The organism is Pseudoalteromonas sp. SR45-4, assembly GCF_014163535.1.
Taxonomy (GTDB): domain Bacteria; phylum Pseudomonadota; class Gammaproteobacteria; order Enterobacterales; family Alteromonadaceae; genus Pseudoalteromonas; species Pseudoalteromonas nigrifaciens.
The window spans coordinates 1-57,671 of the sequence record NZ_JACJDO010000019.1 but is presented as its reverse complement, the minus strand read 5'-3'; the positions used below and the strand labels follow the sequence as shown (position 1 = coordinate 57,671).

Annotated in this window: 41 protein-coding genes (1 of these 41 running past the window's edge); 12 read left to right on the top strand and 29 right to left on the bottom strand. The window is 40.2% G+C overall.

The window, feature by feature from the left end:
* Positions 1-637, top strand: partial view of a GlxA family transcriptional regulator gene (locus H5058_RS09975; RefSeq protein WP_182677939.1) — the 3' portion only. It extends 374 nt beyond the left edge of the window; only the last 637 of its 1,011 coding nucleotides appear in the window; its start codon lies off the left edge, out of view; the stop codon is at positions 635-637.
* A 69-nt stretch (positions 638-706) separates the two neighbouring features.
* Complete coding sequence (locus H5058_RS09970; protein WP_182677937.1) at positions 707-1,942, top strand: EAL domain-containing protein; 1,236 nt, start codon at positions 707-709, stop codon at positions 1,940-1,942.
* Positions 1,943-1,970: 28 nt separating this feature from the next.
* On the opposite strand, the gene H5058_RS09965 is transcribed toward H5058_RS09970, so the two are convergent.
* The 8 genes from H5058_RS09965 to H5058_RS09930 form a co-directional block, all read right to left on the bottom strand.
* Positions 1,971-2,486, bottom strand: a complete 516-nt coding sequence (locus tag H5058_RS09965; RefSeq protein ID WP_179806602.1) for an MgtC/SapB family protein — start codon at positions 2,484-2,486, stop codon at positions 1,971-1,973.
* Between the two features lie 42 nt (positions 2,487-2,528).
* Positions 2,529-3,686, bottom strand: a complete 1,158-nt coding sequence (locus H5058_RS09960; RefSeq protein WP_182677935.1) for a GNAT family N-acetyltransferase/peptidase C39 family protein — start codon at positions 3,684-3,686, stop codon at positions 2,529-2,531.
* Positions 3,686-5,080, bottom strand: coding sequence for a RimK family protein (locus H5058_RS09955; RefSeq protein WP_182677933.1), 1,395 nt, complete (start codon positions 5,078-5,080; stop codon positions 3,686-3,688). The genes H5058_RS09960 and H5058_RS09955 overlap by 1 nt, the downstream gene beginning before the upstream one ends.
* Before the next feature lie 652 nt (positions 5,081-5,732).
* Complete coding sequence (locus H5058_RS09950; RefSeq protein ID WP_182677931.1) at positions 5,733-6,236, bottom strand: REP-associated tyrosine transposase; 504 nt, start codon at positions 6,234-6,236, stop codon at positions 5,733-5,735.
* Between the two features lie 175 nt (positions 6,237-6,411).
* Positions 6,412-6,888: a GreA/GreB family elongation factor gene (locus tag H5058_RS09945; protein ID WP_041454691.1), complete on the bottom strand. Its 477-nt coding sequence runs from the start codon at positions 6,886-6,888 to the stop codon at positions 6,412-6,414.
* 109 nt (positions 6,889-6,997) lie between these two features.
* The gene (gene secF / locus H5058_RS09940; protein WP_182677929.1) at positions 6,998-7,939 is read right to left on the bottom strand and encodes a protein translocase subunit SecF; all 942 of its coding nucleotides are present in this window, start codon (positions 7,937-7,939) and stop codon (positions 6,998-7,000) included.
* Positions 7,932-9,770: a protein translocase subunit SecD gene (gene secD / locus H5058_RS09935; protein ID WP_182677927.1), complete on the bottom strand. Its 1,839-nt coding sequence runs from the start codon at positions 9,768-9,770 to the stop codon at positions 7,932-7,934. The genes secF and secD overlap by 8 nt, the downstream gene beginning before the upstream one ends.
* Positions 9,771-9,878: 108 nt before the next feature.
* On the bottom strand, positions 9,879-10,430 hold the full coding sequence (locus H5058_RS09930; RefSeq protein ID WP_182677925.1) for a hypothetical protein: 552 nt from the start codon (positions 10,428-10,430) through the stop codon (positions 9,879-9,881).
* 137 nt (positions 10,431-10,567) lie between these two features.
* Between H5058_RS09930 and H5058_RS09925 the strand changes: the two genes are divergently transcribed.
* The 4 genes from H5058_RS09925 to H5058_RS09910 all read left to right on the top strand — a co-directional run bounded on the left by H5058_RS09925 (position 10,568) and on the right by H5058_RS09910 (position 16,916).
* Positions 10,568-12,358 carry an ABC transporter ATP-binding protein/permease gene (locus tag H5058_RS09925; protein WP_182677923.1) on the top strand — a complete coding sequence of 597 codons (1,791 nt, stop codon included), beginning with the start codon at positions 10,568-10,570 and terminating at the stop codon, positions 12,356-12,358.
* Positions 12,359-12,549: 191 nt separating this feature from the next.
* Positions 12,550-14,631, top strand: a complete 2,082-nt coding sequence (locus H5058_RS09920) for a M13 family metallopeptidase (RefSeq protein WP_182677922.1) — start codon at positions 12,550-12,552, stop codon at positions 14,629-14,631.
* Positions 14,632-14,841: 210 nt separating this feature from the next.
* The gene (locus H5058_RS09915; RefSeq protein ID WP_182677920.1) at positions 14,842-15,555 is read left to right on the top strand and encodes a YebC/PmpR family DNA-binding transcriptional regulator; all 714 of its coding nucleotides are present in this window, start codon (positions 14,842-14,844) and stop codon (positions 15,553-15,555) included.
* A 74-nt stretch (positions 15,556-15,629) separates the two neighbouring features.
* On the top strand, positions 15,630-16,916 hold the full coding sequence (locus tag H5058_RS09910) for a leucine-rich repeat-containing protein kinase family protein (protein WP_182677918.1): 1,287 nt from the start codon (positions 15,630-15,632) through the stop codon (positions 16,914-16,916).
* Positions 16,917-17,004: 88 nt separating this feature from the next.
* Here the strand turns inward: H5058_RS09910 and gap are convergent, their stop codons facing one another.
* From gap to glk, 5 genes are all read right to left on the bottom strand, one after another.
* Positions 17,005-18,009 (bottom strand): type I glyceraldehyde-3-phosphate dehydrogenase, encoded by a 1,005-nt coding sequence (gene gap, locus H5058_RS09905; RefSeq protein ID WP_011328049.1) that lies wholly within the window; start codon positions 18,007-18,009, stop codon positions 17,005-17,007.
* On the bottom strand, positions 18,006-18,638 hold the full coding sequence (gene eda / locus H5058_RS09900; protein ID WP_011328048.1) for a bifunctional 4-hydroxy-2-oxoglutarate aldolase/2-dehydro-3-deoxy-phosphogluconate aldolase: 633 nt from the start codon (positions 18,636-18,638) through the stop codon (positions 18,006-18,008). The genes gap and eda overlap by 4 nt, the downstream gene beginning before the upstream one ends.
* A gap of 30 nt (positions 18,639-18,668) precedes the next feature.
* Positions 18,669-20,522: a phosphogluconate dehydratase gene (gene edd, locus H5058_RS09895; protein WP_182677916.1), complete on the bottom strand. Its 1,854-nt coding sequence runs from the start codon at positions 20,520-20,522 to the stop codon at positions 18,669-18,671.
* Positions 20,523-20,870: 348 nt separating this feature from the next.
* A complete protein-coding gene (locus tag H5058_RS09890) occupies positions 20,871-21,884 on the bottom strand; it encodes a LacI family DNA-binding transcriptional regulator (RefSeq protein WP_182677914.1) in 1,014 nt (337 codons plus the stop codon).
* 26 nt (positions 21,885-21,910) lie between these two features.
* The gene (glk, locus tag H5058_RS09885; RefSeq protein ID WP_011328045.1) at positions 21,911-22,909 is read right to left on the bottom strand and encodes a glucokinase; all 999 of its coding nucleotides are present in this window, start codon (positions 22,907-22,909) and stop codon (positions 21,911-21,913) included.
* A gap of 458 nt (positions 22,910-23,367) precedes the next feature.
* Between glk and H5058_RS09880 the strand changes: the two genes are divergently transcribed.
* Together H5058_RS09880 and H5058_RS09875 are read left to right on the top strand one after the other, a co-directional pair.
* Positions 23,368-24,384 (top strand): LacI family DNA-binding transcriptional regulator, encoded by a 1,017-nt coding sequence (locus H5058_RS09880; RefSeq protein WP_179806613.1) that lies wholly within the window; start codon positions 23,368-23,370, stop codon positions 24,382-24,384.
* A gap of 293 nt (positions 24,385-24,677) precedes the next feature.
* Complete coding sequence (locus tag H5058_RS09875) at positions 24,678-25,295, top strand: trimeric intracellular cation channel family protein (protein ID WP_182677912.1); 618 nt, start codon at positions 24,678-24,680, stop codon at positions 25,293-25,295.
* Between the two features lie 16 nt (positions 25,296-25,311).
* Here H5058_RS09875 and H5058_RS09870 read toward each other — a convergent pair whose 3' ends face one another.
* The 11 genes from H5058_RS09870 to H5058_RS09820 form a co-directional block, all read right to left on the bottom strand.
* Positions 25,312-25,608 carry a hypothetical protein gene (locus H5058_RS09870; RefSeq protein ID WP_182677910.1) on the bottom strand — a complete coding sequence of 99 codons (297 nt, stop codon included), beginning with the start codon at positions 25,606-25,608 and terminating at the stop codon, positions 25,312-25,314.
* Positions 25,609-26,091: 483 nt separating this feature from the next.
* Complete coding sequence (locus tag H5058_RS09865) at positions 26,092-26,409, bottom strand: hypothetical protein (RefSeq protein WP_011328041.1); 318 nt, start codon at positions 26,407-26,409, stop codon at positions 26,092-26,094.
* Positions 26,410-26,552: 143 nt separating this feature from the next.
* Positions 26,553-27,983 (bottom strand): serine protease, encoded by a 1,431-nt coding sequence (locus H5058_RS09860; protein ID WP_182677909.1) that lies wholly within the window; start codon positions 27,981-27,983, stop codon positions 26,553-26,555.
* A gap of 143 nt (positions 27,984-28,126) precedes the next feature.
* Entirely contained in the window at positions 28,127-29,884 is a 1,758-nt protein-coding gene (locus H5058_RS09855; RefSeq protein ID WP_182677907.1) for a hypothetical protein, read from the bottom strand.
* 123 nt (positions 29,885-30,007) lie between these two features.
* A complete protein-coding gene (locus H5058_RS09850) occupies positions 30,008-30,199 on the bottom strand; it encodes a hypothetical protein (RefSeq protein WP_182677904.1) in 192 nt (63 codons plus the stop codon).
* A gap of 378 nt (positions 30,200-30,577) precedes the next feature.
* Positions 30,578-32,299 carry an alpha-amylase family glycosyl hydrolase gene (locus H5058_RS09845; RefSeq protein WP_182677902.1) on the bottom strand — a complete coding sequence of 574 codons (1,722 nt, stop codon included), beginning with the start codon at positions 32,297-32,299 and terminating at the stop codon, positions 30,578-30,580.
* A 171-nt stretch (positions 32,300-32,470) separates the two neighbouring features.
* Complete coding sequence (locus tag H5058_RS09840) at positions 32,471-33,964, bottom strand: MFS transporter (RefSeq protein ID WP_179806619.1); 1,494 nt, start codon at positions 33,962-33,964, stop codon at positions 32,471-32,473.
* On the bottom strand, positions 33,954-35,825 hold the full coding sequence (locus tag H5058_RS09835; protein ID WP_182677900.1) for an alpha-amylase family glycosyl hydrolase: 1,872 nt from the start codon (positions 35,823-35,825) through the stop codon (positions 33,954-33,956). The genes H5058_RS09840 and H5058_RS09835 overlap by 11 nt, the downstream gene beginning before the upstream one ends.
* A gap of 106 nt (positions 35,826-35,931) precedes the next feature.
* Positions 35,932-37,788, bottom strand: coding sequence for a glycoside hydrolase family 13 protein (locus tag H5058_RS09830; RefSeq protein WP_089368199.1), 1,857 nt, complete (start codon positions 37,786-37,788; stop codon positions 35,932-35,934).
* Complete coding sequence (locus H5058_RS09825) at positions 37,789-39,285, bottom strand: tryptophan halogenase family protein (protein ID WP_182677898.1); 1,497 nt, start codon at positions 39,283-39,285, stop codon at positions 37,789-37,791.
* A gap of 98 nt (positions 39,286-39,383) precedes the next feature.
* Positions 39,384-42,170: a TonB-dependent receptor gene (locus H5058_RS09820; protein ID WP_182677943.1), complete on the bottom strand. Its 2,787-nt coding sequence runs from the start codon at positions 42,168-42,170 to the stop codon at positions 39,384-39,386.
* Positions 42,171-42,830: 660 nt separating this feature from the next.
* On the opposite strand from H5058_RS09820, the gene H5058_RS09815 reads away from it, so the two are divergent.
* Complete coding sequence (locus H5058_RS09815) at positions 42,831-44,456, top strand: alpha-glucosidase family protein (protein ID WP_182677896.1); 1,626 nt, start codon at positions 42,831-42,833, stop codon at positions 44,454-44,456.
* Between the two features lie 60 nt (positions 44,457-44,516).
* Here H5058_RS09815 and H5058_RS09810 read toward each other — a convergent pair whose 3' ends face one another.
* The gene (locus tag H5058_RS09810) at positions 44,517-45,059 is read right to left on the bottom strand and encodes a TIGR00645 family protein (protein WP_011328031.1); all 543 of its coding nucleotides are present in this window, start codon (positions 45,057-45,059) and stop codon (positions 44,517-44,519) included.
* 224 nt (positions 45,060-45,283) lie between these two features.
* On the opposite strand from H5058_RS09810, the gene H5058_RS09805 reads away from it, so the two are divergent.
* On the top strand, positions 45,284-45,526 hold the full coding sequence (locus H5058_RS09805) for a hypothetical protein (RefSeq protein WP_011328030.1): 243 nt from the start codon (positions 45,284-45,286) through the stop codon (positions 45,524-45,526).
* 152 nt (positions 45,527-45,678) lie between these two features.
* Here the strand turns inward: H5058_RS09805 and topA are convergent, their stop codons facing one another.
* Both topA and H5058_RS09795 read right to left on the bottom strand, forming a co-directional pair.
* Positions 45,679-48,396: a type I DNA topoisomerase gene (gene topA / locus H5058_RS09800; protein ID WP_182677894.1), complete on the bottom strand. Its 2,718-nt coding sequence runs from the start codon at positions 48,394-48,396 to the stop codon at positions 45,679-45,681.
* A 253-nt stretch (positions 48,397-48,649) separates the two neighbouring features.
* A complete protein-coding gene (locus H5058_RS09795; protein WP_182677892.1) occupies positions 48,650-51,337 on the bottom strand; it encodes an Ig-like domain-containing protein in 2,688 nt (895 codons plus the stop codon).
* Positions 51,338-51,526: 189 nt separating this feature from the next.
* Between H5058_RS09795 and H5058_RS09790 the strand changes: the two genes are divergently transcribed.
* The gene (locus tag H5058_RS09790; protein ID WP_011328027.1) at positions 51,527-52,858 is read left to right on the top strand and encodes a dicarboxylate/amino acid:cation symporter; all 1,332 of its coding nucleotides are present in this window, start codon (positions 51,527-51,529) and stop codon (positions 52,856-52,858) included.
* 85 nt (positions 52,859-52,943) lie between these two features.
* Here H5058_RS09790 and sohB read toward each other — a convergent pair whose 3' ends face one another.
* Together sohB and H5058_RS09780 are read right to left on the bottom strand one after the other, a co-directional pair.
* Entirely contained in the window at positions 52,944-53,960 is a 1,017-nt protein-coding gene (gene sohB, locus H5058_RS09785; protein WP_058374553.1) for a protease SohB, read from the bottom strand.
* Positions 53,961-54,060: 100 nt separating this feature from the next.
* Positions 54,061-56,478 carry a VolA/Pla-1 family phospholipase gene (locus H5058_RS09780; protein WP_182677890.1) on the bottom strand — a complete coding sequence of 806 codons (2,418 nt, stop codon included), beginning with the start codon at positions 56,476-56,478 and terminating at the stop codon, positions 54,061-54,063.
* A gap of 206 nt (positions 56,479-56,684) precedes the next feature.
* Between H5058_RS09780 and H5058_RS09775 the strand changes: the two genes are divergently transcribed.
* Positions 56,685-57,431, top strand: coding sequence for a YciK family oxidoreductase (locus tag H5058_RS09775; RefSeq protein ID WP_011328024.1), 747 nt, complete (start codon positions 56,685-56,687; stop codon positions 57,429-57,431).
* Positions 57,432-57,671: the final 240 nt, after the last annotated feature.

Below are 57,671 nucleotides of genomic sequence, written 5' to 3'. Positions count from 1 at the left end.
CAACTGTTTACTAGCAGAGGCCGGGTTACTTGACGGGCACCCAGCAACCACCCATTGGCATTACGCTAAACAATTTAGTCACGACTACCCCAAAGTACTGTTAAAGCCTGACTTTTTTATTACTCAATCCGAGCGACTCTATACCGTAGCCAGCCTAAACGCCCTAGCCGATGTAATAGTGCATATTATTAGGCAGTATTATGGCAAAGCTGCCGCGCAGCATGTTGAGCGCAATTTTTCCCACGAAATACGCAAACCCTACGAAGATCAGCGCTATCTTGAAGGTGCGGTTGATCGCCATCCCGATGAGTTAATTGCCCAAATTCAATTTTGGTTAAAAACCAACTTAGCAACAGAGCTTAATTTACAGGATGTAGCCGCACAGTTTAATTTAAGCTATCGCTCTTTTACGCGGCGCTTTAAAGCAGCTACCAACCAAAGCCCTATTGAGTATTGGCAACAGTTACGAGTAGAAGGTGCTAAAGAGTTGCTCGCTTCGTCAAATTTATCAATTCAGGAAGTAGCGTTAGAAGTAGGCTATAACGATCAAGGTCATTTAACGCGAATATTTAGAAAAATACTGAACCAAACACCCAGAGAGTATCGTAAAGTAGTGAGAAAAAAATTGTTTGGCTAATACTTTAAAAACAAGCTAGGCTACTGTATTAATATTAACCATTAACTAAAACACAAGGAAGTTGGAAATATGCATGTAAATTTTAGTGAAAATTTACTATTAGATATTGAAGCAGAGACTGATCTCAATATTAGACTAACTCGCTTGCTTGCACTTATTCGTAAACACCTTGATATGGACGTTGCTTTTATTTCTGAGTTTAAGGACTCTAAACGTATATTTAAATTAGTAGATACCAAACGCCCTAACGAGATTGTAAAAGTAGGTAATTTTGATCCCATAAACGAAACCTACTGTAATAAATTAGCCAATAATGAACTAGATAATATAATACCTGACACCAGTAAAAATAGTATAACCCGCGATATGCCGGTTACTAAAAAGCTTAATATTGGCGCTTATATTGGGGTGCCAATTACCTTATATAACGGCGATATTTATGGCACATTTTGCTGCTATAACGAGCAAGAGGACGACACATTAAACAAGCGTGATCTGGCGTTTTTAAATTTAATTTCAGATCTGGCTTCACAGCTTATTGATACACAAATACAAGACAATGAAGCAAAACAAATTATTAAATCTAACGTACTTAATATTATAAACACAAACAAGATTGAAATTTACTACCAGCCTATATATAGCTTAAACACAAATAAAGTTTCGGGTTACGAATCCTTGTCTCGCTTTTTTGTTGAGCCCTATAGAACACCTAACATTTGGTTTGATGAAGCAGCACAGTTTGGTTTAGGTGAAGCCCTAGAAATGTTGGCAATAAACAATGTTTTAGGCAATATGAGTCATTTCAATAAAGAGGTGTATGTGTCAATTAACACCTCTCCAGAGCATATACTAAGTGGTGCCGTTGCCAATGCATTAGCTGCTATTTCTGATTGCAGCAATATAGTATTGGAGGTAACCGAACACTCTCCTATTGCCAACTACAATGAAATGTTAACGGCACTCGCGCCACTGCGTAAAAAAGGCATACGCCTAGCTATAGACGATGTTGGTGCAGGGTATTCTTCTTTTCAGCATATTTTGGAGCTACAAGCAGATATTATTAAGCTTGATATTAGCCTTACCCGAAACATTAATAGCGACCGTCGAAAATATTTATTAGCTAAAGCATTATGCGGATTTGCTAAAGACATTGGTTGTAATATTATTGCCGAAGGCATAGAAACACTAGAAGAAATAAACACCCTCCGCAAACTAAATGTCGATAAGGTTCAGGGCTATTATTTAGGCCGCCCACAAGCACTTTGCGATGCTTTAGTGCATCAAAAATTAGTATTAAGTTAGTTATAAACTTAATTATAAAAACGCCACTTTATAAGTGGCGCTCTGTTTTATTTTCGCTCTTGCGATAATAGCGCTTTGAATAAATTTTAACTTTAGTGTGCACACCTTTACTTAAGCTTTTAAACTTAGCTTCAAGCACATCAACACCGTATAAAATACCGACCACCAGCACAGAGAGCTTAATAGCTGCGCCCAAGTTTTCGGTGGCTATCATTACACCAATAGACGCTAACACCCAAATAGTTGCTGCCGATGTTACTCCTACCACAGCGCCGTCTTTAGCTAGCATTACGCCTGCGCCCAAAAAGCCAATACCAGTAATTATTTGCCCCACTACGCGAGAGTGGTCAATTACATCGCCTTGTAAATTAAACGCGGTCGATAAAAATAAATAGGTACCTAAAGTAATTAACGCAGAAGTACGAATACCCACAGGTTTGCCACGTAATTGGCGCTCAATACCAATAATAGCGCCACAAAATGCCGCCGTACCAATTGCAGCCCATGAGTACGGAGCTACATCAAATAAATCAGGTAAAAACACGTAATTTCCTCGTTATTCATATATGAATAATTTAATTTTATATTAACAATTTTTTGATTTAGCAATAGCCACTGCTGTTCTTAAGCGTTGGCTACCAAACGCCGACATTTTACTAAAGTCGCTGCGGGCAATAGGCACATATTGGCAATCTATAGCCAATTGACTATCACTTCCTGGCTCACAAAACGGATCATGAACATACACACAGTGCTCATCTAAATGCGTAACACACACCCAATGCGGTGATTTTTTACCATCAAACCGATAAGTACTGATTAAGAGCAACACGCTAAAATTTTGCTTCAGCCAACGCTCAATGTCTTCAAGCTCAACATCTTTATTACTAAGCGGTATTTTGGCAGCGGTTATGCCATTTACAAACTGCTGATGCACCGTTGCTAATACTACTTTTTTATTTTCACTGCGCACGCCATCTAAAAACAACGGCTCTAGGGTATTAACAATTACCTCGCTGTTAAAACCACGTTTATGTGCCGCCAGTGCTAAACCAAACGGATGGCAGCCGCCATGCCCAGAGGTCATAAAAATAGTAGTGCCTTCTCGCCATAATGACAACTCATGCGATTGAGTCAGTTCAGTGCTAGCATCTAAGCTCCCCATAGCCATTAACAACGCCGCAGGACCACAGGTAAACTCAGTAGTTTGCTGATACCACGGAGTTAACCGTGCTAACTTAAGCTCACTGGTTTTACGAATGTTTTTTTGCATGCGTAGCGCATCGCTGTGATCGTCGTAATAATCGCTATATTGACCAAACACCCGATAACCTAAGCTTTTATACAAACCAATTGCGCTGTCGTTATTTACAGCCACTTCTAAACGCAGATAAATTCGCCCACGCTCTGCGGTGGCTTTTTCAAGTGTAATAAGTAGCATTTTTGCAATGCCTTTGCCTTGCATGGTAGGTAATACAGCAAGCGAATAAAGACGCGCTAAGCGAGTGCCTTTATGGCACCAAATTAGCCCATAACCGCATAACGCATTATTTTGCTCGGCAACTAATAAAATACCGTGCTTAGCACTTAGCCAGCGCTTTAAACTGCGCGGGCTAAGCTTGTCGTTACTAAAGCAAGCATTTTCAAGTGCTGTAAGCGCGGTTAAATCACTGATAAGCGCTTGGCGAATAACCACTTGCTCAGTCTGTTCATTAACCACACTCTCAACCATGGCTTTTGCCATTAACCACGCCCCCTCGCTTCAAGGCGTTGTTTAAACTCATCCATAATGATCATATAAAGCTCATCGCCTAAATAGCTGTCTTCTACTTTATGATCAATACTTGGGTTATCGTTTACTTCAAGTACATAAGCACGCCCTTGATGTTCTTTTACATCAACGCCATATAAACCCTTACCCACTGTTTTACAAGCTTTTAATGCTGCATCTAATACCGCTTTTGGTAATTCAAAAGTAGGCAATGTTTCAAAGCCACCCGAAAAAAACCGCTTTGCATCGTGGTTATAAATTTGCCAATGGTTACGCGCCATTAAGTAACGACACGCGTAAATTGCACGGCCATTTAGTACCCCTACTCGCCAATCGTATTCGGTGTACATGTATTCTTGTGCAAGCACTAAAGCACTAAATTCAAATAGCTCAGTTAACTTAGCTTCCAGCTCAGCACGGTTCGTTACTTTATATACCCCTTTTGAAAACGAGCCTTCTGGCATTTTCAATACTAACGGGTAGGTAAACGCCGCTTCTAACTGCTCAAGAGTCTCGCTTGACTGATCAGCCACAACCACTGTTTTTAAACTAGGTACTTTTTGATAGTTAAACGCATCGTGTAAATACACTTTATTACAACAACGTAAAATAGACTCCGCATCGTCAATAACCACTAAACCTAAGCTTTGTGCCTTGCTAGCAAGGCGATATGTTGGGTGGTCAATTGCTGTAGTTTGACGAATAAATAACGCATCAAACTGGGCTATATTGTCTATTTCGTCAAAGCTTAATGCTTGGGCATTAATACCATGTTTAGCCGCTGCTTTAATAAACTTTGCTATTGCGTCTTTATCGCTCGGTGGCACCTTTTCATTGTGATCAACAAGTATTGCCATATCCCAGCGAAAACGACGTCGCTCCGCAGTAATACGCCATTGCGTTTGGGTAAAGTTATTCAACTTAGCTACAAAATCGCTGTACTGTTGCTCATCTAATGACGATAACGACCCTTGTTGTAATAAGCCTTGGTTATCAACAAATAAAATAGGCGCCGGGTATTGTTTAAATACCGATTTAGCCGCTTTTGTTTGCTCATCGTTAGTGGCATTACCAAAGTATAGAGCGCCATCTATTTGGCCAACATTGTGCATAGGTGCTTGGCCGCTACGTAACGCATTTATTGTTTTTACACTTGGTAATACTTGGTGCTTACGCGCTTCAGCGAGTAGCGAGCAATAGTAACCTTTGCTCAAGTATTGGCTTGAATCACATAAGTTAATAATGCGAGTTTTAGGTTCATCACGTTTTGGATAGTCACGTAGGTAAGTATTAAACGTAATAACATTTTCGAATGATTGAGCAAGAGTTTGCTCGTTGTTATCAACCACAATTAAGGTTTTAAACACGACTTTTCCTAGTTAAGTCTAATTATAAAAGCATGCTTAATTTTTTATAATTAAGCATTAAAAATAGAAACACCCATCGTACTAAGTGGTGCATTGCGCGTGTCACTTAATAAGATGGGTGCTTTAGTTTAGGTAATCCTAAACCACATCTGCTTTATAAGGCCTTTTTGATAAACTAACAAACGAGATATTTTTAGCGTGAAGATGAAAATTATTGATGTAGGTCGAATAAGTGGCGAAGCCACGCCATCCGACACATAATTTATGGGAACGATTAGTGTTTATAACCTTGCCTTGGCTCTGCCTGATGGCGGAATATTATTGTGATGCGGCTTGATTGTCGGATGGCGCTTCGCTTATCCGACCTACGTTTAAATATTCCATATGTAAGAAATTACACAATAAAACATTGCTGTAGGTCGGATAAATGGCAAAGCCATGCCATCCGACACATAATTTATGGGAACGGTAAGTGTTTATAACCTTGGCTTGGCTCTGCCTGATGGTGGGATATTATTGTGATGCTGCTTTATTGTCTGATGGCGCTTCGCTTATCCGACCTACGTTTAAATATTCCATATGCATCAAGTTACACAATAAAACATTGCTGTAGGTCGGATAAATGGCGAAGCCATGCCATCTGACACATAATTTATGGTTTTTCACCATACCAATTATTCGTGTAAACACCCTGCTTAACTGCTCTGTGAAAACTTGAATAAGGCCAATCAGCAACCCTAATAACTAAGCCATGTTTCATAGGGTTAAAATGCACGTAGTTAACATGATGCCAATAATCATTATCATCCCTAATTGTATGCTCCCAAAAGCGGCGTTGCCAAACTCCCCGCTCATTTTTACGTTTTCTTGTTTGAGTTAAAAATTCTGTTTTTGGGAGTGATTTTGAAAATCGCTTTTTAATTTCACGCCAACGCCCAGAGTAATCACTATCGTTATCTGGCAAGGTTAAAACCGCATGAAGGTGATCGGATAGCACAACCCATGCGTCAATGTAAAATGGTCTTCGTAGTTTAACAAAGCGAATAGCCTCGCGTAATAAATCAATATGTTCAACTAATAACGACTTATTACGATCGAGCAAATTAACAGTAAAAAAATATGACCCTCCTTTTACATAATTCCTACGATATTGCATTTTATTCTCACTATATTATTTAAAGCGCATCAAATAAATAAAGCGTAAATTTAGGATATATACAACATTGACGTAGGTCGGATAAATGGCGAAGCCATGCCATCCGACAATAAAATGAGGGGGAATAAATAAGTTTTGTGGTGCTTAAAAATGGGCTTTGCTTATAACCAATATTTTATAAAATTTCTACAATGTCATAATCGTGCTTTACATCAGCAATGGTTAAACTAATGCCATCATCAATTTGTTTATTTAATAACAGCTTACCTAGTGGTGCGCCGGGGGTTACAACGGCAATCGTTAAGCCTTTAACCTCTACGGTTAACCCACCTGCGCTTGGACCTAAATAAAACCATTTTTGCTGCTCATTTGTATCCTCTAGGCACACTAGCGAGCCAATGGCTATTTTACTACTGGCTGGCTGATTAAATATGGGCTTAAATAACTCCATGCTTTTATAGCAATCGTTTACGCGCTGCGCTTGGCCTTGGGCTAAATAGGCGGCCTCTAACCCTAGGGTATCATATTTGTTTTCTGCTATGTTTTCTTCGTGCGTGGCGGTGTCGTGCGCTGTTTTAGCGGCCACTTTTGCGGTGGTAAGCTGCGCCTCTAGGGCAAACTTAAGGTGTTCAATAACGTGGGCTTTGTTCATGAGGTTTACACACATACAGTAAAAATATTGCGAGCAGTTTAACATTGCTACGGGGGCTAAACACAATAGTTTGGCCCCTAAGCTTTGTTTATTTGTATGCTTTGAGCCTTTATGGCATATCCATGAGCGCTTGGCTTTGGCTATCTATTTTCACTTCGTAGTTTTTAGCACTTAACCCCATTAGCTCGGGCAAGGTGGCGGCAATACAAACAGATGAAAACGTACCCACAACAATGCCACTAAATAACGCAATAGCAAAGCCTTGCAGCGGTGTTCCAGCTAATAGCCACACACTTGCTACTGTGGCTAAAGTGGTACCTGAGGTAATTAAGGTACGCGTTAGGGTGCTTTTAATCGCACTATTTATAATGCTGGATACGCTAATACTGGCATTTAATTTAACTCTTAATAGCTCACGCACCCTGTCGCCAACAATTATAGAGTCATTAAGTGAGTAGCCTATAATTGCTAATAAACTGGCTAATACGGTTAAGTTAAATTCAAGCTGTAATAGCGAAAACAAACCCAGCACCAATATTAAGTCGTGTGTTAAAGCAACTACCGAGCCAAGGGCTAAACGCCATTCAAACCTTATCGCTAAATACAGCATTACTGCAACCATAGCTGCTAGAAGTGCCAAACAGCCTTGTTCAAATAGCTCATCGCCCACTTGCGAGCCAATATAGGCCGATGACAATATCGTGGCATTTATGTCGGTGCTTTGTGTTACCGCACTTTGCCAATCGTTGCTGCTATTACTCGCAGATTGATTAATAGCTGGCGCTTCTCTTAATTGAAAATGGTTATTCCCTTGCGCTGTTAGCTCAAACTCACCGTTGTGATTTTTAGCTATAAAAGTTTTAAGCTGATTTAGCTCAATACTTTGGTTAGTCGTAAATTCTGTTAAGTAACCACCGGTAAAATCTAAGCCAAAGTTTAGCCCTTTTTGCGCCAAGGTTACTACCGATAGCAATACTAATACTGTACTTAAAACCAAGCCCATCAAACGTATACGTGTGCCGGTTTCGCCTTTTAAAAAATAATTAAGCATCTGTACTTACTCCGCTTTTTTTACCCAATTTTAAATACAAACTTTGGCTCAACACTTTCGATACATACACGCCTGTAAACATACTGGTTACTAAACCCAGCGCCAAAGTAATTGCAAAGCCTTTCACTGGCCCATAACCTATACCGTATAAAATAAGTGCAGTGATCATAGTGGTAATATTGGCATCAAAAATAGTGCTAAATGCTTGCTTATACCCTTGCTCAATAGCTTGATAAGGCGCGCGGCCTTTACGGCGCTCTTCTTTTATACGTTCGAATATAATGACGTTGGTATCTACTGCCATACCTATGGTTAGCACCAATCCGGCAATGCCGGGAAGCGTAAGCACTACCCCAGGCAATAACGACATTAAACCCACTAAAGAGGTTAAATTTAAAATAAGTGCTACGTTGGCAATTAACCCTAAACGTCTGTACCACATAGCCATAAATGCCAAAGTGATACCCATACCTAACATTAGGGCGGCTAAGCCGTTGCTTATATTTTCGCTGCCTAAGCTTGGCCCTATGGTTTGTTCGTGCACTATAGTAACCGGCGCACTTAACGAGCCTGCACGTAACAATAGCGCTAAGTCGGCCGCGGCTTGTGGGCTTTGCATATTGGTTATGCTAAAACGCGAACTTAAGTGCTGAGCAATATTGGCTACATTAATAACCTCACTCTTTTTAACTACCTCTCCTTTAGCATTTTGCGAATACTCTGAGTAAACCGTCGCCATAGGTTTACCTATATTAGCTTTAGAAAATGCCGACATAGCATCGCCGCCTTGGCTATCAAGGCTTAACTGCACTAGCGGTTTGCTCCAATCGTCGCGCCCAGCATGAGCGTTATTAATATGCTCACCGGTAAAAATTGGCACAGGGTCGAGTTTTATAGTACCGCCCGTCTGTAAATTAAAGGTTTGCCCACCCACAGCTTTTAATTGATAAAACCCCAGGGATGCCGTTGCGCCAATAATGCGTTTCGCCTCGGTAGGATCTTGCACTCCAGGTAGTTCAATACGAATGCGCTGCTTACCTTGGCGTTGTGTTACCGCTTCGGTTATGCCCAGCTCTTCAATTCGCGAACGTAGAGTTGTGAGGGTTTGGCTCATAACTTCTTTGTTAAACGCGCTTCGCCCTTGCTCTGAGTAACTAAATTGCGCCGTTTTAACTGTGCCATTATTATTTGTTACTACTGCTAAGTTAGCAAAGCGGCTTTGCAGCTCTTTAATAACAGGGGTTAATTTATCACCAGCATTAGGTAGAGCATTTATTACAAACCCAGTTTGAGTTTGCAGCGCTTTTACTCCATGTGCCTTTTGCTCAATTATGATTGATTTAGCTTGCTGATACGCACTCACTAATTGCTCATCAATAGCTTTGTCTAAATCTACATCGAGTACAAATAGCACCCCACCGTTTAAATCTAGACCTAATTTTATTGGCGAAAGTCCAAAGCTTTGTAGCCAGCTTGGACTGGTAGCGCGCTCAACAATTTTGGTCTGAGTATTTGCATATTGCGCTTTTATAGCCGCTTGTGCCTGGGCACTTTTTGTTGGCTCGTTAAGTAGCACATTTATTGTTGCTTGCGACTCATACGCTTGCGCCACATTTAAGCCTTGCTCATTTAAAAATGTAACTAAGGTATTAGTGCTCGGGGGTGTTTGTATTTTGCTGTGTGGGGCTGCACTAATATACAACCATGACTGGTTTGGATATAAATTAGGTAACGCACTCATTGCCAGTAGCAGTAATACCACCAGCATAGCAAAGGTGCTTAATTTAAATTTAGCCATAAACGGCTTTTTATTATTTTTAAAACTCAACATTGTTATTCCTTACTATCAGCAACTAGCTGATAAGCGCTTAAAAAAGCACAATTAATCTGCAAGCTAAAACTTTAAAAGTTAAAACCTATTAATTATTAAATAAGGAAATTAAGCGTGATGGGTGTTGGTAGCGCTGTAAAGTAAGTTAGCTTCTTTCCAGCCACTAATACGAGACTTTTTACTATTAGAAACAACCGTATACCAAGGTAATGCCGTGCTTATAGCTTTAGGTTGTAAATAAAACTGCCTTGCAAGCGTATGAATAAAAAACTCATAAATAACGTCGTATTCAGGCTCTGTTTGCGCACTAAATAAAAACAACGATGAATTACTGGCAGTTAGCCTAGGTTGCAGTGCATCAAACGCTGTTTTATTAGGCTTAGTTTGTTGTTTAGCATGCAATACTTTAACTAATATGGAGGGGTGACTTATATCTAATGAAACATTACCTAATGAAGTAGCATCTAATGAAGTAGTATCTAGTGAGAAAGGAGCTGCTGAAAAAGGAGCTGCTGAAAAAGGAGCTGCTGAAAAAGCAGCAGATGTTAAAGTAGAATTTGCAGTGTTTAAACCATGTTTAACTGGCGCGGCTTCGCTACATGCACTAAAAAGTGCAGTAATAAGCAAAAATGCAGTTAAAAACAAACGAAATTTAAACATCAATTTTCAAACTTTAATTAAGGATTACTAGTATATAAGGGCAGCTATTTAAAATACAATAGTCTAATTAAGTATTTAGCTTGATGAAAAATTAAATCCACAGCAATTTATACCCATTATAAAAACCGAGATCATTCATGCGCTCTAAACAAAGCTCAGTAAAACGCCCCGACGCAATGAACCTGCGCCAAAGTATAAAAACACTTTGGCCTTATATCACACAATTTAAAGGGCGAGTTTTTATTGCAGCTATGGCACTGGTAGGCGCTAAAGGTGCTACTTTACTTATGCCGTGGGCACTAAAAGAAATTATTGATAGCGTTGATAAATCTATTCACCCAGTGCTTTTTATTCCTACCCTACTGCTTATTATGTACGGTGCACTGCGCTTTGCCAGCGTATTTTTAGGTGAAATACGCGATGCGGTTTTTTCGCGAGTTACCGAACACGCCATGCGCGACATAGGCCTAAAGGTGTTTAAGCATTTGCATTCGCTTGAATTGGCTTTTCATTTAGATCGACAAACCGGTGGCATAAGTCGCGATATAGAGCGTGGCACCAGCGGTTTGAGCTTTTTAATGCGATTTTTAATGTTTAACATTGTGCCTACTCTATTTGAAATTCTCACTGTTGCATTAATTTTTGGCACTTTGTTTTCTATCTGGTTTGCGCTTATAACCCTACTTGCAGTTGCCATATATATTACCTTTACAGTAACCGTAACCCAGTGGCGCAATCGCTTTATTCGCGAAGCTAACACCGCCGACAACTTAAGTAATACCCGCGCTATCGACAGCTTACTAAACTACGAAACAGTAAAATACTTTAACAATGAAGAGTTTGAAGCCAGCACCTACGACACCTTTTTAGCACGCTGGGAAAAAGCCCGATTAAAAAACCGCATGTCGTTATTGGCACTAAACTCTGGGCAAGCGTTAATTATAGCCAGCGCCATTACCGCACTTATGTGGTTAGGCTCAAGCGAAGTAGTAACCGGTACACTTAGCATTGGTGAACTCGTAATGATAAACGCGTATATGATCCAACTGTTTTTACCGCTTAACTTTTTAGGCTTTGTATATCGCGAAATAAGACGCGCCCTTACCGACCTTGAAAACATGCTCGGGCTGCTCAACAAAAAACCACACATTGCCGACACTCCTGCATCACAACTACTAACACTCTCTAAAGGTGAGGTTAGCTTTAACAATGTAAGTTTTAGTTACGATGCTAACCGCCCTATTCTTAACAATGTTAGTTTTAGCGTAAAACCCGGCACTAAGGTAGCAATAGTCGGTGCAAGTGGCGCAGGAAAAAGCTCATTAGCTAGGCTCTTGTATCGTTTTTATGAGGTGTCATCTGGTAGTATCACTATAGATAAGCAACCTATAAACACCGTAACTTTGCACAGTTTACGCCAAGCTATAGCCATAGTGCCGCAAGATACCGTGCTATTTAATACTTCAATACGCGAAAACATTGCTTATGGCAGGCCAACAGCCAGCGAGGCCGAAATAGATCAAGCCATTGCTATGGCGCATTTAACAGCGTTTATAAACAGCCTTGATAAAGGCGATAAAACCTTAGTAGGCGAGCGCGGTTTAAAAGTGTCGGGCGGCGAAAAACAACGCATAGCCATTGCCCGCGCAATCTTAAAAAAATCGCCTATTTTAATTTTTGACGAAGCCACCTCAGCCCTCGACTCCCATGCCGAGCAAGCTATTTTAACGGCTATGCGCACTGTCACACAAAACCATACCAGCATAGTGATTGCCCATCGCTTATCAACCATAATCGATGCCGATAATATTTTAGTATTGCATAAAGGCGAGCTTCTTGAGCAAGGCACACATTCTGAGTTACTAGCCCTTAACGGCCAATATGCGCAAATGTGGCAATTGCAGCAAGAACAAGCAAAAAACACATAAATACCATTAATATTGCTCGTATAAAGGCTTTATTTGCTATTTTATCGACCTCTAGGGTGATTCACCTCAAAAGGTTTGTTTAGCAGCCTCTTATAAATAACAATTACTAAAATAACCTGAACCCAGGTTAAGATAATATTTACAATAATAAAAAATATTAATTAAACAAAGTGAAAGCTCAGGGGAACACAATGAAAAAGAGTTTAATTGCAGCTGCATTAGCTGCCACATTTATTACCGGCTGTTCAGAGCCACAAACATCAAAAACGCAAGTACAACCAGCACCTACTGCACCAATAGCCGCAACAACAGAAAAAGCAGAGTTGGGTAGTTTTGGTGTTGATTTAGCTGCACGTAACGAAGCGGTTAAACCAGGCGACGATTTTTTTATGTACGCCAGTGGCACTTGGTATGACAATTACAGCATGCCTGCTGATAAAACCCGCTATGGCGCATTTTCGGCATTGGCCGAGCGCAGCGAAGACCGCGTTAAAGTAATTATTGAAGAAATTGCCGCGCGTAAAGATTTAAATTCCGATGAAAAACTAGTAGCCGACTTTTACAACTCCTACATGGACACCAAAGCACTTAATAAGCTAGGCATAACACCAATTAAGCCGCTTTTAACGCAAATAAGTGAAATATCATCAACCGACGACTTAGCCAAAATGTTTGGTAAGTCTTGGTTAACCGGTGTTAAAGCCCCGCTTGGTGGTGGCATGTGGTTTAACCGCTTAGATCCTAATAAATACGAAATGTCGTTAGGGGCTGGCGGTTTAGGCTTACCCGATCGTTCATACTACCTTGAAGACTCAGAACGTTTTGTTAATACGCGTAGCGCCTATGTGGCTCATATTGCCGACATGCTTAAATTTGCCGATGCAGATAACGCCAATGAGCGCGCACAGGCAATTTTAGAGCTAGAAACCAAAATTGCACAAGGCCATTGGCCACGCGAAAAGCGCCGTAACCGCGACCTTACATTAAATCAAATTAAACGCGACGAGCTAAGCACTGCCTACCCTGACTTTAACTGGGATGCATATTTTGCTCAAACAGGCTACAAAGTACCGCAGTTAAATGTATCGCAACCAGAGCCAATAAAAGCCATGATTGAATTAATCAATCAAGAAGACTTAGCGGTATGGAAAGATTATTTAACCTACCACGCAATAAGTGGTAACGCTAACTTGCTCTCTGAAGATATTTTTAATACTAATTTTGCATTTTTTGGTAAAGAGTTAAATGGTCAGCAAGAGCCGCGTCCACGTTGGAAGCGTGCTATAGATGAAATGTCGAGCACCAATTCACTTGGTTTTGCTATTGGTAAAATATACGTAGCACGTTATTTTCCTGAGTCGTCAAAACAACAAATGTCTGAACTGGTCGAAAACTTGCGTACCGCATTAGGTGAGCGTATTGATAACCTAGAGTGGATGGGCGCAGAAACTAAAGTAAATGCGCGCGCTAAACTAGCTGCATTTGTACCAAAAATTGGTTACCCAGATGTATGGCAGTCGTACGATGGTTTAACTATTAGTAATAACGACTTAATCGGCAACGTAAAAAACATGCGTGAGTTTTTTCAAGCCGAAAGCGTTGCAAAAGAGCTGCAAAAAACAGATCGTAACCGTTGGGGTATGACACCACAGCGCGTTAACGCTTACTACAACAGTTCATTTAACGAAATTGTATTTCCAGCGGCAATTTTACAACCACCATTTTTCGATCCAAATGCCGACGCAGCAGTAAACTACGGCGGCATTGGCGCAGTAATTGGCCACGAAATGGGCCATGGTTTTGACGACCAAGGTTCTAAATCAGACGAAAATGGGATCCAACGTAACTGGTGGACTGATGCCGATCGCGCCGCATTTGACGCAAAAGCCGACCAGTTAGCAGCGCAGTACAATAAGTATGAGCCAATTGAAGGTAACTTTGTTAACGGGCGTAATAGCCTAGGTGAAAATATTGGTGATGTGGGTGGTTTAGCCATGGCTTATCATGCCTACAAACTGAGCTTAAACGGTAAAGAAGCACCGGTTATTGACGGTGTTACTGGCGATCAGCGTTTCTTTCTTGCTTGGGCACAAGTATGGAAAGAAAAACGCACCGAGCAAAGCATGTTAAATCAGCTACGCGGTGGCACGCATGCGCCGGGTCGCTTTAGAGCACAAGCCCCGCGTAACCACGACGCATGGTACAAAGCATTTGATGTGAAACCAGGCGATGAGCTGTATCTTCCTGAAGATCAACGCGTACGCATTTGGTAATAGAGCGCTAAATTGCAATTAAATATAACCCGCCATTGCGGGTTATATTTTTTCTGCCCAGTTATTTTTATAGCCCTTAGTATAAAACTCAACCCATCCCGTTTTTATCTGCATTAATCTATTTAATAGTTACTAGCCCTCCCCCACATTTACCTTTAAACTATGCCCCTGAAAATTATTTTAATACTTATATTTAAAGGCGAAACGCAGATGGGAAGAGCTTACCAAAACAAAAAAGATTCAATGGCTAAAACTGCGGGTGCTAAAACTAAAGTTTATTCTAAGTACGGTAAAGAAATTTATATTTGTGCTAAAAATGGCGGTACCGATCCAGACGGTAACTTATCGCTACGTCGTTTAATTGAGCGCGCTAAAAAAGACCAAGTACCGGCGCATGTTATTGACCGCGCAATAGACAAAGCAAAAGGCGGCGGCGGTGAAGACTACGTAGCCACACGTTACGAAGGTTACGGCCCGGGTAACTGCATGATTATTGTTGATTGTTTAACCGACAACAATAAACGTACCTTTGCTGATGTACGTGTTTGCTTTACTAAAGCTAACGCTAAAATTGGTGCACAAAACTCGGTTTCGCATTTATTTGATCACCTTGCAATTTTTGTATTTGACGGTGATGACGACGAAACAGTACTTGAAGCACTAATGATGGCTGATGTAGATGTAACCGACGTAGAAGTTGAAAACGGCAAGGTAACTGTATTTGCAACACATACTGAGTACAACAATACTCGCACAGCACTTGAAGAAATGGGCGTTACTGAATTTGACGAAGATTTAATTTCGTTTGTACCCCAAATAGCAGCGCCTATTGAAGGCGAAGATGTTGAGGTTATGGAGCGTTTTTTAGCTATGCTAGAAGATTGCGACGACGTACAAAACGTTTACCACAACGCAGAGTTTTAAGCGTTAATAATAAAACGTGATCAAAGGCCAACTTAGTTTGGCCTTTTTGTTTTTGTAAAATGGATTAGTTAATTTTGAATACCCTTGAACAACTACGCAGCGGTGCTTTAAGCGGTGCTCGCCACTTACAATTGGTGGAAAGCCTCACTGATTTCCCAAAAGAAATTTTTACCCTTGCCGACACCCTAGAAGTACTCGACCTATCTAATAATAACCTGAGTGATTTACCCGCAGAGTTTGCCAGTTTAACCCGCCTTAAACGGGTGTTTTTATCGTTTAATCAGTTTAAGCATATTCCTGCTGTTTTAGCGCAATGCCCAGCACTTGTTATGATCGCGTTTAAAGGCAATCAAATTAGTGAGTTTGCCCAGCATAGCCTGCCGCTTACAACACAGTGGTTAATATTAACCGACAACCGTATTGAGCAATTACCCGCATCATTCGGCGAGCTTAAACAGCTGCGCAAACTTGCTTTAGCGGGTAACCGGTTACGCACTTTGCCAAGCAGTATGCAGCAGTGTACAAACTTAGAATTAGTGCGCTTATCTGCCAATAACTTAACGCACATAGATAACTGGTTATTTGAGTTACCAAAGCTTACTTGGCTGGCCTTTGCTGGTAACAGCTTTAATAAAGCCCAGTGCCTAACAAAAAGTAGTTTAGAGAATAAGCCACTGAGTGATTACACATTACAGCACGTTATTGGCCAAGGTGCCTCTGGGGTTATTCACCTTGCAAAAGCAGCAAATAAAGCGGTAGCTATTAAGCTGTTTAAAGGCGAAATAACCAGCGATGGTTATCCGCTTGATGAAGTTAATTGCTGCTTGCAGGCAAATGAACATGCCAATTTAATTAAGGTACTTGCCTATATAGAGCAAGGCAGCCAACTTGGTTTAGTAATGGAGCTAATAGATAATAGCTTTAGCAATTTAGGATTACCGCCAAGTTTACAAACGTGTACTCGCGACACCTTCGCAGATGGCTGTAATTATAGTAGCCAAGCTATTTATAAAATTGTGCAACAAATGGCCAGTACCCTACAACATTTGCATTCAAATAAAGTAAGCCATGGCGATGTATATGCGCATAACACTATGGTAAACCAAGACGCAGATGTACTATTTGGCGATTTTGGTGCAGCAACTAATTTAGCTATGTTGAGTGAGTATCAGCGCCAGCAAATGCAATTAATTGAAGTACGCGCGCTAGGTTGTTTAATTGATGATTTACTAAGTGTTTGCAGCGACAATAATGCAATAGCAGTTAAGCTTGCGCAACTAGCTAAGCAATGCATGACAACTGATATTTTACAGCGCCCCACACTTTCGCAGTTAAGCACACAGCTAACTACACAGTTATAAAGTAAAGTGTAGTAAATTTATAAATGGCACAAAAAAACCACGCAATGCGTGGTTTTTAACGTTATTTATATAACCTTAAACTCTAAAATTATAAAAACTTACCTAACGCTTTAACTTGATCTAACATGCGGTTTGAAAAACCCCATTCGTTATCGTACCAAGCCATAACTTTAACCAATTTACCATTCGCTCTGGTTTGTGTTGAATCAAACACACAAGACGCTGGGTTATGGTTAAAATCAATAGAAACAAGCGGCAGCTCATTATATTGTAAAATGTCTTTCATTGAGCCCGTTGACGCTTCTTTCATAATTGCATTAATTTCTTCAATGCTGGTATCGCGCTTCGCAATAAACGTAAAATCAACCAAAGAAACGTTAATTGTAGGCACACGTACCGACATACCATCTAACTTGCCTGCAAGTTCAGGTAGCACTAAACCAACAGCTGCAGCTGCGCCAGTTTTAGTTGGGATCATCGACTGCGTTGCACTGCGTGCACGGTATAGATCAGGATGATATACATCTGATAAGTTTTGATCGTTGGTATATGCATGAATAGTGGTCATGCTGCCTTGATCAATGCCTACCGTGTCGTTAATTGCTTTAGCAATCGGCGCTAAACAGTTAGTAGTACACGAAGCGTTTGAAATAATTTGGCTTTGTGCATTAAGTACTTCGCTGTTAACGCCATGCACTACGGTTGCATCCATATCTTTACCCGGTGCCGAAACAATTACTTTTTTAGCGCCAGCAGTAATATGCTTAGCGGCTGCTTCGCGCGAAGTAAACAAACCTGTACACTCTAAAACAATATCAACATCGAGTGCTTTCCACGGTAAATTTGCTGGATCGCGCTCTTGCGTTAAAGTAATAACATCGTCGCCAATTAGCATAGTGTTATCGGCTAGCGTTACTTTATGAGCAAATTGTCCGTGTACTGAGTCAAATTGCGTAAGATGAGCATTAACATTAGCTGGGGCTAAATCGTTAATTGCAACAATTTTAATCTCATTATTTTGTGCCGACTCGTAAAGTGCACGCAATACATTGCGACCTATACGGCCATAGCCATTAATTGCTACGTTAATCATTTTTGACTCCTATTTACTTCACAAGCTTGTCGAGCAAGCGCTTCAATAGCTTGCCAGTCTTTATTTTCAATTAGTTGTTTATCTAACATCCAGGTACCACCCACACAAATAACATTATTTAGTGCTAAGTAGTTAGGTGCAGTAGCGAGCGTTATGCCGCCCGTTGGGCAAAAAGTAATATCGGGTAATGGCCCACCGATTGATTTAAGCATGGCGGTTCCGCCTGCGGCTTCTGCCGGAAAAAACTTTAAATACTTAAAACCGTGCGACGCTAGTTTCATAACTTCGCTTGGCGTAGCAGCGCCTGGTAAAAACGGGATATCGCTCGTTTTTATCAGTTCAAGTAGCTCGTCACTAACCCCTGGGCTTACCATAAAGTCAGCGCCTGCAGCTACCGAAGCATCAAAGCTGGCTTTATCAACTACCGTACCTGTGCCTACATAGGCCTCAGGTACAGCTGCTTTCATTAGTTTTACCGCTTCTGCCGCAATGGGCGTGCGCAAAGTAATTTCCAGCGCTTTTAAGCCACCGTTATATAAGGCTCTAGCAAGTGGCGCTGCATCTTCTAATTTTTCGATTACCACTACTGGCACAACTGGCGCCGATGCTAATATTTTTTCAATACTCATTACGTGTTCCTCATTACCCACAATGGCTGACTATTCTTCAATTCCGAAAGCACTCGCACCTAAATCGGCGCTGCTTACGATATTTCTAAATCCGGTAAATAACTCTCGGCCTGTGCCAAAGGTTAAGCTTGGTAGGCTTAATTGCAGTTCACGTTTAGCAAGCTCTTCATCGCTAACATGTACTTTTAATATGCCGTTTGGTGCATCTAAAGTAACTAAATCACCTTCATGAATTTTAGCAATTATGCCGCCTTCAACTGCTTCTGGCGCTAAGTGAATCGCCGCAGGTACTTTACCCGATGCGCCCGACATACGACCGTCAGTTACAATAGCTACTTTAAAGCCTTGATCTTGTAGCGTTGCCATTACAGGTGTTAATTTATGTAGCTCTGGCATACCTTTAGCTTTAGGGCCTTGCTCTTTTAGCACTGCAATAAAGTCTTGGTTTAATTCGCCGCGGCTATAAGCATCTTGTAACTCACCTTGCGAGCTAAATACTTTAGCTGGGGCGGTAACTACTTGATGTTCAATTGCTACTGCCGATACTTTAATAACCGCTTTGCCTAAGTTGCCCGTAAGCAGTTGTAAACCACCTTGCTTACTAAACGGATTACTCACTGGGCGAAGTACATCTTCATCGTGTGAGTTATCAGGGCAAGCTACCCATTTAATTTTGCTTGGGCCGGTTGCATCACTCATTATTAAGCTGTTGTCTTTATCAAGACGCGGCTCGGTCATATAGGGTGCTAAACCATCGCCTAGCATAGTTTTAACGTCGGTATGTAAGTAGCCTGCGCTGGCAAGTTCACACATTAAAAAGCCCATACCACCGGCTGCTTGAAAATGATTTACATCAGCAGAGCCATTAGGGTAAATACGCGTTAATAGTGGAACCTCAGCTGATAAATCAGACATATCTTTCCACGTTATTTGAATACCTGCCGCTTTGGCAATAGCCACAATGTGAATGGCGTGGTTAGTAGAGCCACCGGTAGATAGCAAACCAACCAAACCATTTACTATAGTTTTTTCGCTGATCACATCCGCTAAACACGGGCTGTCTTTATCGTCGGTTAATTGCTTAAGCATGGTTTCTACCGCATTACCGGTTAAACCATCGCGAAGCTCTGTGTATGGGTTAATAAACGAGCTACCAGGAAGGTGTAAGCCCATTATTTCCATTAACATTTGATTTGAGTTAGCAGTACCGTAAAAAGTACAGGTACCAGCACTGTGGTAAGACGCGCTTTCGGCTTCTAGCAAGTCTTCGCGGCTGACTAAGCCTTGCGCAAACTTTTGACGAATACGGGCTTTTTCTTTATTTGGAATACCTGATTGCATTGGTCCTGCCGGTAAAAAGAACACCGGTAAATGACCAAACGACAGTGCACCAATTAATAACCCTGGGACTATTTTGTCGCATACGCCTAAACAAAAAACGCCATCAAACACATCGTGCGATAACGATATTGCCGTAGACATAGCAATTACATCGCGTGAAAAAAGTGATAATTCCATGCCGTCACGCCCTTGTGTAACGCCATCACACATTGCTGGTACGCCGCCTGCCACTTGAGCTGTAGCGTCGTATTTAGTAGCAATGCTTTTAATTAAATCTGGGTAATCTTTATAAGGCACATGTGCCGAAAGCATATCGTTATATGAGTTGATAATTGCAAGGTTTGGTTGCTCATCGGCTTTTAAACGTGCTTTGTCATCGGTGCTACACGCAGCCATAACGTGGGCAATATTACCGCAGCCTAATCCAGCACGAACTCTTGTTTGTTTTTTTGCGTGCGAAATGCGATCTAAATAAGCTTGGCGGGTTGCTTTACTGCGCGTAATGATACGTTCGGTGACTTCTTGAATTCGTGGATGCAACATAATTAAACTCAGCTCTATTCGTTAGAGGATAAAGGCTCAGTGGCAATTAAAGACTCCACGTAATTAATTGCACTGAGCATCTTTGGCTTACCCGTTCAAAGGTACCTTATCAGAGGGCCTCTCACAACCACCCTGACACCGGTGTCACTGTATTAACGCACGACCATGACACCGGTGTCAACCCTGTCTAATAAAAATAGTCACTTTTTTTAACATAGCCAACTATTTTTTATAAATAGACATTTAATAATGTTGTACAGCATCGTTATATTTAACAACAGCCAACAAAAAGCCCGAATATGCTTTGTGCACATTCGGGCTACTGTAAATATTCGTTTTAAGTTGAGTTTATTTAACCTGCGCCGTCGACTCGCGAGTAATTAAACGCGCCTCTAGGGTCACCTGATACGCAACCTCTTGTGGCTGAATAATATGAGCAATAAGCTGAGTAACCGCTTGTTTGGTCATTTCTTCAACTGGCTGCGCTATGGTAGTTAACCCAGGCCAAATATGGCGTGCTATAGGGGCGTTATCAAAGCCAGCAATTGAAATATCATCGGGCACACGTAAACTGCGTTGAGTTGCTAATTTAAGTACGGCGGCTGCCATGTAATCGTTTGAAGCAAATACTGCGGTTGGCCGTGGCGATAAATCTAAAATACTACGGGCACTGTCTACCCCTGAATGATAACTAAAGTTACCCTCTTCTACTAAACGCTCTTCAAATTCAATACCATGGCTTGCTAACGCCCGTCGGTAACCTTTAAAACGCTGTTCAGTGGCACTGTGATCGGGATGACCTTTAATAAAAGCAATTGATTTATGGCCCAGTGTAATTAAATGATCGGTTATTTCAAATGCCCCTTGCTCGTCATTGCTGCGCACCGAAATCGAATCATCTTCAAGTACTGCAGAGGCAACGCGTGCATAAGGTATTTTTTTCGATTTTAAAAAATCAACTAGTTCAGCAAAGTCCGAAAAAGGCGGCGTTAATACAATGCCATCTAAGCGTGATGACTGCAGTAACTGATCAATATTATTGATTAGTGCTTCACCGCGCAGCTCACAAGGATGAATTAATAAATTGTAATTGTTTTCTTGGCAGGCAGCCAATGCGCCTGTTTGCACGCGGGTAATATAACTTTTACTTGGATTATCGTAAATACAACCAATAATAAAACTGCGATTTTGAGCAAGACCACGGGCAATAGGATTAGGCGTATAATCAAGCTCTTTAAATACTTTAAGTACCTTTTCACGGGTAGCTGCACTTACATTTGGCTCGTTATTTAACACCCGAGAGACTGTTTTCTTAGAAACCCCCGCATAACTCGCTACACTATTTATGGTGACTTTTTTCATCTATTTACTTCCAAATACCAGCAGCATTATTCCTGCTTACTATTATGCAAACACGCCGCAGCGCCAATCAAAGGTATATTATCTTGGGTTACTAGCGTAACAGGAACTTGCCCGTTATATTGCGACATAATACCTTTTTGTGAAAAACGTTCAACAAAACGACTCTCTAACAAGCGCGATTGCATGCGTGGCAATATACCACCGCCAATAAATAAACCGCCCAACGCACCATAAGCTAATGCTAAATCGCCTGCGGCACTACCAAGCCAGTCACAAAACTGGTTTAGAGTTGCATCGCAAACCTCACACTCGCCGGTATTGGCTAAATTACTAATTTGCGCGGCATCTAAATGCTTAGCAGTAATACCTTTAACCGCCGCCATCGCTTTATATAAATGGGCAATACCCGGGCCTGAAAAAACAGTTTCTAAAGACACATGCGGATGTTCTTTGCGTAATTCTATAAGTAACTTTGCATCTAAATCGGTAACGGCAGCCAGCGATATATGCCCGCCTTCAGAGCTAAGCACCGCACTAGACTGCGCTGTTCTAACTAGGCAAGCTGCACCAAATCCTGTGCCTGGGCCCATAACTGCAATGTTTGAGTTTTCATCGGCTTGCCCTGCTTTAATAACCACATTTTGGTTACTATCTAAATAAGGGGCAGCGTAGGCAAATGCAGCAAAATCGTTAATAACTTCAAGCTGCAAAAAAGAAAAAGCCTGTTTAAACTCACTAACGCTAAAATGCCAACCTAAATTAGTAAGATGAACCTGCCCTGCTTTTATAGGGCCTGCCACCGCCAAACACGCGCGCACAGGTTTAATATGAGGCACAGTTGATAAATAATGGCGTGTTGCATTTTGTAACGAGCCAAAGTCGGCACTAGGAAAGGTATGATTATATTCTATAACAAATTCGTTTTTTGCTGCATCAAAGGCAGTAATTAGTGCAAACCGCGCATTGGTACCACCAATATCGGCAACTAAAATAGGATCAAATTGGGCAGAAGAGTGTAAGCTCATAGTGTTATCTCTTTTGTATAATACTAATCTTATTAAAAACAATGAACATTTTAACTAATTAAATAACTTACTCACTGCGTTAAAAACAATTCATATAAAACAACTTATATGATTACTTTCGCCTTGTGGTTAAACCATTTTTTTGCGTTTTAATAGTCCACTCTTTAATGCGATTAGTATAAGCGATTCATGCTTATTATTTTACAACGGGTAACCCATTGTTCTTTTTATTACTTTAGGCTATCACCCCAAAGCAGCTATCACAGTAAAAAAATGCTGCCTATAAAAATATAGGCAGCCAATACGTTTTGACAACAAAATGATAAAACGCCCTCATTATGACACCGGTGTCATGGGTAGATCAACTAAAAAAGTGCTTAATTGATAAATTAGCTTGAAATAAATCATTAATAAACGAGAATGGCTGCATTATTCTCTTTGTTATTTAAGTAGTGCTCATGAAAGGTAAAGCAACGTCATTTGATATAGCCCATTATGCTGGAGTGTCGCAATCAACTGTATCTCGTGCTTTACGTAACAGCCCCTTGGTAAACGAAGAGACCCGTAAGCGCGTTTTCGATATAGCTAAAAAACTCAACTATAAAGTAGACAAAAACGCCAGCAATTTACGCACCCAACAAAGTAGCACCTTAGCGCTATTATTGTTTGAAGATCCAACCTCTGATGAATCACAAATTAACCCGTTTTTTTTAGCCATGCTAGGCAGTATTACCCGCGCTTGTGCTAAAGAAGGTTACGATTTACTGGTGTCGTTTCAATCGGCCAGTGCCGATTGGCAAGCCGACTACGAAGATAGTCACCGCGCCGATGGTATTATTTTACTCGGTTATGGTGATTACTTAGATTATCAACCTAAATTTAACACCCTGCTTGAGCAAAACACCAAGTTTGTTTGTTGGGGTGCAACGGTCGACAATCGCCCCGATCTGACTGTGTGCTGCGACAATTATGGTGGCGGAAAACTAGCTGCAGCGCATTTAATTGCGCGCAACAGAACCGACTGCGCGTTTATAGGCGACGCATCGGATCATAGCCCTGAGTTTTTTGCCCGTTTTCAAGGTTTTAAAGATGAACTAAGCGCTAATAACGTAACCTTAAACGAACGTAAAACAGCAAATGCAATATCGACTGAAGAGTCGGGGTATCATGCCACTCGCTCACTAATAGCCAATAACATAAAATTTAATGCACTCTTTGCAGCCAGCGATTTAATAGCCATTGGTGCAATACGCGCACTCAAAGAAGCCGGTATTAGCGTACCAAAAGATGTTGCCGTAATAGGTTTCGATAACATCGCCATTGCCAGCTATACCAACCCACCTTTAACCACGGTAGAACAAAACACCACAGTAGCCGGACAAATGTTGGTAGAAAATCTATTAAAACTAATTCGAGGCGAAGCAGTACAAAGTACCCTACTCCCTCCAATATTAATTGCCCGAGGCTCAAGTTAACAGCCTGCATTACCTTGCTTTTAAATACCACCCAACAATATAAAGTGGCTCTAGGGCAATAACGGCTTAAAATTCAAAGTAACTTATTTTATTGTTTGCGGCCTATTGTCCTTCACCTTTTACAACCAACCCAAAGGTTTACCCCAATTTAACAGCCTATTTACGCATAAGTTTCGTATTAGTTTTTCTTATCTGAAGTAAGCGTTTTTAGCGTGATTTCTCACTCGTTATTTTGCTATTTTATCTATACAATAACGCCTTTATTATAAGTGTAAATTTCAAGTGACTATCTCATGCTATTAAGTATTGTTTTTATTATTGGTATTACAGCAGAAGCCATGACCGGAGCGCTAAGCGCTGGCCGAATGAAAATGGACTGGTTTGGCGTTAGCTTGGTAGCCAGTGCCACCGCCATAGGTGGTGGTAGCGTTCGAGATATTTTACTTGGTAACTACCCGCTTACGTGGGTGCAACATCCAGAATATTTATTAATTACCTGTATGGCCGGCATTATCACCACTTGGTTGGCTAAATGGGTAGTTAAGTTTAAAGGCATATTTATGCGCTTAGATGCCCTTGGCCTAGCTGCTTTTAGTATTATTGGCTGCCAAGTTGGGCTAAATATGGGTTTACACTATGGTATTTGCGTGGTTGCAGCCATAGTTACTGGCGTATTTGGTGGTTTGTTACGTGATTTAACATGTCGTCAAGCGCCATTGGTATTACACCACGAGCTGTATGCCAGCGTTTCACTTATTGTGGCGTGTTTATACCTAGTACTGCATCACTATAATATTGATGACAATATAAGTATTATTGTTAGCTTAGTTACAGGGTACTTAATACGTATGGCATCGGTACGCTTTAAATGGCGCTTACCTGTGTTTAGTTTATTAGAACCCGCTAAGTAACTAATATTGCATGTTATTATGTGAAAGCTAACTTAATAATGGCACCACTATAAAGTAAGGTGATTAGCAGCCCAATTGCTAAAGTAACTTTAGCTTTCATTGTTTGCTTTGGCTTTTGCGTAAATACAAAAACAGTTCTATACAACGTACTAGGCACTATAAGCAACATGCTAAGTAACGCAGGAAGTACCCCCATAATAAAACCAAAACCGAATCCTGAATTTTCTACTTGAGAATATAAAGCTACAAACCCAAACCAGGCGATAGCTATTAAAAAGAAAACAGCTCCGAGTGAAATATAAAAAAGTGCCATTATTAAAAATCCCTTTTCACATAACGAGCCTGTAGATAAACTCGTTTTTTATTTGTTTTTATTGATAAACAAACCATAGCCGAGTTCCTATTTTGGTTCAATTTATTACGTTATTTTATGCAGAATATAAAGTGAGAGCTAGGTATTGTTTTAATTGGTTGTTTTAATTGGTGTTTTAATTGGCTTTTTTAAAGCTCCCCCTCATTTTCATGAGGCTAGCTGTTGAGAGAACTGGCTTTTTATTAGTTATCCGTTTTGGGCTAAAGCGTATTATGAGCAACAAAAAGCCAAGGGCAAGCCACATAAAAGCATTATTAAATCGCTGGCATTTAAATGGATAAGGATTGTATTTAGGTGTTGCAAAACGAATACACCCTACGATGAATCGACGTATTTAGCAGCATTAAAACGCAGAGGCTCACCACTAGTAAAATTTGCAATTAATAGCTAAATTTTACTAGTCGTCCACCTCAGGGCGTGTTGTTAGGTATACTTTAACTGCACTATTTTTTTAAGGCGCCTTTTAATCAATCTTTGTTCACAATAAAGTCCAATAAAACCGCCAACACCAAAAGAAACAATAACTAGCATCCAATATAAAGGACTGGTAAATGATTGAATACCAGAGATATAAAGATATAGGTTAAACGGGAGAATAAAGAGCAAACCTCCTAAGACTTTAATAAACTCTCTAAGAAGTTCAGTATCAGATTTCGCTTCATCAACATATGAGATAATAATTTCATTTGGGGTATCTTTCAGTTTAGGAAATACCTTTTGTAACCAATTTAAATAATTCAATTATGCACCCTTGTTTGCTTGTATACCTAACGCCGCAATAAACGGCGCATAGGTTGGCGATGTTTTTGCTGTTTTTTTGTGTTTAGCAAAAACCGCGACAGCCGTACTGCGTCCGATTTAATTGCTTTGTTAAGTGCCTTTATTCATATTTTCATAGATAGAAGCTGAAACCTTATATCTTGGCATTCTTGGGACTGAATATTATATGTAAAGTTAACTCTGTAGAATGGTCGAGCACAGTGATCATAATATACGTTATCCTCATCCAATTCTTGATTGTGAAGACTAGCTATAGAGGTAATTGCAGCCTCATGATATGTGTGCTCAACTTTAGCAATTTGTAATCTAACAAATACAATTCTCATATCAAAGAAAGCATCAACACCCACATTTCCATCATCTAACAATGAAACAGACTGGATAAGTAAATCTTCTAGACCTTCCATAATATAAGCATCAAAACACTTAAATAACTTTAACGTTTCTGTATATTCTTTTTGTATCAGAGATCTATCAAAAATACTTTTATCTACTTCAGATAAATAATTAAGACCTTTTTCTTCAAGAAACTCTTCAAAATTATCGTATGCAAAATCAGAAAACTCATAATCTTCACTTGGAAGCTCAACACCAGCAGACTTTAAGACTGATAACATTGACTCTGAACTCTGCTCTGGAAACTTAACACGAAAAGCGCCATCCTTATCAAATCGGGCCTTTCCTAATAGCCTAGCACCTTGCCCATTTGAAGATGTCTGGATACCAGCTACATTTTCTGGCCAATGATTTTCTGGCCATGGTGAATGTACTGTTGATAGTAGTGATGTCCAGACTAGAGAAACGTATGTAGGGCCTTTAGAATCAACTTGGCCTTCTAAACAAGAGGAAATAACACCAACCACTCTTCCTTCTGCATTAAACACTGGCCCTCCACTCATACCGCCTAACGCTTGCATGGCAACTTCTATACACGGTCCATTAATATGGGAGCCCCTGCCTTCTAAATATTGCTCAGTTACGAGTCCAGAAGTTATGAAGAATGATATAGTGGGTACACCATCATTAGATGTTTCTCGATAGCCAGTAGCCCAGAGTCGTTCTCCGATTTTAGGTACGGATGCTTCAATGGGAGCAAATAAATAATCATTTTTATCAGTGAATTTTGAAAGTGGGGAATACGATAAAATACCAACATCACTATATTTGGCCTCTGGCTTTTGAAAAGGAATTAATTCAATTGATATTTTTTCTTGAGCCGAGAAGTCTTCTGGCGTCCAAATTCTCATGTTGCTATCACTAGGAAACGTAAATAGTAACGCATGCTTCTTTTCAGTTTCTTCAATAACATGAGTCGCGGTAAGACAAAGTCCTGGTGCAATCATGATACCACTACCTATAATGGATTGTTGTTGACTGTCTATAAACCCAATTGCAACTATTAACCCTTGAAGCCTCCACAACTCCTCTTCACCAATTCCATCAATTGGATGAAACTCTGGACGTATCCATTTACAAGCTCTATCTAAAACATTGCTTTCAGGACGTTCAATCATTGTTTGAAATGAGTTTTTCAAGCTTACCTCTAATAGTATTAATTTCTATGATGTACAGCTGTAGCATAGAGTAGGCACTTAACGCCGCGCTCTGCGGCAATTTTGGAGCGCAGCGGAAAAATTGTCCGACAGCAGCGCCTTGTTATGCCAACTTGCGAGACTCATCATTTTTGGGGCTTTTCAAACATCATCTTACCAATCCACCAAATTGACTGCCCAACATTGGAAATCAATTGTTGCCCTTGCCTTAAAAACGAATTTTCATTGTCAATTCCGGCAAGCTCTAAGGCTTCTCCAATCTTTGAACTGGTCGGGTGTGCATCACCTACTCGCATATCATAAGCACCTACAATTGGCCCAAAGACTTTACGAGCAGTATCATCGCCAACTTTCTGGGATAGTATGTCTTGTAATAGTTTGTTTGAGCCAAGTTTATCCTTATTCGCATGTGTTGATAACGTGCGCAAATCTTTGACATTTAGCCGGTCGGAGAAAACGCGCACAATCTCTTTTGCTAGTCTAAGCAATGACGCCTGATCTTTACTTTCGAATCTAGATATTTTCTTTAAGGCTTCTACACGGTCTAAATCATGTGAGAATAGAGAAACGTTAAACTCTTGTTTAAATCCATTCTCAAGCATACTCATCACTTCAAAAAGCAACTCTTCAGTTGCATGTGTGGATGCTGGTTGAGCTTTCACTTGAGAATCTAACAATTCACTGGAAACCTTGCCCTCTGGGACTACATTATGGGCAGCCCATAAGTTCTGTTCCCATGAAGGAAGACGGGCTATGTCATAAGCATATACTGTAATGAAATCCTCTGAGTTTATTCCAAAGTGAATTCTATAACCAGAAGTGGAGTGAATAGCGCCTGTTTCGGCTGTATACCATTCAAGTGAGAAGCCTCGAAGCCCCAACAGTTCATTTACAATATTTGACCGAAACCATAACCATCTTCCAACGTCTTCATTGTTTAGCTCAGATGACGCAATACGCGTACTATCTGTTTCGACTATGAATTGAGGTAAATTTGTATCAGCATCCCCTCTAACGCGTTTGCTTATACCTTGGTGGTCAATCCACTCATCCCGCCAAAACTCTCCTTCTACCCGTACACCATTAAAACCAGACTTGTTTCCCTCAGAGCTTTCATAATCAGTATTTTCGTTTGTTTCAGGCCCCATTACAGGTGCATCTTCTTCTTCATCTACATCAGTGCGCCAAGTACGAAACATTGCCCAGCTCCCACCAAATACATCATTTATACTGCGAACAAGCAGTTCATAGCGACCGCCATCCCTCTCTTCTTGGTGGTCTTCTAGGCCTGCATATTCGCTATCTTCCAGTGTTGGTACGTTTTCGACTCTTTGCCGATAGTACGATAACCTTAGAGATAAATTTCTAGCCGCTAAATAGTCGAGAAGAAACTCCCTCTTAATTTCAATCAGCTGTGGCTCACCTTTTTCATCCAGAACTTCTCGAGCTACAACTACAAAATTTTCTTCTGGCCTTACCCAATTCAGCCCCTCTTTAATTAGGCGAAGCGCAGAAACAAGGTCAGGGGTCAATATCCATTGCCGTCCTCCGACAACAGGTTGCGATAGTTCAAGGACGAGATGAACTCCGATAGGCTCTTTATCGTTATATTGATACTCATCTATGGTTGAGTAGTAGCCATCATCGTATGCATATGGGCCGATATTTGAACCAATCCCGATATCACTCCAACTTAGTTTTTCAGCAACATCTCGATGATCAGGAGAAAATGCAACCGATCCACATCCAAAAAACTCGTTGGTAAAGCCTATTTTTTTTACATTTCCTTTCTCGCTATCAATAGACGCTCTCAAAGGCACCCAAGTTGATTTTGAAAAAGTTCGACGAGTTTCTTTTTTCTGTAGAATCCAATCTTGACTCATAAGTGAGAAACTTCCTTAGGCATAACGCCTACTTAAGCGGAAAAATATAGTTGGCTAAAATGTTGAACGGAGTGAAAACAGCCAACTGTATTTTTTCCGTTTGAAGTTCTTGTTAGTAGTATTTTAATCCACTGAACTTTCTTTCGTTGTTGTACGTTTTTTGATTATACTCAAGGATAAAAACACTATAGCAGAAATTAAAAACACTCCTGAGCCAATAAAGTCTTGTTCAAAAACGTTGTAGATTAAACCTAAAAACATAATAAAAGATGCAATTAAATAATTATTAGATTTAGATGATGAATCGTTTTTCATTGACACTTCCCTTTGATTGATAATGGATATTTGCTGATACTACTAACAGCTTATTGAACACCACTATGGGGGTTTATAACCCCCCAAAACGGCGTATATTACATAGCTCAATAGTTGCACCAAACAACTCCAATGTAAACAAGTGATTACGTGTGTTATAAAATTGTCTTTGTTAAAATATCCCAAAACGACTTTTAATAATGTTATAGGGCAAAATGCAAGTAAGTGCTTATATGCACAGCTTTACTTTAATGTGATCTGATGTGTGACTTTGTGAAACTTCCCTTTAAATCGTGTTTCTACAAAGGGTAACGGGGGGACTGTGCGTAGTAACAAATAGGGGCTAACGCATGTTAACCCCTATAATAAGTATGCTATTTACAGTGTGTTATTTAGTAACAATAAACCGTAAGCGGCAAGTTGATCGCCATTGAGATCGTGCTGCCAACTGGCTGTTAAACCGTCGCGTGTAATACTGCTGATGCTTTGAGCTTTATCGGTTAGGTTAAGTACAAAAACACTTTTGCTGCCGTTTAACTCTCGCGTTACTTCTACTATGCCATTGTCGTGCTGCGTTAGCTGGTAACTGCCGTTAATAGTAAACTCTGGGCGCTGCTTTTTCATTGCGATTAAGTGCTGATATAAACGCCAAACAGAATTTGGTTGTGCTTGCTGCGCTGCAACACTACGATCGCCTGCTGCTAGTTGCTTAGCAAGAAACTCTGGCCACCAGTTTGCAAAATCATCACCAAATAATGCCGTTTCTTCAACCCAACTATTGTCACTTTGCGTAAAGCCCGCTTGATGACTATTGTCCCATTGCATGGGCGCACGTTTATAAACATCGTCACCGATGCGCTGCTGCGTTAAGCCTATTTCTTCACCGTAGTAAATATACGGTGTACCTGGTGAGCTAAATAACATGGCCGCAGCTAGTTTTGCTTTACCATCGTGCTCTTTAAGTTGATAAGCAACACGTTCTTGATCGTGATTAGTTAAAAACGGTGTAAAAAAGTGCAGTGGTACTTGTGAGTCTTTACGTTGTTGTAGGTTTTCATCAAGGATGAGTGCATTTTTACCTTTGTGCTGCTCATTAGATGGCATAGTACCAAAGAGCACATCTGTGTCGGTATCGGTTTTAAGTAAGCTCAAAATTTTATAGCCTACTTCAAAGTCAAAGCCTTGATCTAGCCCCTTACCTTCCCCATAGTACTTTGCGGCAATAGGAAGGTCGGCCCATGCTTCGCCTACTAGGTAAGCTTGTGGATTTACACTTTTTATATATTGATTAAAGTCTTGCCAATATTCTATCGTTTCTTGGGTGTCGGCTTGTGCATTTGCACCGCCTTCCATAGCAAAGCGTACTGCATCAAGCCTAAATCCTGCTACGCCTTTGTCGAGCCAAAACTTTGCCATTTTTTTCATTTCATTAGCCACATCTGGGTGGCGTAAATTTAAATCGGGTTGGCTTGCACCAAATGCACCATAATAATATTGCTTACGCGTTTCACTCCAATGCCATACGGCTTCTGGCTTGTCGTTATCGCTCCAAGCATGCCCCCAACCACTGCCTGCTTTAGGCATATCGTCACGCCATACAAAATAGTCGCTAAATGGCGCTTGTTGTTTTTCAGATTGTTGAAACCAATCATGCTGACTAGATATATGATTGATCACTAAATCTAGTATAACTTTCATACCTTTGTCATCAGCCGCTTTTATAAACGCTTCAAACTCAGCCATGCTGCCATAGTCACTTTCAACTTTATAAAACTCTGTAAAGTCATAGCCATGATAAGAAGGCGCTTCGAAAATAGGCGTTAACCACAGTGCATTTACACCTAACTCTTCTAGGTATGGGAGTTTTGCGGTCATGCCATTAAAGTCGCCATGACCATCGTTATTGCTGTCGTAAAAGCTGCGCGGCCAAATTTGATAAAATATGGCAGTTTGCCACCAATCTGCTGGCTGTTCTACTGCTTTAGTTTGCGCAGTAGTTACTGCGTTATTAGTGTTAGTATTTGTTGATGGCGCTGGCGCTGGCTTACAACCAGTTAATGTTAGTGCCAGTGCTAATGCACTCAAGGTAAAGGTTTTCATTTTATCCCCTTTGTTTTTGTTGTTTATGCTAATTGCTGTATCCCATTCAATTAAAGTGCAACTGTAATATGTTGCGAATGGTTTTAGCCTAATGGTTAGTTATTTTGCTGCCTCTGCCCTTGCCTTAAAAATGCAATGGTAGAGGCAGTAATTTGCTTTTATTTATAAAAATTAAGATTGTTTAACGCGCAATACGGCAACGGCTGCCAGTAAAAACGACACCGCGCCTATTAACAAAGCGTATATTGGTTGATTCTCAAAAAAGTGGCGTAATATAAGCCCTAAAATGCTGGCGGCTAACAGCTGGGGTATAACAATAAAAAAGTTAAATATGCCCATATAAACACCCATTTTACTGCTCGGCACCGAGGTACTTAACATGGCGTATGGCAGTGATAAAATAGACGCCCACGCAAAGCCAATACCTATCATTGGCCAAATAAGTAAGGTGGGATCTTTAATAACAATAAAGCTGGCTAAGCCCAGCGCGCCTAAAATTAGGTTAAAACAATGGGCGAGCTTTAAACCAACGCGCTTAACTATTATCGGAATACATATTGCAGCAAGTGCTGCAAAGCCGTTATACGCGGCAAATAATATACCTACCCAGTCAGCGCCGTTGTTATAAGCTGGGGAACTGGTGTCGCTGCTGCCGTAATGAAAACCCGTTACCGCTGAAGTGGTATAAATCCACATTGCAAATAACGAAAACCAGCTAAAAAACTGCACCCACGCCAGCTGCTTCATGGCTTCGGGCATAGTAAATACGTCGTTTAATACCTGATAAAAACCGCCCGATGTAAGTTGTTTAGTTTGCAAGGCTGCCGCTATAAACTGAACAACCCCAAAACTCACTAAACCACCAGCCAATAAATACAGTTCTTTTTCTAAATTTAAGGCGCTTACCAAGGCTAAAACGGCTAAGCCTAAAACACTAAATATTATGCCCCCTTTGCTAAAGTTAATATTAGCTGTTGGTTGGCTTTGAGAAGCAGGCTCTTCTTGTTGATTAAATGCAGCGAGTTGCTCTGGCGAGTATTCTTTGGTGGTTAGAATACTCCAACCTACAGCAACCAGTAAAATTACCGCGCCAAAGTAAAACGAATATTTTACTGAATCAGGAATTTGCCCAGCCGGTGCAGTATTGGCAATACCAAACCAGTTAGCCATCATCCATGGTAGTGCTGATGCAACTACAGCGCCAATGCCGATAAAAAAGCTTTGCATGGCATAACCTGTTGCACGCTGTTTTTTAGGTAGGTTGTCGCCAACTAAAGCACGAAACGGTTCCATAGTAACGTTAATTGACGCATCCATAATCCACAACATACCGGCAGCAACCCACAGCGTTGGTGAGTTAGGCATTATAAATAACGACAGTGTAGTTAAAATTGCACCATATAAAAAAAACGGACGGCGGCGACCTAACTTACCCCAGGTTTTATCACTCCAGTAACCAATAATAGGCTGTACAATTAACCCCGTTAGCGGAGCGGCTACCCATAAAATAGGTATATCATCAATGTCGGCACCAAGCGTTTGAAATATACGACTAACGTTACCGTTTTGCAGGGCAAACCCAAATTGAATCCCTAAAAAACCAAAACACATGTTCCATATTTGCCAAAAGCTTAGGTCAGGTTTATTGCTATTATTATTGTTCATTATTTACCTTATTGGTTAATACCGCGCTACTTAGTGCATTAAGGGTAAGTGTAAAACTTGCACCTTGATCGTTATTGCTCACTAACACACCGCTATGTGTTTCGAGTAAATCGTGTAACGCTGAATTTGCGCCTATATTTGCAGTTGTTTGGCTATTTAAGTTAATAGTGATTGTTTGTTGTTGCTCGCTAAAGTTGCTTAGTACCAAAATAACTTGGCGACCTAAACTACGTGAAAACGCAACAACCCTGTCGCTACCCTGTACGTTTAAAGCGTGCATATCACCGCCCACTACCGCAGGTAAGTTATTTAACGCCATTATGGCTTTGTAGTATTTTTGTAAGCTAGCTTGCTCAGGTGTTAAATTAGCACCATCGAACTGGCCGTTATTCATCCACGCTTGATGCGCAGGAACGCCAATATAATCAAAAATACTGGTACGGGTTGGCGTGCCAAACCCGGCGTTTTCAGAGCCATCTTCGCCTACATCTTGGCCAAAATATAACAAGCTAGGCGAGCGGCTAATTAACGTAGATACCACCATGGCTGGTTTGCCCCATAGCGCGTTACCTGCAAAATCGGGGCTGGCAATACGTTGCTCGTCGTGGTTTTCTAAAAAGTGCAGCATGTGCTGTTCTATATCGGCAACTTGCTGTTGTGCATCAAAAATAGTGCTCGCAGCTTGCTTATTTTGCATAATAGCTTTTAGCGTGTCGTAAAAACCCACCTTGTCGTATAAGTAATCCATTTTGCCCTGATGAATATAACCTCGGTACATTTTTGGGTTATATACTTCGGCAAGTAAAAAGGCATTAGGGTTTTGCATTTTGATTGCCGAATTTAAAAAGCTCCAAAATTCAACTGGCACCATTTCGGCCATGTCATAGCGAAAGCCATCTACGCCTTTATCTAACCAAAATAGTGCAATATCGCGAAATTTATACCAGCTGTTAGGTAGGTTTTTGTCTTGCCAAAATTCATAGTGCGCTCGGGCATCTTTAGTTGCAAAGCTTGCAGGTAGGGTTGGAAAGTCATAACTGCCATCGGGTTTAACCCCGTAGTTTACTTTTACAGTTTCGTACCAGTCGTTTATATCGGGCTTGGCTGCACGCGCGCCGTTTCCTGTCCATTTAGCAGGGCTTTCGTTAAACAAGCCATCGGCTAATGGGTGTGCATCTCCTCCTAAAACTTGGTATTGATCAGAGCTAGGTACTTGAAACGACTGCCCTGGCACATAATAAAAGTTATTATCACGCGCATATTCTTTGCTGGTATCGTCTTGCTCGCCAAAGTCTTTTACACCAGCAGGCCTAGCAATTGAATGATAGTTACGCGCCACATGGTTTGGCACAATATCAATAACCACTTTCATACCATGTTGATGAGTGCGCTCAATAAGTGCAGAAAACTCCACTAAGCGACGCTCTGGGTTTACTGCAAGATCTGGGTTTACATCGTAGTAATCTTTTATTGCATAAGGCGAACCCGCACGGCCTTTAACTACATCAGGGTCGTCTTGTTTTATCCCGTATTGGCTATAATCGCCCACCAGCGCATGATGCAACACGCCGGTATACCAAACATGGGTGGTGCCTAAATCTTTAATGCCTTGCAATGCGGCGTCATTAAAGTCGGCAAATTTGCCAACCCCATTTTGCTCCTTAGTGCCCCAAGGTACATTCACCGTTTGGGTGTTACCAAACAAACGAGTGAATACTTGGTATACAACTGGTTTGCTGATCTCATCTGCAGATTTAGTTAATTGCTCATTAACCTGATTAGCTTGTGTTTCGCTATCTGAGCAGCCTGTTAGGTAAATGCTGCTGGCTAAAAACAAAGGGCTATATTTAATTATCTTCATTATTGTCATAGTCTACTCTACTACTTTGTCGTTTTTGTTATGAATTTAATACTAGTGTGAAGCGCGACTGACTGACAGTCGCTGCATACGTATTCAGTTAAGCAATTTACTCTATCACTAATACTGTGGCGCTCATGGGTGCTAATGTTATTGCATCAGTTAAATTAATTTGCTGCTTAGTAAACAAGTTTGTTGCTGTTGTATGCAGCTTAAGCACCTCTTGCATATACTCTAATGACCAATTTTTAGCCTGCTTATTTTTATTCAAAAATACCAACACTATTTGCTCATCGGCTATACGTGCATAACTGTAAATACCTTGATGTGGACTAAAATGCGTTAGCTTGCCATAACCTAATGCAGGGCTTTGCTTTCTAAAATTAAGTAACGTACGTAGGGTTTGGTGCATATCACGCTGTGCATTTGTGAGCCCTTTACCTGTAAAGGCATTAACTGTTTGCCCAGCAAAGCCGCCCGGAAAATCAATACGAATATCGCCGTGGTCATTACTGCCTGTGTTATCGAGTAATACTTCGGTGCCATAATACATTTGTGCAATACCGCGGGTGGTAAGCAGCATGGTCATCGCCATTTTGGTTTTATTTAGATTTTGCTTTAGCTCAGTATAAACACGGCTCATATCGTGGTTATCGGCAAATACTAAAAGGTTATTTGGATTAGGGTATAAAAAATCATTGGCAAGTGATTGGTATACTTTAACCCAACCTGTGTTCCAGCTTTCATCTTCGTTTAAAGCTTGAATGAGCGCCTCTTGCAGCGAAAAGTCCATCACACTGGGTAAACTTGAAGTATAACCGTCGCTGTTATTTTTGCCCGCTTGCCAATACGATGCAATTGCTGGATTGGTAGTCCACTCTTCACCAACAATATTAAACGCTGGGTATTCGCTCATAATTGCTTTGGTCCAATTGGCTAAAAAAGCTTTGTCTGAGTATGAATATGTATCTACTCGAATACCGCTTAAATTTGCATACTCAATCCACCAAATGGTGTTTTGAATTAGGTAGGTTGCCAACAAAGGTTGACGCTGGTTTAAATCGGGCATGGTTTCTACAAACCAGCCATCGCTAAATTGACGTTTATCGAACTGGCTGGCGTGAGGGTCTTGAATGGTTTGCCTTGCATGACTAGTGGCATGTTTACCATTGGCAAACTCACCATTAAAATTAATCCAATCAGACGTTGGCTTGTCATTCATCCACACATGCTCAGAGCCAAAGTGATTAAGTACAAAATCCATCACTAAACCAATCCCCTGTTGCTGCGCTTTATTTGACAGCTCTTGGTAGAGTTCATTACTGCCCATACGGGGATCTATATTATAAAAGTCAGTAATAGCATAACCATGGTAAGAGTAGCTTGGCATATTGTTTTCAAGCGCTGGGGTTAACCACAATTGAGTTACCCCTAAATCATTTAAATATGGAAGTGCATTGATCACCCCTTGTAAGTCGCCACCGTGGCGCCCGCCTTTACTTTTTGGATCAGCGGCCTCTAACATGCCTGCTGCGGTGTCGTTACTGCTATCGCCATTTACAAAACGGTCTGGGTTAATTAAATAAAGGGTATCTTGGCTGTTAAAGCCTTTACGCTTGGCACTGTTGCTGCTGCGAGTATGTAACGGGTATTCAAAGCGCTCACCCGTTGGGCTGGTAAACACTAAGTCACCAGGCTTTGCTTGCGGCGTTATTTTTAGGTTTAAAAACGCATAATTAGGGTTATCTGTTTTGCTAATACTGATTAACTTAACCCCATTGTAGGGGATTAATTGCCACTGTTGTTTAGCAATGTTTGGCTCATGCAACATAACTTGCAATGCCTCATTTTGCATGCCAACCCACCAATTTTGTGGCGATACAGACATGGCCTGTGCCTTTGTTGCAGTAAATGGTATTGCAGTAAACAATGTTGTAGCAAACAGTGCTTTAATTAGCTTTTTCATTTAATTATTTTTCATCCTAGATAAAAATTCACTATGGGAAGGGAGTTGTTCAACCGTGTGGTTAATCAAAGCTTTTAAATCAGAAAATAATGCGAGCAGCTGCTCATCAGTTAGGGCGTTGGCTAATGGGTGATAATCATCTGCTTCAAGCCCCTGACCTATCATTACTTGCTGCCACGCTGGCTCGGAAAAAAGTTCGTCGTCTTCTCGAATGAGCTTGCCTGTTTGCTTGAACAAGGTTATTTTTTGTTGCAGAGTTTCGGGAATACTCATTTGCTGACATTGACGCCCAAATGCGCTATCTGTGCGGGTGGTAAGCTTATAATGTAAAATTATAAAGTCGCGTATGCGTTCTATTTCGGTTTTACTTTGCAGGTTATATGTAGTTACTTGCGAGTGTTTAATCCCATTATGCGGAAACAACTTAATTAATCGAATAGCCGCTGTTTGAATTAAATGAATACTGGTTGACTCTAACGGCTCTAAAAACCCACTTGAGAGTCCAATAGCAACTACATTTTTATGCCATTGTAAGCGTCGGCGCCCCGTTTTAAAACGGATCACCCGCGGCTCTGTTATTGCTTTGCCGGGCAAATTAGCGAGTAATTGCTGCTTTGCTTCATCATCTGTTAAATAGCGGCTCGAGAACACCAAGCCGTTACCAACTCTGTGCCGTAAAGGTATTTGCCATTGCCAACCAGCATTTTGGGCAATAGAGCGAGTATAAGGTACTGGCTCATTCGCTGATTCACTTTGCACTGCTACTGCGCTGTCGCAAGGTAGCCAATGCGACCACTCTTCAAAGCCTGTATTTAAGGTTTTTTCAATTAATAATGCACTTAGCCCGGTGCAGTCAATAAATAAGTCGCCCTTAATTACTGAGCCACTCTCAAGTGTTAATGCTTGTATATCACCTGACTGCTGACACTGCTGCACGCTTTTTATTTTACCTTCTACACGTTTAACACCGCGCTGCTGCGCAAGTTTTTTTAACAGTTTGGCATATAAGGTTGCGTCAAAATGATAAGCATAATGTAACCCTGGTAATTGGGTATTAGGCAAATTACGTAAATGGGCGAATTTACCTGCTTTTGCCGCTTGGTAGTTAACAGAAAAATCCCACAAGTCGGAGGCGTGGTTTTGCTGTTTTGCTTTTAGCCAAAAGTGATGAAACTCACAAAATGGAAAATCTTTACCTATGCTACCAAAGGCATGCATATATTTATGATTTTGCTCGCGCCAGTTTTCAAACTCAATCCCTAATTTAATCGTTGCTTGAGTGGCATTAATAAACTCATATTCATTTATGCCCAACGCGCCATTTAAATGCAAAATTGGCGGAATACTCGCCTCTCCTACGCCAATAGTCCCTATTTGATCAGACTCAACTAAGGTGATGTTGATCACGTTACCCAATACTTTATTTAATAAGGCTGCCGTGATCCATCCTGCAGTGCCCCCACCGGCAATTACCACATTTGTTATTTTATTATTCATTTAGTTTTCACCATGGTTGTTGAATAAACCAGTATTGAATGTGATATAAAAAAGCCCTTGTAAAGCAAATCACAAGGGCTTTTCAACGCTAAATAAAACTAGAGTTTATAACTAAAGCCTAGTAAAAATGTACGGCCATAATCTTGGTAGTCACGTATTTGTAGGTCGTTATCACCTTGCAGCGATACAAAAGGTTCTTCGGTAATATTTTGCACTTGGAAGGTAACACTTAAGCCAGCTAAGCTATCAAAACCGCCTTCGCTAAAGTCATAACCTAATTGTGCATCCCAAATTGTTTCGCCTTTGATATCAACTTGAGTGGTTTCAAAGCCTAAACCATATACGTCACCTTTAAAGTCACTACGTTTGCGCATACTGGTACGTGCTTGAAAACCGCTGTGCTCATAATAAAAGGTTAAGCTGTCGATTTGGTCTGATAAGCCTGGTAACTCATATTCGTTACCATTTTGATCACTCAAGTCTTGCTCTACACCTGTATGGCTAGCAATTAAACCAAAACCTTCTAGGCTTGGATGAAATACGCTAAATGGTAATGATAAAGATAGCTCATAACCCCAAAGGTCGCCTTCACCGCCATTTACTTTACCTGAGCCTGTCCCGGTAGACGTAGCTGGAATTTCACCTGTAGATGGGTCTGCAACACCTGTCATATCTACATCATAGGTACCATCAAAAATCCATTGCGTAATATCTTTGTAGAAGAATGCTGCAGCAAAGTAACCTTCTGCATCAAAATAGTTTTCGTAGCTTAGGTCAAAGCCTGTTGCTTCTTTAGGCTCAAGCTTTGGATTACCACCCGAAATGCTCCAAAAATTACCGTTATCGTCTGGTTGTGTTTGGCTGTAAGTGGCATTTATTGATGCATTCATTTCATCAAGACGTGCGCGCGAAATTGTTTTTGCTGCACCAAAACGTATTGTTTGCTCTTCATCAATTGCAAACGATAAGTTTATGCTTGGTAAAAAGTGGCTATAGTCATGGCTAACATCAGTAGGCGTTACAACAACTAAGCCATTAACTGTATTAGCAGCAGAGCCTTGTGATGATTGATCTGTTTGTACATAACGCGCACCAATATTACCCGTTACCGGAATTGAGCCAATTTCTGCGTTAATATCTAGCTGTGCAAATACTGCAATTACTTCTTCTTGAACAGTCCAAGATTGCGTTTTGTGCTTTTGGTTTGTAAGGCTTTCTTGTAATAGGTCGTAGTAGCCATCGTTTACTAAGCCGTTTGTATCGTAGGCAACCATGTTACCCATACCAATAAAGTCTAAGCTAGCAGACCCTTCACGGTATTGCTCAGGAATAGCCAACATACCTGGATTGGCAAGCGAGAAGTCTTTTAAGGTCATGTAATACCCTTCAGACAACTTACTTTTTTCGCGATCCCGATATGAAACACCAAAGCTTACTTTACTAAAATACTCATTTTCGAGTGCTTTGCTCGCAGCAAGCTTTAATGTTTGTAGTTCATCGTTAATTTCTGGGGCATTAATAAAACCGTCTTGTGCTGTGTTTTCATAAGCAGTGCCCATTAAACCGTATTTGTCGTTAAGGGCTGAACTCGCTCCCCAAGATAACGGGCCGCCTAATTGAATAAGATCATAATCACTGTAATCTAATTCATGACTAAATTGCGCGCCAGTATTGCCACCATCAAAGGCATAACCTATGTTATCAGCCACGCCATTTGCATCGCCACGCCCTGTACCAGAGTAACTTTCGATACTCCAAATTTCACGTTTTACTTCAGATACACTGGCATCAAACTCTAACGACCATGAATCATTAATATCGTATTTAGTGTTAAAACCAAATTGCGTTAGCTCAGCATTACGTTCTTCATAATCGTTACGAACGACAACTCGTTGCCCTTGTGTAACTGCACTGGTGATAAAACCAGACGACTCATCTATTTCAGCGCTTGAAGCATCTATTGTGCCTTGGCCCCATGCAAAAGGTACTTCTATACCACGTAATATCTTCTCATCTGAAAAATCAACATAAAGCGCATCAAACGTCATGTTTAAACGATCAGTTGGTGCGGCTTCAAGTACAAACATTGCTGAATCACGTTCAAGTGTTGATGAGCGCACATAAGGTTTTGCACCACCTAATATAGAATATTGCTCGCCAGCTGCTTCAAATTCAGGGTAGCCCCATGAGTTCCATCGTTTTTCTTGGTTTGGTGAACTCATTTTATTATAAGCAAACGCAACACCTATGGTGTCATCTGCAAACTGGTCAATGTACGAAATTGTGCCGCGATAACCACTGTCGTTGCCATCAGGGTTTAATTTATCAAAACCTGTTTGCTCTAATTGGCCATTAAACATGATCACACGCTCACCTTTACTTAAAGGCTTAACGGTTTGCATGTCGATTACACCAGCAATACCTTCTGCATCAAGACTTGCATTAGGCGTTTTATAAACGGTTACACCGCTCATTATTTCTGATGGGTACAGGTCAAATTCAACACCACGGTTGTCACCAATAGAAACTTGCTCGCGACCATTAAAGGTAGTGGCACTTTCATTTTCGCTAAAGCCACGCACACTTACACGACTTGCTCGGCCATCAAGACGCTGCGCGGTTAAACCCGGTAAGCGTGCAATAGATTCTGCAATAGATGAGTCTGGTAATTTACCAATATCTTCAGCAGAAATTGACTCTACAACCTGTGTAGAAAAACGTTTGGTGTTTATTGACTCAACTAAACTGCCACGAAAACCTTTAACTTCGATGATTTCAACGTCTTCTTTTTTTATTGTATTTTCTTGCGCGGCAGCAGTAGCAAAGCTTGATAAACCAGCAGCTGTTAATGCCAACGTTAATATACTTGGTTTGAACATAGACATGATGTTTTTCCCGTTACCCATAGTGTGATCCTCGCTTTGTTTGAGTGATAGTCAAACAAAGTGAGCTAATTTTGTTGTCAGGATTAATGTTAACGCTCTCTTCATTTTATTAACAACTTTATGCATACGTATTCAACACTTGCACATTGACATTATATTAACATAAAAACAACCTGAAACATCATAAACCATTGTTTTTATTGTCTTTTATAACTTTACATTAATTTCTTAATAAATTTAGTTAAGTAATTATATTTATCAATAAAAGGAGCATGTTGTTAAATTTAAACTGAATAAAAATAACCATATTTAAGCTGTTCCCTGCTCTGTATACGCTTATTGTTGGGCGTACAATTGGTAAGACCAATGAAGTATAGAGGCGATTAACTCAAGCCATTGTTAATAATGATTAAAATAAGAATTAACCTATAAATCAATTTAAAAACCTTAATTGGTAAGGTTGTTTTCTCGCTAATTTAAAATATTTAATTGGTTTTTAGTGATTTTTTTAATACTTAAAAAGTGTGTATTTTACTGCATACGTATGCAGTATTTTTACAAAATCACGGGCTTCACGTATGGTTTTAGAAATATTATATGGTGAGTTAACAAACCATATTTAGCGTAATCGAAATACGGTGTGCAATGACGGAGAAAAGCATGGCCCAACAGCAGTGGTACAAAGGTGCGGTAATTTATCAGGTTTATCCGCGTAGCTTTCAAGATAGCAACAATGATGGTATTGGTGACTTAAAGGGGATAATTAATCGCATTGATTATATTAAAAGCTTAGGTGTTGATGCTATTTGGATTTCACCTTTTTTTAAATCGCCAATGAAAGACTTTGGTTACGATATTAGCGACTACCGAGATATTGACCCAATATTTGGTGATTTAAACGATTTTGATGCGCTAATTGAACAAGCGCATGCCCGCGATATTAAAATTATTATTGACCAAGTACTCAGCCATACCTCTGATCAACATCAATGGTTTTTAGATAGCCGCGAAAATACCACTAATGATAAGTCTGATTGGTATGTTTGGGCTGAGTCAAAAGAAGATGGTACAGCACCTAATAATTGGTTATCTATTTTTGGCGGCCCGGCATGGCAGTGGGAGCCGCGCCGAGGTCAGTATTATTTACACAACTTTTTTACCGAGCAGCCCGATTTAAACTTTCATAATCCAGATGTTAGACAAGCTGTGCTTGATAACGTGGAATTTTGGCTGAAAAAAGGTGTAGATGGCTTTAGGCTCGATGCAATTAACTTTTGCTACCACGATGCGCAATTACGCGACAATCCTGCAAAACCAAAAGATAAGCGCCAAGGCCGCGGTTTTAGTGAAGATAACCCGTACGCGTTTCAGTATCACTATTACAACAACACCCAACCAGAAAACATCGAATTTATGCAAGATATTCGTGCCTTACTTAATAAGTATCCAGGTGCGGTTTCATTGGGTGAAATATCATCTGAAGATTCACTCGCTACCATGGCGCAGTATACCCAAGGTGACGATAAGCTACACATGGGCTACAGCTTTGAATTACTCACTGATGACTACTCTAGTGAATACATTAGAACAACAGTGCAAACGCTTGAGCAGCAAATGACTGAAGGTTGGCCTTGCTGGGCGTTTAGTAACCATGATGTAGAACGTGTTGCGAGCCGTTGGAGCGACAATGGCGAAATTAACCCTGCCCAATGTAAAATGCTTACAGCCCTACTCGCTTCACTGCGTGGTAGTGTATGTATGTATCAAGGGGAAGAGCTAGGTTTGGGCGAAGCAAACGTGGCCTTTGAAGACTTACAAGACCCTTACGGAATTACATTTTGGCCTAACTTTAAAGGACGTGATGGCTGTAGAACTCCAATACCTTGGGAAAATGAGCAAGTAGATTATGCTGGGTTTAGTGAAAATAAGCCTTGGTTGCCTGTAGACACAGCACACAAATCTCAATCGGTAGCAGAGCAAAATAGCGATAAAAACTCTATTTTAAACGCGTACCGTGAATTTATGGCTTGGCGTAAAACGCAAGCGGTGATGATTACAGGCGATATTGAGTTTATCCAAACGGCTGAACCGATCCTGGCGTTTTATAGAACACTTAATAATGAAAAAATGCTGTGTGTATTTAATTTAAGTGCGCAACAAACAAGATTGAGTTTGCCGGTAGCTATAACTAAAGCGTATGACACGCTTTCGCATCACAATGCTACTTTGAGTAATAACCAGCTAATAATGAATGGTTTTGGCTGCTATTACGCCCAATGTAGCTAAAAGTCATTTAATATAAAAACAAAAGCCTGAGTACGCTCAGGCTTTTTTATAGCTTACAACTTAATGACTGCTAGTTTTACAGTTTAAATAATCGGTAAACGCAAACAGTACCCCTGAAACAACAAAGGTTAGGTGGATTACTATTTTAAATATAAGCTGATCTGATGAATATTGTGCTGAGTTTAAAAATACTTTTAATAATTCCACAGCAGAAATAGCAACAATTGCACTGATCAGTTTCATTTTCAAACCGGAAAAGCCAACTTTTCCCATCCAAGCAGGTCTGTCTTCATGGTTATTAGTTTTAAGCTTAGACACAAAACTCTCATAACCGCTAAAAATAACTATCATTAACAAGCCAGCTAAAAGCGTGGTGTCAACCAATGTTAGAATAGCAACTAACATATCTTGATTAGACGCACTAAATACTGAGCTCCCCATATAGTAAAGCTGCTTAAAAAACTTTATTAATAATACTATTACCGCAAATAATAACCCAACAAAAAATGGTGCTATTAACCAACGTCCATTAAATATAAAACACTCCAATACCGATTCTATTTTATTTGTTTTGGTTGGCTTAGAGCTTGATGATTCGTCCATGTATGATCCTAATTACCATTAAAATTTAACATTAACTTATTTCCTATTCTAATACAATGAGTTGAGCCTATTGCAATTTTAGTATTCCTTATCCTGACGATAAAAATATTTCGTTATCTTTTATTTCAAATTCGATTAAAAATCAGCATACCAACAGAGTTGTTCTGGCTTGGGTACACTTGTTTTAAATAACAATTGTCATAACATTTTTTAGGAATAAACAAATGAACAAAGCATTGCTAGCATTAATCGTAGCACCTCTATTTGCACTGTCTGCACTTAATGTGGTTGCAGAAGATGCGGCGGACGCTTCAGCTGAAACAGTTAAAGAATACACAGAAATGTGTGTTAACTGGGCTAAAGATGACGACGTAAGCAATGAAGAGCTTTATGGCTATGTATTAAAGTGCGTGAATGATGAGCTTGTATCAGAAGGCTACAAAAAGGTCTCTGCAGTAAAAATTTAATTAAGTTTATTGTCTAATTAAGTCTATTGCTAATACAGCCGTTGCGAACACTTTTAATTAGATATAAAAAAACCGGAATCGACACTCAAAGTGTATTCCGGTTTTTTATTGCTTTCAAAAAGAGAAAAATTAAATACTTATATTAGTATTATTTATTCATCATCTTTTTTAGTTTTTGCTTTAGCCTTAGTTTTAGCAGGCGCTTTTTTGGCAGCTGCTTTCTTTTTTGGTGCTGCTTTTTTCTTCGCTTCTTCAACCCACTTACCCGCAACATAATGCGCAGTCCAACCGGTCGCTTTACCGTCGACTTCGGTCATTACATACTGCTCTTTATTTTTACGGCTGTAGCGTACAACAGCTAAGTTTCCATCTGGATCTTGTGCTGGTGCATCGGCTAAGTAATAAAACTTAGGTGAAATACGGTCTCTAAAGCGTTGTAACTCTTCAACCTTAGGCGCACGTGTTTCGCGCGATTTAGGGAAGGTATTTGCAGCCAAGAAAATACCTGCAGCGCCATCACGTAAAACAAAATACGCATCTGACTTTTCACATTCTAATTCGGTAATGTGAACAGGGTCTTCTTTTGGCGGCGCAGCTTCACCGTTTTTAAGTAACTTACGGGTATTTTTACACTCATCGTTATTACAACCAAAGTACTTACCAAAACGTCCCGATTTTAATTCCATATCCGCGCCACACTTATCACATTCAATAAGAGGCCCGTCATAGCCTTTAATTTTAAACGTGCCCTGCTCAACTACATGGCCACTACATGCTGGGTTATTACCACATACATGTAATTTACGGGTTTCGTCGATTAGGTATGAATCCATTGCCGTTTCACAAATTGGGCAACGTTTCATTTGCATTAATGTTTCGGTTTCAAGATCTTCTGCATCGGCACTGTCTGCGGCAACTGCTTCATCGCCCGATACTAAGTTCATCGTTGTTGTACAACGCTCTTTTGGTGGCAAGTTATAACCAGTACACCCTAAGAACACGCCAGTAGATGCGGTACGGATACCCATTTTACGGCTACAAGTCGGACATTCAATATCAGTTTCGACCATTTCATTAAGACGCATTCCGCCATTTTCAGGCTCGTCTTTCGCAACAGTTAATTGCGTTGAAAAGTCGGCATAAAACTTATCGAGTACTTCGGTCCAAATGCGCTTGCCTTCGGCGATATCATCTAAACGACCTTCCATTTTGGCAGTAAAGTCAAAGTTCATTAAGTCTTCAAAATTTTCTACTAAGCGGTCGGTAACTATTTCACCCATTTTTTCAGCGAAGAAACGACGGTTTTCAACCCGTACATAACCGCGATCTTGAATAGTAGAAATAATAGATGCATAAGTAGATGGGCGGCCAATACCACGTTTTTCAAGCTCTTTTACTAAACTCGCTTCGCTAAAACGCGCTGGCGGTTTAGTAAAGTGTTGCTTAGGGTCAAGTTCAATTAACGTTAATGTTTCGCCTACTGTTACTGCAGGTAAAGACTGATCTTCTTCGTTCTTTTTACGAATAGCAGGCTGTACTTTAGTCCAACCATCAAAGCGTAGCACACGGCCTTTGGCTTTTAGTTGGAAGTCATTTGCTGCTACCGTTAATGTCGTTAAGTCGTATTCTGCAGGTACCATTTGGCACGCTACAAATTGACGCCAAATTAGCTCATATAGTTTTTTAGCATCGGCATCAACCCCTTCAATATGCCCCGAAAGCACAGTTACACTAGATGGACGAATTGCTTCATGCGCCTCTTGTGCATTGCCTTTTGAGCTATAATTAATAGGATCTTTAGGTAAGTATTTTTCACCAAATTGCTCTGTTACATATTCGCGACACATAGCAACCGCATCTTTTGACAGATTAGTTGAGTCGGTACGCATATAGGTAATGTAACCGCCTTCGTACAAGCGCTGCGCTAGCATCATGGTTTTTTTAACGCCATAGCCTAAACGTGTACTGGCTGCTTGTTGCATAGTTGAGGTGATTAAAGGCGCACTTGGGCGACTTTTACTTGGTTTTTCGTCAACGCTTATAACTTTATATTCTGCATTCTCAAGGCTTTTAACTGCTGCGCTTGCCTGAGCTTCATTTACTGGCTTAAATGGCTTGCCTGCTTGTTTGGCTACTTCTAAGCGTAACTCTGACTCTGCATTTTTAACGTCAGCATGAATATCCCAAAACTCTTCAGGTATAAACGCTTTAATTTCGCGTTCACGCTCAACGAGTAAGCGTACTGCTACCGATTGAACACGTCCAGCCGAAAGTCCACGTGCCACTTTTGCCCACAGTAAAGGAGATACCATAAAACCAACAACACGGTCTAAAAAACGACGTGTTTGCTGCGCATATACCATATCGGTATTAAGCTCACCGGGTGTTTCGAATGCTTGCTGAATTGCGTTTTTTGTAATTTCGTTAAAAACCACACGCTTATATTTTGCAGGCTCACCGCCAATAATTTCTTGGAGGTGCCAAGCAATTGCTTCCCCTTCTCTATCCAAATCCGTTGCGAGGTATATTTGGTCAGCGTTTTCGGCAAGCTTTTTAAGCTCTTGTACTACCTTTTCTTTTCCTGGCAGTATTTCGTAATGTGGTTCCCAGCCTTTATCAGGGTCAATGCCCATACGCGCGACTAAGTTAGAATAGTCTCGTTGCTTTTTATACGCTGCTTTCTCTTCAGGTGGTAATTTACGCACTTCAGCCGGCGTTTTAGTCGCTGGCACTTTGTTTTTTCCAGAACCTGAAGTAGGTAAATCTCGCACGTGTCCAATACTGGACTTTACGATGAAGTCATTACCTAAATATTTATTAATTGTTTTAGCCTTAGCAGGTGACTCTACAATTACTAGCGATTTGCCCATAGTTGCCTATTTCTAACCAAGTTTTTTAAAATGTGTTTAGCCGACATAAGCGGCACGAATATTTATAGGTATATCTACAAACACTAATTGTTACAAGCTTTTAATACAAACTTTTCAGTTTTAAGCGAATAAACGAACAATTTCTGCATTTAATTTAAACAAACAGGTGTTTTTAGAGTAATTGATGGGGAATATATAGAATAGAAACAAAAAATGCCAACCTTATGGTTGGCATTTTTATAATTAAACCGTTTTAAGGCTTAGGTTCATCTAAAATAGACATGACAGTATATTGTGTTTTAACTCCCCCAGGGGTTTCAAATTCAATATATAAAAATCCTGAGTCAACATCATTTGGTTGTGACTCCTTCGTTATATTTACTGTTACTGAGTTAGGTACCTTTTGCGCCGTATTTACAACTGTGTAATCTGTTAACCCTCGCAATATTGCATTATCAGACGTTACTGTTACTTTGGTGCCTGCCGGTAGTGGGTTATTATGAATATCACTAAAGAAAATCGTAATCGAAATTGCACTGTAAGGTGTTGAGTCACTAATATCAATAAGGTTAATATCACACATATTTGCCATATCTGAAGGCTCTAAACTAATACCATCGGTTAATGTGCAATCGTTTAACGCTGTCACAGCTCTAATATAAGGAGTACTTCCAGACATAACTAGTTCTGACTGACTTCGTACATTAACAGTTTCACGTGTACAAGCGCCCACAGCTAAAGCTTTATCGCTACAAAGTAAACCATTATATATTGAATCACCGGCATCATATTTACCATTATCTAAAGCACCTGAGCGCTCAACATACCACTCGTTCTCCCCTCCATTTGAATCAACTGGATCTGCAGGGGCTGATACGTTGCCATCAAAAATACCATTTTCATTAAAATCGATAAATGCTTCGGGCAAATCCTGTAAAGTCGAATCAAACTCACCTTGATTAAATTCACCATTTGCCGATACATCATTAAATGATTCCTCGCCTACTGCATATGCTAGTAAGCTTACACGCCCACCTAATGGGTGATCAATTGGGGCTTGCAATGGTGCATCTGCGAGCGTTAAAGGAACATTCTTAATATCAAGATAACTAATTAAATTACCATTTAAATCAAGTTGCGACTTTCTAATACCTAAGCTACAAGGTGCTGCTTTTCCAAAAAAGCGGTCACATTTATCTGCAACCGAATTTTTGTAGATACTATAATGATAAGGTATTGGGTTTTGACTACGCCATTGTGCTGTACATACGCCATCTATGGTACGACACAATAATAAGTCACTAAATTGAGCACCATCAATTGTACCCACTGCTCCACCTTCGCTTGCTAAATAAACAGCTGTATTATCTGGTACAAAGTTATTAAAGTGATCAGCAGCATAAACGGTTAGATCAACAATTACGCCAGCTTGATTTAAGGACTCCGTATTAAACGTTTGTACAGCAAGCGTAAAACTATCCTGATCGGGTATACCTGTAGTAACTGTTAAATCATTAGAGACTATTGAAATAGTGCTACTTTCAACTTGATGAGATGCAATAACAGAAAGTACACCCGCTGATTTACCTGAGCGTACATTGACAGTCGCAATACCGTCATTATTTGTAAACTGATAGAGGTTATCTAAGGATGCGCCACCTGAATTTTGCGACAAAGCAAAATTTATACGTTTTTGACCAACTGGATTACCATTAATATCTAGTAACTTAAAAGTAAGTAATGAGTTTTCTGTGAGTGACTGACCGCCAACTCCCTTTATTGCAAGTACTTGGTGGGAAGCATTAATAAATGAAATAGATCCTGTTTTAGCAGCAGCAACATTAATGTTAATCGTTTTCGTTGCTACATTGCCTCCAGTTACAACCGTTGCAGAGATAGTGTCCACACCATTACAGCCATCTGCTTTGTACGTTGCTGTAGCCTTACCGCCAATACTTGTAACTATGTTATCAATTGTTGCTTTAGGAGTCGCTTCTTCAGAACAAGCTGAGGTGAACTGTACTTCCAACGGCGTTGTGAATAATGCACCTGAACTATCAACAACATCAGCGGTAATAATTGTTGTAGAACCTGCCGATAATATATCGCCAGGTAATATCCCTGCGGTTAAATTTACATCAACCTGTACTGCATTTATTTCAAATAATGATATTGCACTGCCACCCTGCGATGTTAATTCTACTTGCCCAGCACCTGAACTTTTTCCTGATAACAAGTTTAAAACCGCCACCCCAAAAGAATCAGTTTTTGCAGTCAAGCTCTCTGGCAGTAGGGTACCTAACGATGTTGTTGCATTTACTAAAACGTTACTTGCGGGCTCATTAGTATCAGGCCTTGTTATTTTTGCATATATTATTGCTTGTTGATTTAAAATATTATTATTTTCAACACACGAATTTGGATCTAGTTCAAAAGTATCTCGAGCAATATTCAACCACCCATCTGGGCAGTTTTGCAATATTTTTATTACTATATTAGCGTTTGAACCACTGCTTTTCGGCTCATCTCCAATAGTATAAAACCCTAATTTATCCGAGCCTTCTGCATAAGTGGCTATTACTGTACCCGCACCTTCAATATTTCCGGCTGTGAGCTTTATAACAGCAGTACCATTAGCGTCGGTTAAAGCACTTCCTGTAGAAGGAATAAATGTACCTAGAGTCGTTGTGAAGCTCACTTCTTGTCTTACTACTGGGGAGCCACTACTATCTGTAACTGTTGCAATAACTTCAAGTGGTGTATCAACAGTGATAACTCTATCTTCAAAGTTCAGTGCAACAATTGTTGCTTTTTCTGTTACATTTCCAGAAGTATCACCATTTCCACCTACACTGCCCTCCTTTTCAAGTGAGCCACCACCACCACAAGCTGTGATAAAAAAGCTGAGCATCATAATGCTTAGCAGTCGTGTTAAAGGCATAAACCTCTCCCTAGCGTTATTATTATTAACTTTGTATTGTTTACCACATGTTAACCTATAACTTAGTCTAAAATCACAGTTTTTTGATACTTTCTTTGATAAAAAAATTTAAATTATTAATAAATTTTTCTGTATAAATATTTACATGCTGGTAGGCTGTGCCAAATTTATAAAAAATAGATTGGAAATATGTCGAAAATACGTTCAATGAGCTTAACAACTCGCATAATGATAGGCATGGCATTAGGTATTGCCGTAGGCTTTTTATTTCAAGCTATATTAGCTGGTGAAGACGATTACCTAATACCACTTGGGTTATTCTCTTTGCCAATTAAAGCTTTTTTTGTTGATGGAATTTTTCACATTGGTGGGCAAATATTTATTGCCAGCTTAAAAATGCTGGTTGTTCCTTTAGTATTTGTATCTTTAGTGTGTGGCACATGTAGCTTAAGCGATCCTAAAAAATTAGGCAGCTTGGGTGGTAAATCAATTGGTTTATATTTAATTACCACAGCCTTAGCTATTACTCTGGCTATTACTTTGGCTTTACTGTTTAGCCCTGGCGTAGGTATTGACTTGCCAACAGATGCAAGTTACGACGTATCTGAGGCACCTACCTTAGCGCGCGTTATTATAGATATGTTTCCAACCAACCCTTTTGAAGCTATGGCAAAAGGTAATATGCTTCAAGTTATTGTTTTCGCATTACTGTTTGGTATTGCTATGGCACTTAGTGGTAATGCAGGAAAACGCGTAGCGGTGGTTTTTGAAGACCTTAATACGGTAATTTTAAAACTAGTTACTTTGTTAATGAACGTTGCGCCTTACGGGGTGTTTTTCTTAATGGCAAAGTTATTTACTACCATAGAGTTAAACTTAATTGTTAGCTTGGCTAAGTACTTTTTTGTAGTGGTTGCCGCTTTATTATTACATGCGTTTGTAAATTACAGTTTGTTATTAAAACTATTGACTGGTTTAAACCCTGTAATTTTCTTAAAGAAAATGAAACACGCCTGTTTGTTTGGTTTTAGTACTTCAAGTTCAAGTGCAACTATGCCAATTACTCTTGAAACAGCCACTAAAAAACTCGGGGTTAATAACTCTGTTGCTTCATTTACTATTCCGCTAGGTGCAACCATAAACATGGATGGCACTGCCATTATGCAAGGGGTTGCCACTGTATTTATTGCACAAGTGTTTAGTGTTGACTTAACCATTTCTGATTACTTAATGGTAATTTTAACGGCTACGTTAGCGTCTGTTGGCACGGCCGGCGTACCGGGTGTTGGCTTAATTATGTTAGCAATGGTACTTAATCAAGTAGGCCTACCAGTAGAGGGTATTGCAATAATTATTGGTGTAGATAGATTGCTAGATATGACCCGCACTGCAGTTAATATTACGGGTGACTGTATGGTTACCTGTGTGGTTGCTAAATCTGAAGGTCAGCTAGATGAGTCTATTTATAATGACCCAAATGCAGCGAAAGATTTAGAAAACATAAGTAAATCTATGAATTAGTAAATAACTTCGCATTAAAAAACCCTTGATTAATTCAAGGGTTTTTTATTGGCCAAAGCTAATTAAGCTTAAAGTAATCCACTATTTATGGATTTAATGATTTAAACTTAGAAACTAAATTAACCCCTGCCTTATTAACTGCACTACTAAAGCCAAGTGCTAACTTGTCACTTAAACCTTTTTTAATCTTATATTTAATCTTATAAATTTGACGCTCATCTTGTTGTTCAAGCAAAGCATCATCACTGGTTTTTATAACATCCACCAAGCCTTTCTCTATTGCTTGAGTTGCAAACCAATGCTCACCTGTAGCCACTGAGCTTATATCTAAACTTGGGCGCTGTGTGCTTACGAAAGTTTTGAATAAGCCATGAGTTTGCTCAATTTCTTCACGAAACTTTTCACGCGCTTTATCGGTGTTCTCACCAAATAAAGTAAGAGTACGTTTAAACTCGCCTGCGGTTATTTGCTCAAATTCCACATCGTTTTTCTTTAATATTTTATTAAAGTTAGGTATTTGCGCTATTACACCAATCGAGCCTACAATAGCAAATGGCGCTGCAATAATTTCATCAGCAACACAGGCCATCATATAACCACCGCTTGCTGCTACTTTATCTATAGCAACACTCAAAGGTATACCTGCATTTTTAATGCGCTGTAACTGTGAAGCTGCAAGCCCATAACCATGTACTACCCCACCACCACTTTCTAAACGAATAAGAACTTTATCTTTGCTCGCATCTGCAATAGAAATAATAGCGGTTATTTCCTCTCTTAAACTCTCTACTTCATGTGCATCCATACTGCCTATAAAGTCAACCACATATAATCGCGGTTTTGGCTCTTTACTGTCATTTTTTTTATTGTCTGCCTTAAGCTTTTTTTGATGTGCTTTAAGTTCTTTTTTACCTAAAGTATTGTGTAAAAAGCTTTGTTTAATATTATCTAGTTGCTCAGATATATTATCTATTTGTATTTCACCCTTTTTAGCTTTTGGCTTAACTGCCGCACCAACTATCAGCATTAAAATAATGGCTATAGCAATAACAAAAGTAACCGTTTTAGCGAAAAACAAACCGTATTCGTATAAAAATTCCAACACTTTTCTCCATTTATAAATTTCAGCTAATTTAGCATGCTTTTTAACAAAAAAAAGCCACTAAACAGTGGCTTTGGTTACTTAATTGCGTTGTAAGCTATTAATCGGTCACAACATCACTATTTGTAATTAACAACAAACGACCACGAGCGGCTAAGTAAGTTGCAATTTGCAATTGCATTTCAGAGTTAGCAGCAAAGCTACCTGCAGCATCCGATCCCGCCTCTTCACTAGGCGCTGGTGTTAATACTGAACCATGATGCCCTTTTGTAAATTTAACTAAATAGCTAGACGGCGTGGCACTAGGTGCTTGTGATGTGCTCACTGTTTCTAAGCCCATAAAGTTGGCCAGTGGTAAACTACCTGCAAGCGGATTGCTAGCAACACTTGGAGGTATAACTTGGTCTGGCTTATTGCCTGCGCCATCGCCCACTACCACGTTCATATATACAGGCGTTTCGAGTGCTTTAACGGTTGCGGCATAATTAGTTGGGTCGCCACTATCTAGTGCAGTTTGTGCTGCAAAAGCAAATTGTGTCATTACGCCTTTAATATTTGCCAGCTTACCCGTTTCGCCAGCCATAGTTAAAGCCGTTGCATATTCGGTGTAACCACAGCTTAAGAAGGCTTGCATATCAGACTGTAACGCACCACAGTTAGAAATTGCATCACCTTGTAAAAATGCATTAAATTCAGTTGCTTCGGTTGTACCTGCTTGTGATAACACCGAGCCTTGAATAAATGGGCCAAATGTTGCAGATTCTAATAAGAAACTGGCAATACCACCGCCGCCACTTGCAAGCGCAACTGTATTAACGTTAAACAGTGGGTCAAGTGATTCAGCCATTGGGCTATTTGCTTGGGCAATAAACGCCGGCGCTACAATTGAACCCAGTGAGTGACCAACATAGCTCACATCTCGTGGGTTTAAAGTTGGGTCGCCTGAAAAATTAATACCTAATCTTAGTGCTAATAAATCAGCCGACGACTGACGTAAGCTATCACGGGCAACTAGTAGTGAGCTTAAATTCATATAACTAAGTACCGAACCTGTGGTTGCATTAAAGTCATCGTTACCGTCAGCATCTACATCAATTCCTCGCTCGCCATGGCGCGGATGATCAATTGCAATTGTGGCAAAACCCTGAATAGAAAGCTGCGCCGTTAAAGCAAGCATGGTTTCTTTATTGGTAGTAATACCATGCTGCATAATAACTACAGGCCAGCCACTTTCAGGCATAGCAATAGGTGCTAATTGTAAACTTGCGCGCACACCATTAATTATAGGCAAAATAGGTTTGGTAATTTGCACTGGTACTTTTTCTACACTCTGCTCTTTTGGTATAGAATTATATTTGGTTAAATGACGCGTGCTATCTAACCCTAAATCACGTAGTTTTCCATCGCTTAATGCGGCACATGCGCCGTCATTTTCACTAATTGGATCAGTAGGAAATGCAGCACCTGCTTGTGCTTTATAACCCAATACAGCAACTGCGTTATCACACATGCCTTGCCAATAAGTGTCGTTTAAATCGCTATTTTTTTTACCTGTAGGCGTGCCTAAATACTGGGGTAGATTAATACTACCACGTTGATATTGTACGCCCGCAAACACATCAGGGAAATAACTGAATTTTCCTTTTACTGTGGTCATATCTTGATTTGGAATGCTCAGCACCGGTTTAGTTAAATTTGGATTTTGCAGGCTCGCTGCTAATAACTTTTTAATTGTACCAAGCACAGGGCCTGCCGATTGCATGGTCATTGCAGCAGAAAAAATAATTTCATCTTTAGTAATATTGCCTGAACTAACAACCACATTTTCGTAGCTATTAACAGCCCCCTGTAACGCTAGTTGTGATGGCGTAATTAACGGCGCTTCTTGTTTTACTGTAGCGTAAGTAGATGACGGCTCAATAGCACGCCCTTGTGAGTCTTTGAGCTCTGTGGTTAATACATTAATATAAGAGCTGCCGGCTTTAAATGGCTTAAGTGGAATAACCGCCACCGCATCACCAGATGCCTGGGTGATAAAGTCCACACCAAATTGTAGTTCACCTACTAATTTACAGGCAGCACCTGCAGGTGCTTGTGAGCATTGTTCATCTGTTAAACTTGCTCCCATTATTACTTCAAAAATACGTACTGAACCTGGTGTACCTGCAGAGGTGGCATCTAGGCTTACATTTGGTGGGAAAGTTAAATCTATTTTAAAAGGAACTTGAGTAGACCAGCCATCAAGCGCACCTAGTGCAAGTTGAGGGTTAGCATAAGCAGCACGAGGAATTGACACATTAGCGTCATTTAACTCCCCAGGAATATTTAAAGTACCATCTTGGGTACCGCTCATTAATAAATCATTGGGTACAGATATAACCCCATTAGCGGGATCAAACTTTACCGTCGCTTTTGGGATAACTGTAACCGAATCGTTTTTAACATCTTCTAGCGTTTCTCCGCCGCCACAACCTGCAAGAGCAGCTGTAACCGAGAGTGAGAGTAGCATTTTTTTCATATTGTTGGCTCCGCACATATCTTATTTTTATAGTGTGTTTATTAAGTATATTAAGTTAAAACAATGTAATCAGTTTATTAATGAGACATTAGACCAGTTAAACTTAACGTAAACTTTCTACTTTCGCCACCTAAATTTACAATAAATTCGATTACTTAATGTTTTGCTATGTTAAAATCAAAAAAAATTCATCCATGGGTACTTTTATGAACACCTATCAAGCTGCTGAAAATGCACTTAAAGATAAAGTTATTTTAATCACCGGCGCAGGTGATGGAATTGGCCGAGTAGCTGCAATTACATACGCTAAATACGGCGCAACTGTTATTTTACTAGGCAAAACAACTAATAAACTAGAATGTGTTTATGATGAAATTGTTAAAGCAGGTTATCCACAACCGGCAATAGTCCCTATGGATTTAAAAGGCGCAACTAAGCAAAACTACCGCGATCTGGCCGCCACGATAGAGTCTCAATTTGGCTGTCTTGATGGTTTATTAAATAATGCGGGCATTTTAGGCACGTTAGGGCCACTTGAGCACTTTTGCTCGTCAACTTTTGAAAACATAATGAAGGTTAATGTCACCGCGCAAGCTATGATCACTAAAGCGCTGTTTCCGGTACTGCGCAAATCTAAAAATGCATCCGTGGTATTTACATCATCTGGCGTGGGCCGTAAAGGTCGCGAATTTTGGGGGCCTTATGCTATTTCGAAATTTGCTGTAGAGGGCATGATGCAAACATGGGCATGTGAAGTAGGTAAAACCAATATACGTATTAATTGTATTAACCCTGGTGCTACACGCACTTCAATGCGCGCTAGTGCTTATCCTGGTGAAGACCGAGATAAACTTGCAACACCTGAAGACTTAATGCCTACTTACTTATATTTAATGAGTGATGATTCGAGTAATGTGAATGGCGAGTCGCTTGACGCTCAAGTAAAAAAATAGCTATTACTCTAATGTAGATACAAAAAAGCCGCTCAAAATTTTGAGCGGCTTTTTTAATGTCTAACTAATTTAACCTGAACTCTGGTTAAGAGATTTACTAACATATTTAATCATCGTTATATTTAATTTTATTTTCTCTAGCCAGAGGTTTTCAGTGAAAACAAGGCGAATTTACGCGTCAATAGCTGGCCTATTGCAAGTAAATTCAACGCAGTTAGCGCTGAAAATAGCTGCTTGAGA

Excerpts from the sequence above, each read along its gene's own strand:
- H5058_RS09970 (WP_182677937.1), top strand. The coding sequence starts at position 707 with ATGCATGTAAATTTTAGTGAAAATTTACTATTAGATATTGAAGCAGAG.
- H5058_RS09960 (WP_182677935.1), bottom strand. The coding sequence starts at position 3,686 with ATGGCAAAAGCCATGGTTGAGAGTGTGGTTAATGAACAGACTGAGCAA.
- H5058_RS09950 (WP_182677931.1), bottom strand. The coding sequence starts at position 6,236 with ATGCAATATCGTAGGAATTATGTAAAAGGAGGGTCATATTTTTTTACT.
- H5058_RS09945 (WP_041454691.1), bottom strand. The coding sequence starts at position 6,888 with ATGAACAAAGCCCACGTTATTGAACACCTTAAGTTTGCCCTAGAGGCG.
- secF (WP_182677929.1), bottom strand. The coding sequence starts at position 7,939 with ATGCTTAATTATTTTTTAAAAGGCGAAACCGGCACACGTATACGTTTG.
- secD (WP_182677927.1), bottom strand. The coding sequence starts at position 9,770 with ATGTTGAGTTTTAAAAATAATAAAAAGCCGTTTATGGCTAAATTTAAA.
- H5058_RS09930 (WP_182677925.1), bottom strand. The coding sequence starts at position 10,430 with ATGTTTAAATTTCGTTTGTTTTTAACTGCATTTTTGCTTATTACTGCA.
- H5058_RS09925 (WP_182677923.1), top strand. The coding sequence starts at position 10,568 with ATGCGCTCTAAACAAAGCTCAGTAAAACGCCCCGACGCAATGAACCTG.
- H5058_RS09920 (WP_182677922.1), top strand. The coding sequence starts at position 12,550 with ATGAAAAAGAGTTTAATTGCAGCTGCATTAGCTGCCACATTTATTACC.
- H5058_RS09915 (WP_182677920.1), top strand. The coding sequence starts at position 14,842 with ATGGGAAGAGCTTACCAAAACAAAAAAGATTCAATGGCTAAAACTGCG.
- gap (WP_011328049.1), bottom strand. The coding sequence starts at position 18,009 with ATGATTAACGTAGCAATTAATGGCTATGGCCGTATAGGTCGCAATGTA.
- eda (WP_011328048.1), bottom strand. The coding sequence starts at position 18,638 with ATGAGTATTGAAAAAATATTAGCATCGGCGCCAGTTGTGCCAGTAGTG.
- edd (WP_182677916.1), bottom strand. The coding sequence starts at position 20,522 with ATGTTGCATCCACGAATTCAAGAAGTCACCGAACGTATCATTACGCGC.
- H5058_RS09890 (WP_182677914.1), bottom strand. The coding sequence starts at position 21,884 with ATGAAAAAAGTCACCATAAATAGTGTAGCGAGTTATGCGGGGGTTTCT.
- glk (WP_011328045.1), bottom strand. The coding sequence starts at position 22,909 with ATGAGCTTACACTCTTCTGCCCAATTTGATCCTATTTTAGTTGCCGAT.
- H5058_RS09880 (WP_179806613.1), top strand. The coding sequence starts at position 23,368 with ATGAAAGGTAAAGCAACGTCATTTGATATAGCCCATTATGCTGGAGTG.
- H5058_RS09875 (WP_182677912.1), top strand. The coding sequence starts at position 24,678 with ATGCTATTAAGTATTGTTTTTATTATTGGTATTACAGCAGAAGCCATG.
- H5058_RS09870 (WP_182677910.1), bottom strand. The coding sequence starts at position 25,608 with ATGGCACTTTTTTATATTTCACTCGGAGCTGTTTTCTTTTTAATAGCT.
- H5058_RS09855 (WP_182677907.1), bottom strand. The coding sequence starts at position 29,884 with ATGAGTCAAGATTGGATTCTACAGAAAAAAGAAACTCGTCGAACTTTT.
- H5058_RS09850 (WP_182677904.1), bottom strand. The coding sequence starts at position 30,199 with ATGAAAAACGATTCATCATCTAAATCTAATAATTATTTAATTGCATCT.
- H5058_RS09845 (WP_182677902.1), bottom strand. The coding sequence starts at position 32,299 with ATGAAAACCTTTACCTTGAGTGCATTAGCACTGGCACTAACATTAACT.
- H5058_RS09840 (WP_179806619.1), bottom strand. The coding sequence starts at position 33,964 with ATGAACAATAATAATAGCAATAAACCTGACCTAAGCTTTTGGCAAATA.
- H5058_RS09835 (WP_182677900.1), bottom strand. The coding sequence starts at position 35,825 with ATGAAGATAATTAAATATAGCCCTTTGTTTTTAGCCAGCAGCATTTAC.
- H5058_RS09830 (WP_089368199.1), bottom strand. The coding sequence starts at position 37,788 with ATGAAAAAGCTAATTAAAGCACTGTTTGCTACAACATTGTTTACTGCA.
- H5058_RS09825 (WP_182677898.1), bottom strand. The coding sequence starts at position 39,285 with ATGAATAATAAAATAACAAATGTGGTAATTGCCGGTGGGGGCACTGCA.
- H5058_RS09820 (WP_182677943.1), bottom strand. The coding sequence starts at position 42,170 with ATGTCTATGTTCAAACCAAGTATATTAACGTTGGCATTAACAGCTGCT.
- H5058_RS09815 (WP_182677896.1), top strand. The coding sequence starts at position 42,831 with ATGGCCCAACAGCAGTGGTACAAAGGTGCGGTAATTTATCAGGTTTAT.
- H5058_RS09810 (WP_011328031.1), bottom strand. The coding sequence starts at position 45,059 with ATGGACGAATCATCAAGCTCTAAGCCAACCAAAACAAATAAAATAGAA.
- H5058_RS09805 (WP_011328030.1), top strand. The coding sequence starts at position 45,284 with ATGAACAAAGCATTGCTAGCATTAATCGTAGCACCTCTATTTGCACTG.
- topA (WP_182677894.1), bottom strand. The coding sequence starts at position 48,396 with ATGGGCAAATCGCTAGTAATTGTAGAGTCACCTGCTAAGGCTAAAACA.
- H5058_RS09795 (WP_182677892.1), bottom strand. The coding sequence starts at position 51,337 with ATGCCTTTAACACGACTGCTAAGCATTATGATGCTCAGCTTTTTTATC.
- H5058_RS09790 (WP_011328027.1), top strand. The coding sequence starts at position 51,527 with ATGTCGAAAATACGTTCAATGAGCTTAACAACTCGCATAATGATAGGC.
- H5058_RS09780 (WP_182677890.1), bottom strand. The coding sequence starts at position 56,478 with ATGAAAAAAATGCTACTCTCACTCTCGGTTACAGCTGCTCTTGCAGGT.
- H5058_RS09775 (WP_011328024.1), top strand. The coding sequence starts at position 56,685 with ATGAACACCTATCAAGCTGCTGAAAATGCACTTAAAGATAAAGTTATT.